Here is a 56,084-nt window from a genome sequence, read left to right as displayed (position 1 = left end):
CGATGACGGCTGTGGCGATCGGCAACGGCATGATGCTCGCCTATGTGCCTTTCGTGCTGACCCGGTCCGATGCGCCGGACTGGGTGCCGGGCGCCGCCGTCACCATGATTGCCTTCGGCGGGCTTGTCGGCTGCGTGATCGCCGGACCGATGATCCGCCGCGTCGGCCATGCCCGGGCGTTTTCCTGCTCGATGGCGCTGGTCATCCTTTCGGCGCTGACGATCAGTCTCGGCATGCACCCGATCCTCTGGGTGCTCGCCCGCGGCCTTTACGGTGCTGCCGGAAACACCAATTTCATCATCAGTCAGAGCTGGCTCAATCATGCGAGCGACAACCACTGGCGCGGCAGGGCGATGGCGATGTTCTACATGGCCTACGTGATCGGGCTTGGCACCGGCGCCTGGCTGTTCGGACAGATCCCCGTCGACGGTAACCTGCCGCCGCTCATCACCATCTTCTTCACGGCACTTGCCATCCTGCCGATCGGCCTGACGCGCCTGCCCACACCGCCGGCGCCGGCCAAGGTCAGCATCGATATCCCGATGGTCTGGCGCAGCTCACCTGTCGCCTTCATCGGCGTGCTTGCCGCTGGCGGTCTTTCGATGGTGGTACAGGGCTTCACGCCGATCTATGCGGCCGCCAATCAGGTGAGCCAGGGCGACGTTGCCAACCTGATGTTCGTGATGCAGCTCGGGCTGATCGCCATCCAGTATCCGATGGGCACGCTATCAGACCGGATCGACCGCCGGCTGGTGCTGATCGCCACCTGCCTGCTGATCGTTACCGCCGGCTTCTTCGCGCTCTCGGCGACCTTCAGCAATCTTCTCATGCTGATGGTGGTCTTCGCGCTGTTCGCCGGTGCGGTCGAGACCGTCTATTCCATCGCCAACGCACATGCCAACGACCGCACTGATCCGGCGGATTTCGTGCCGCTCGCCAGCACCATGCTGGTCGCCTGGTCGGCGGCGGCAACCCTGGTGCCGATGCTCGTCACGCTGCTGACGCCGGTGTTCGGGCCGCGTACTTTCATCTATGCGGCGATGGTCGTTGCGGCGCTCTATGCGCTGTTCGTGCTGATACGCCTCAGGAAACGCGACGAGGTACCCGCCGGCGAGCGCGAGACCTTCGAACTGAAGAGCGCGCAGGTGCCGAATGCCGGCGCGCTGATCGACGCGGATGCCAGAACCGAATAGCCGCCGCAGCCCCTCATTTATAGTGAACGAAGCCTTCATTTCCCGCTTTGCGCGGCTTGAAGGCACTGCTATATGCGGCCCATGAGCACAACATCTTCCAAGACGCCCCTGTCGCATATCCGTAACTTCTCGATCGTGGCCCATATCGACCACGGCAAATCGACGCTGGCCGACCGACTGATCCAGTCGACGGGCGGCCTTGCCGAGCGGGAAATGTCCGAGCAGGTGCTCGACAGCATGGATATCGAGCGCGAGCGCGGCATCACCATCAAGGCCCAGACCGTGCGTCTGCACTACAAGGCCAATGACGGCGAAACCTACGTGCTGAACCTCATCGACACGCCCGGCCACGTCGACTTCGCCTATGAAGTCTCGCGTTCGCTGTCGGCCTGCGAAGGTTCGCTGCTGGTCGTCGATGCGAGCCAAGGGGTGGAAGCCCAGACGCTCGCCAACGTCTACCAGGCGATCGACAACAATCACGAGCTCGTCACCGTGCTCAACAAGATCGACCTTCCCGCCGCCGAGCCGGAGCGGATCAAGGAACAGATCGAGGAAGTGATCGGCATCGACGCCTCCGAAGCCGTTCTGATCTCGGCCAAGACGGGCCTCGGCATTCCCGATGTTCTCGAAGCGATCGTCACCAAGCTGCCGGCGCCGAAGAGCGAGGGCGGCGATACCGCACCGCTGAAGGCGCTGCTGGTCGACAGCTGGTACGACGCCTATCTCGGCGTCATGGTTCTCGTGCGTATCATCGACGGCACCCTGAAGAAGGGCATGACCATCCGCATGATGGGCACCGACGCCAAGTACACGATCGAACGCGTCGGCGTGCTGACGCCGAAGATGGTGGCCATGGACGCGCTCGGCCCGGGCGAGATCGGTTTCATCACCGCTTCGATCAAGGAAGTGGCCGATACCCGCGTCGGCGACACCATCACCGAGGACAAGCGCCCGACCGCCAAGGCCCTGCCGGGCTTCAAGCCGGCGCAGCCGGTGGTGTTCTGCGGCCTGTTCCCGGTCGATGCCGCCGATTTCGAGGACCTGCGTTCGGCGATGGGCAAGCTGCGCCTCAACGACGCGTCGTTCTCGTTCGAAATGGAATCGTCGGCCGCGCTCGGCTTCGGTTTCCGCTGCGGCTTCCTCGGGCTCCTGCACCTTGAAATCATCCAGGAGCGCCTGGAGCGCGAGTTCGACCTCGACCTGATCGCGACGGCGCCTTCGGTCGTCTACAAGCTGTTCATGACCGACGGTTCGGAGCGCGAGCTGCACAACCCGGCCGACATGCCCGACGTCGTCAAGATCGCCGAGATCCACGAGCCGTGGATCCGCGCGACGATCCTGACGCCCGACGACTATCTCGGCGGCATTCTGAAGCTCTGCCAGGACCGGCGCGGCATTCAGATCGAGCTGACCTATGTCGGCACCCGCGCGATGCTGACCTACGACCTGCCGCTCAACGAAGTCGTGTTCGACTTCTACGACCGCCTGAAGTCGATCTCCAAGGGCTATGCCTCGTTCGACTACCAGATCACCGACCACAAGGAAGGCAACCTTGTGAAGATGTCGATCCTCGTCAACGGCGAGCCGGTCGACGCGCTGTCGATGATGGTGCACCGGATGGCGGCCGAAAAGCGCGGTCGCGAAATGTGCGAGAAGCTCAAGGAGCTGATCCCGAAGCACATGTTCAAGATCCCGATCCAGGCGGCGATCGGCGGCAACGTCATTGCCCGCGAGACCATCTCGGCGCTCCGCAAGGACGTGACGGCGAAGTGCTACGGCGGCGACGCCACCCGCAAGCGCAAGCTTCTGGAAAAACAGAAGGCCGGCAAGAAGCGCATGCGCCAGTTCGGCAAGGTGGAGATCCCGCAGGAAGCCTTCATCGCCGCGCTCAAGATGGGCGACGAATAAGCGTCAGACACCAATGACGTGCGTGGCGAAGGGGAGAGCCTGACGCCACGCCCTTGCTTGCAGACGTTCGCTGACGGCGTCTCCGTCCTCGGACTTGAGCCGAGGATCCACCTGCAAAATCTCGAAATAACGATCGCCTCTTTGCAGTTCGTGAAGATGTCAGCATGGCCCGGCAGCGGGGCAGAGCTCGTCCATGGATCCTCGGGTCAAGCCCGAGGATGACAGTGGGAGGTGGTCCTGGCCAGCAACGGATCTCGGGGCAGTCGCCCACGGGGAGGCTGCAAAGCAGAGCTGATTTCTGTTCAGCCTCACACCCGACCGCCGTCATCCTCGGGCTTGACCCGAGGCCACCACCGACCACCAGCCGTCTTCAGCTCTCAGTGAGCAGATACCGCTTCGAGATGCGATCCACCGGAAGGCCGCTCTTGAGCGGCACCGCCTTGTCCACCTTGTAATCGACGAAACCCATCTTGCCGTAATAAGCAAGGCCGCCCGTGTTGTCGGCGCGGATGGTGGCGTTGATCGCGGTGAGGCCCAGCGCACGGGCATTGTCCCTCGTGGCCGCAAAGAGCGCCGAGCCGGCGCCGCGCACCTTGGCATCAGGGCGGGAGAACGTGCCGATATCGGCCCAGCCTTCCGGCAATCCGTCGTAGCGTTCCAGTGCCTGGAACGCGCAAGGGCGGCCGTCGACATCTTCGGCAACGAAGCAGCTGACGAAGCCCGGGCCGGCGAGGTAGTGCGCGGTAAAACTTTCGAGTGTGAACGGCGTCTCATTGGCAGTCGTGCCGCCGATCCGGATGATCTCGTTGAGGAAGGCGCAGAGCGCCGGCACGTCGGCAGGCGTTGTCGGACGCACCTTGATTGTTGTCATCTGGTCGACCATCAAAAACCTCTCTTTTGAACTACAACTTGCCGGATTGCGGCAGAGGCCGCGCCGGGTTGCCGACAACCGTCGCGCCCGCCGCCACGTCTCTCGTGACGACGGAGCCGGCCCCGACGATGGCGCCATCGCCGATCGTCACGCCACCGAGAATGGCGCCGCCGCCGATCCACACGTCCTTGCCGATCTCGACCGTCCTTGCGATCTCGATGCCACGGCTCCTGAGCGGCACGTCCTTGTGATGCTCGGCGCAATAGATCTGCACGCCCGGGCCTAGCATCGAACCTTCGCCGATCAAAATGCGGCCGCTGTCCAGCATGGTGCAGCCGGCATTGAGATAGACGCGGGGGCCAAGCGAAATGTTGATGCCATAGGAGCAATGAAACGGCGCTTCGATGAGAACATCATCGGCAACGCTCGCGAACAGCGCCCGAAGCGCCGGCGCCATCGACCCACGCGCATCGGGTGCCATGGTGTTGTGCTGGTGCACCGCGTCACGCGCGCGCTGACGCAGCCGCTCGAGTTCCGGGTCGAGGCAGCAGTACCAATCGCCCGCCGCCATCTTGCCGCGCTCGCTGGCGCTCACGGTTTTGCCCTTGCCTCGGCCGCTTGACGCCGCGCCAGGCTTTCCGCCGGCCACAGTGCCGCCATGTCGTAATAGATGTCGAAGACCGGGGCGCCGCCTTGAAGCGATAGCCAGGAGACCTTCGAGCGCGTGAAGATATGGGCATCCGGCGGGAAATCCGAAGGCCGATCGAGGCTTGCAATGCGCAGGAAGGCGAGCCAGCCGCGACGGCCGTAATCGCTCCAGAGCGCCGTCTGGCATTCACCGCAGCGATAGACATCGTGCGGCCGGCCACTCTCGGTCGGCAGCGTCACGACGATGGGTTCGCCTGCCGTCAGCTCGATGTTCTCACGCTCGATAACGCCATTGACAACGAAGGCGCTTCCGACCTGTCGCTGGCAATCGGTGCAATGGCAGCAGTTGACGAACATCGGCCGCCGTTTCAGCCGATAGCGGATGCGTCCGCAGAAGCAGCCGCCAGCAATGGTTTTATCCATCAGCAGGCCTCCTCCAGCACCTCGTCGCCCGACGCTGCGGCAATAGCATCGCCACGCCTGATGGTGGCGACCCAGGCGCGCGCCAAAGCGAGACCGGCGGCATTGGCCTTTTCGCCATGATGCCGGGCATGGGCAGGGTACTCTGCCAACCAGTTGGGGTCGAGCCGATTGATCGTCTGCGGGAACGAGCGGTTCCAATCCTCGACGAGATCGGTGTCGGCCTCGAAGTGGAATTGCGTGCCATAGGCGGCACGGCCGATGCGAAACGCCTGATGCCGGGTGACATCGTTTTCGGCAAGGTGCACCGCCCCTTCCGGCAGCGTGAAGGTATCGCCATGCCATTGGAAGATCGGAAAGCTTTCGCCGACGCTTGCCAGCACCGGATCGCTCTGCCCCTCGGCACGCACCCGCACATCGTGCCAGCCGAATTCTTTGGCTTCGCCCAACAGGTTCTTCGCACCATAGGCACGCGCCAAAAGCTGGCTGCCGAGGCAGATGCCGAGCACGGAACGCTCGCTGTCGCCGAAACGGCGCATCAGAGCTGCCAGTTGCGGGAGATAGGGGAAAGCCTCGTCGTCGAGCGCACTCTGCTCGCCGCCGAGCACGACCAGCGCATCGAAGCCATCGGGTTCAGTCGGCACCGGGTCGCCGGCATAGGCACGGCGAACCTCGATTTCGGCCTTGACCTCGCGAAGCGCCGTGCCGACCTGGCCGAGCTCCGTCTTCGCCATGTTTTCCACCACCAGTACCCGCATCATCACCTTCCCTTTGCCGTATGGGCGGAAGATTGATCACGACATGCGCCCCGGTTCAAGAGGAGAGAACCGGCATGGTGCTCATTGACCAACGCAGCCGGGCCTTGACTTCCGTGCCAAACTTTCCGACTTTCCTGATATCATGATGCTCGCGATTTCTTCCCTTCGCTGCTTCCGGGTGTGCCCGATCGCAGGAACCTGACCCCAGCCCGGATGCTTGCGCTCTCCGGGTCAGGGGAGCCTTTCGCGTCGGCAAATGAGAACCTCCGTTCCCATGCCACGATCCGAGCGCCGCGTTTTTCCAGAAAGAATCAGCAATGACGGCGCCCATGGCCCGTCGACAAGAACGTCAGGTTATCATCATGGCGACCACCGCCCGTAACAAACTTCCCGCGATCATCATCAATGCCGAGGACCACAAGCGTCTGACGGCGCTTGCCTCCTCCGCTCTCGACCGCATCCCCGAGGTCGCCGAGGCGCTTCTGTCCGAACTCGAACGGGCGCGGGTGACCACCCCTGGCAAGCTGCCGGCCGACAGCGTCCAGATGGGATCCACCGTCGCCTTCGACGCCGACAATGGTTTTGCCAAGCAGGTGACGCTCGTCTATCCCGGCGAGGCCGATATCGAGGCTGGGCGTATTTCGGTGCTGACGCCGATCGGCGCAGCACTCATCGGCCTGTCCGTCGGCCAGTCGATCGATTGGCACGACCGCTCCGGCAAGGTCCACCGGATGACCATCCGCAACGTTACACCGGCCGAGCGGGCCTGAGCGCACCCCCGAAACGCGTCGAGGAGGCCGGTCGTCAGACCGCCCTCCCCGCTTTTCAATCAACTCTTGCCCGAAGGTCGATCAGAACTGCTTGCCGAGCTTGGCGTCGACGGACTGGCTGTTGGCGCCGCGAACGGCGAAGAAGAACAGGATCGCTGCCCAGAGAATGGACTTTTCGGCGCCACCGAGGCCCTGGTCCTGCACAACGCCATGGAAGTAGACAGTGACGAGCAGCACGATCATCGCGGCAACCGAGGCCGGACGGGTGAGAAGGCCGATCGCGATCAGGATGCCGCCGAAGAATTCTGTGGCGGCCAGCAGCGGCGACCAGAAGACGCCGGGGTAGAAGCCGAGGCTTTCGACCATGCCGACAGCCCCGAAGGGATTGATGATCTTGCCGTAACCGTGGGTTACGAGCAGGACGCCGCACAGAACGCGCAGCAGCGTTTCGGCAAAGGTATCAAGCGGCAGATAGATCTTTTCCAGTGCCGGGAGGATTGCACGGGGACGGGAGGTCGAGACGGTAGCATCAGTCATGGGTAGGTCCTCTTGGAGGTGGCTGCGACAATATGTGCAATGCAGCAATGTCTCGCCGGGCGTCTTTTCGTTTGCAAGGGAGCGACCGATAAAAACATGACTAAATCAGTTGACAATTGCGTGAGAGGCGCGTGACCGCCGGTTGTTTCCAGATCGACCGCTACCGCGCCAAGCGGTCGGCGTGACGCACCAGGGACGGTGTAACGCCTGAAACCTGCTGTGTAATTTTCTCATTTAACCGGTTCCGGTTTTACGGGGTTATGCAGTATGTTGCCGCGCACAAACCAGCCGGGAACCACCAGATGGACGAGAAGCCGCGGATCACCATCCTTTATTGCACGCAGTGCAACTGGCTTTTGCGCGCCGGCTGGATGGCACAGGAGCTGCTGCAGACCTTCGGCCAATCGTTGGGTGAAGTGGCGCTGATCCCCGGCACCGGCGGCAATTTCGAGATCCGCGTCAATGACGAACTGATCTGGGAGCGCAAGCGTGACGGCGGTTTTCCCGGACCGAAAGAATTGAAGCAGCGCATCCGCGACATCATCGAGCCGGAGCGCGATCTCGGCCACACCGACAGGAGCTGATCCTGGATTTCGGCATTCTCGCTGGCGTTTTCTCGGCAGCCTTCCTCTCCGCGACACTGCTGTTCGGCATGTCGGAGGCGGCGATCGTCGCCGCCGCACTTCATGGCGAAACCGGCCGTGTCGCCCTTTTCGTCGCGGCCACAGCTGGCAACGTCCTTGGCGCCGTCGTCAATTTCGTGCTTGGGCGGTTCCTGATCCGCTTTGAGGGAAGGCGCTGGTTCCCGATCTCGCCTGCGGCGCGGCAGAAGGCGGAGACGCTGTTTGCGAGCTATGGCCAGCCGGTGCTGCTCTTATCCTGGCTGCCGGTGGTCGGCGATCCGCTGACGCTCGTCGCCGGGCTGTTGCGCATGCCTTTTGCACTGTTCCTGGTGTTCGTGGCGATCGGCAAGGCGGCGCGTTACGCCATCGTGCTCTGGCTGACGCCGTGATACCAACCTTGCGCTGATATTGACGTCTTGCGTGGGACCGTGCGGTCATCCGGCAAGGAGCATACCGCAGGACGATGCTTTGGCATCGGTCGAGGATTGCGACGCTGCCGGTGGCCGATACACGGCCCACCCGAAGGGCCGGGCGCTTTTGGCATCCTGATAGCGTCGACACTCCTCACCGCGCCGCTTGGGTCCGGTTGCGATTGTCTCTTTGCCGGAAACCAAAATCGCTCCGGCGCGAGAGGTCAATATCAGCGCAGGTTGGTATGACCCGTTCAGCTATGGGCGAAAATGTCGGTCTCGTCCCAGCCGAGCAGATCGAGCTTGGAGCGGGTCGGCAGGAAGGCGAAGCAGGCATCCGCATGGTCCATGCGGCCATCGCGCAAGAGCCGCCCCGTCAGTTTTTCGCGCAGCGCATGCAGGTGCAGCACGTCGGATGCGGCATATTCGAGCTGCGCCGGAGACAGGGTCTCGGCCGCCCAGTCGGAGGACTGCTGCTGCTTGGAAATATCGACGTCGAGCATTTCCTTCAGATTGTCCTTCAACCCGTGGCGATCCGTGTAGGTGCGCGTCAGACGCGAGGCGATCTTGGTGCAGAACACCGGCGTCGTCGTCACGCCGAAAGTGTGGAAGAGTACGGCGATATCGAAACGGCCGTAGTGGAAAATCTTCTGCCGGGCCGGGTCGGCGAGCATGGCGACGAGGTTCGGCGCATCCTTCTGGCCGGCGGCAATACGGATCACGTCGGCGGTGCCGTCGCCCGGCGAAAGCTGGACGACGCAGAGCCGGTCGCGGCGGGGGACAAGGCCAAGAGTTTCCGTGTCGACGGCAATCGCGCCCCGGTAGCGGGCGGCATCGGCTGCGGAAATATCGCCTTCATGGAACCGTATTGCATTCGCCATCGAAAATCCCCAGATGAAACGGAAGTGGTGTCGCCTATAGCGCAAGTTTGGCCCTGGCGAAACCGTGTCATGGCACCTCGCCGCGGGTGCACCCTTCGAAAGCTCGCATTGATGACCTCCTCTCGCACCGCCTCGGCTCTTTCGATCATATCGCTCGTGCTTGGCTTCACGGTCGTGCCGGCGCTGGCGCAGAACTATAGGGACCTGCCCGGTGTGCGCCCGATGGATCCCCTGAACGACAACGGCGACAAGGTCGTCTGCCAGCAGACACTTGTCGATCGCGACTATCCGTTCGAATCGAGCTCGCGCGGCGGGCCGCGCTACGACACGATCTACAACTGCCGCCGCGGCGATGGCCCGGTGTTCCAGGGTAGCGATTTGCCACCGTCACTCTACCGGCAGAAGCGCGGGCTCGGCTACTAATACCAACCTGCACCGGTTCGGCTTGGCAAGCCGATGAATACTTCCTAGAAAATTGGGCAAGGAACTGTGGAGGTGTTCTGCCTCCACCGAGGAGGAACAATGCCCAACGACACGAGACCGCTCGCCATCAGCGTGCCGGCGCCGCGCACGCTCGACCTGATCTTCACAGCCGACGCCTTGAAGCAACTGCACGAGCGCTACCGCATCGTTGAGACCGATCCGGATGAGATCGCCGGCCTTGGCGACGAGGTGCTGTCGCAAGCGCGCTACATCATCGGCCAACCGCCGCTCGACCACGATACCTTGGCGCGCCTGCCGAAGCTGCGGGCCATTCTCAATGTCGAGAGCAACCTGATCAACAACATGCCTTATGAGGTGCTGTTCGAACGCGGTGTCCACGTCGTCACGACCGGCCAAGTATTTGCCGAGCCGGTCGCCGAAATGGGGCTTGCGATGGCCCTCAACATCGCGCGCGGCATCGTCGACGCCGATCTCGCCTTTCGCGAGGGCCGGGAGCTTTGGGGTGGCGACGGCAATCGCTCGGCGCGACTGCTCTCCGGCTCGGACATCGGCATCATCGGCTTCGGAGACCTGGGCAAGGCGCTCAACCGGGTGCTGTCAGGCTTCCGCGCCAGGATCCGCGTCTTCGATCCCTGGATGCCGGCCTCTATCCTCCGTGACAACGGCGTCGAACCGGCATCGCTGGAAACCGTGCTGACCGAAAGCGATTTCGTCTTCGTCGTCGCATCGGTCACCAGCGAGAATGAGGGTTTTCTCGGCGCGAGGGCCTTTGCCAGCATGCGGCCGGGGGCAGCCTTCATCCTGCTCAGCCGCGCCGGCGTCGTCGATTTCGATGCGCTAATGGCCGCCGTCGAAAGCGGGCATATCGTTGCCGCCAGCGACGTCTTCCCGCAGGAGCCACTTCCGCTCGACCACAGGGTGCGCCGCCTGCCCGGCTTCCTGCGCTCGGCGCACCGCGCGGGCGCGCTCGACAGCGCCTTCAAGAAGATGGGCGACATGGTGCTGGAAGACATGGACCTGATGGACCGGGACCTGCCGCCGATGCGCTGCAAACGCGCTGAGCGCGAGACGGTCGCACGGATGCGCTCCAAGCCGGTGACGGTCAACTGATATCGACCCAGCTTGGTATAAGCTCTTCGCCATCGGAGATTTCATCGTTTCGCTGACGGCCGGGAATGCATTGCCCCCGATTAACGTGTTCTATGGGAAAAGCACGTAGCATCGCCAGGACAGGCGCGAGATCAGAGACACGCAATGGCCAACAAGACGTCCGGCTTTCTCGGAACCAGGATACGCGACAACTGGAACAGTTCGCTGCGTTCGCTGTTCAGCCTGGTGATGGTCGCCATGCTGATCGCCGTATCCGGCATCCTTGTCGGGCTTGACTATCACCGCTCACGCAACGCCGCGATTGCGGATGCCGAATCCAACATGCGCGGCTTTGCCGGCCGCCTGGTCGATCGTCTCGGCGTGCTGTCCGGCGACACCTCGGCGCTTGTCAGCCTCGTCTCGTCGGTCGCCAACTCCTTCCTCGTGCCTCCGCCGGAGCGCATGAACGACAAGGCGGCCGTGCTGCGCGAAGGCATCAGCCGCTCGCCGCATATCGACGGCGTCTATGTCGGCTACCCGAGCGGCGCGTTTTTCCAGGTGGTCGATCTCAAGCACATCGCCTGGCGCATGGCGCTCGATGCCCCACGCGGCGCCTCCATGGCTGTCCGCTCGATGGAGCGCGACGCCAGCGGCAAATCGATCAACCGCGTCATCTTCCTGGACGAGGCGGGCGAACCGACGTCGGAGCGACGGTTACCGCCGTCGGGCTACGATCCGCGAACCCGGCCCTGGTACCAGTCGGCCGTCGACGGCACGGCTGCCGTGTCGAACGGCCCTTACGAGATGGCAACGACCGGCGCGCTCGGCATGACGATCTCGCAGGCGCACCGCGGCAATCCCAAGATCGTCATCGGCGCCGACGTGGTTCTCGACACCATCACCGATTTCCTGTCGCGCGAACGGCTGACGAAGGGATCCGTCTCCTTCATCCTCGATGCGGTCGGCCGACCGATCATCCACTCCGACCGGACGATGATGAAACGCATCATGTCGGCCAAGGACAAGGACGATCCGATCGTCCCGCCGCAGAACGATCCGCTGGTGCAAAGCATCCGCCTCAACCCGCCACCGCCTGGAAAGGCCGGTTTCGCCGAGGTGGGGGACCGGACCTATCTGGTCATGGTGACACCGCTCGAATCGGAGCTGCTGCTGACCGGACACCGGGCGGTCGTCGCCGCCCCGCTCGACGAACTCATGGCCGACGCCAACAAGGCACTGATCCAGGGGCTTGCAATATCCGGCGCCGTAGTGGCGCTCGCCGTCCTGTCGTCGCTGGTGCTCGCACACCTGATCACTAAATCGCTCAACCAGTTGACCGCCAGCGCCAACCGGCTGCAGGACCTGGATTTCACCACGCCGATCGACGTGTCGTCGCATGTCAGCGAGATCTCCACGCTCGGCGGGGCGATGAACCGGGCACGCGACGCGATCTTCACCTTCGCGCTCTACGTGCCGAGGGAACTGGTGCGCAAGGGCATCGAATCCGGCCAGTTCAGCGGCCGCGCGGCCTGGCGTCAGGAGGTCACGGCACTTTTCACCGATATCTACGATTTCACCACCTTGAGCGAACGCCACGCGCCGGAAGAAGTGGTGGCGATGCTTTCGGAATATTTCGACATCTTCAGCGAGGTCGTCGATGCCCATGACGGCACGATCATCCAGTTCCTCGGCGATTCCGTCTTTGCCATGTGGAACGCGCCGGCGCCAGACGAGCGCCATGCGGAGAATGCCTGTCGTTGCGCGCTGGCAGTCGAGGAACGGTTGCAAGCGTTCAACGAAGCGCAGCGCAAGAAGGGCCTGCCGGAGTTCCGTACGCGCTTCGGCATCCACACTGGCACCGCCGTTGTCGGCAGCGTCGGCGCGAAGGAACGGCTGCAATATACCGCCATGGGCGACACGGTGAACGTCGCCTCGCGACTCGAAGGCATGAACAAGAACTACGGCACGACGATCATGGCGAGCGGCGCCGTCGTCGCCCAGGCATCCGACGCGATCACCTTCCGGCCGCTCGGATCGGCGCAAGCCAAGGGGCGCGCCACGGCACTCGATGTCTATGAGGTGCTGAGCGCGCGGCCGATCGTCGAGGATGCAGCCTTGAAATCACCGACGACATCATCCTGAGGCGCCTGCAGCGCGCGCCGTCAACGCCGGACGCCATCTCTCTGGCGCATGACCCAACGGATGCCAGCAGCAATAGCGATCGCAAGCAACGGCCACACCGCCCAGAACACGCCCCGCCAGGACAGGAGGTTGATTGCGACGAGAGCCAGACCGGCGACAGCAAGCGTGCCGATGACCCGGTCGATCTTCCTGTTTGCCCGCACCCATCGCAAGGCCGCGAGAACCGCGAATGCCAGCAGGGGCCATGCGGCCCAGAACACGCCGCGCCAGGTCAGCAGATTGAGCGCCGCGAGGCCGGCGCCGATGACCGCCAACGTTCCCATAAGCTTTCCGGTCAGGCCCGTCGGTTCAGCCGCGGCTTCGATCGGTACGGTCGCGGATCGGCCGGATTGCTCGGCCGACCGGCCCCATTCGGCTTGGCGGTCCGCAGCCGCCCCGCTGTCATCGGACGCACCGATGCGCACGGCATAGCTCGGCACGCCGCCGTCGATGTTCTTGACCTCAAGCTGGCCCAGAAACTCGAAGCCGACGGCGATCTTGTTGCGCACCTGGTCATAGACGGTGTTGGAGATCACGATGCCGCCGGCAGGGGCGGACGCCTGCAGGCGAGCGGCAACGTTGACGCCGTCGCCATAGATGTCGTCGTCCTCGGTGATCACATCTCCGAGGTTGATGCCGATGCGAAACAGCATCTGCGCATCGTCCTTGCTTCTCGCGTTGTAACCGGCCAGCTCGTTCTGGGCGTCGATCGCCGCGCGCAGCGCCTCGACGACACTGGGGAAATCGGCGATCAGCCCATCCCCCCAGGTGTTGATGACCCGGCCGTCATGCGCCTCGATCAGGCGCGTCATGGCATCCCGGTACCGCTTGAGAGTAGCAAGCGTACCCTCCTCGTCCGCCCGCATCAGGCGGGTATAGTCCTGGACGTCAGCGGAGAAGATGGTCGTCAGCTTGCGACGCGTGTCAGCCATCGCGGATGATCCTCGCTCGAAATCCGCCGCCGCAGCGGGTGATTGAATAGTAGCGAGCCTACCACAGATCGCAAGACGCGCCGCCACAACGGCTTCCTTACTGGCTGAATGACCCTGTACCGCGCAGATGCACCAGACGCTGCAGAAATGGCTCACGCGGCGCGCTAGCAGGCACACAAACCCTATGCAGGAACGTGGCTCCGCCGCGCGGTTTCGAACTCGGGAAATCGGGCATTTTTCATCAGGCAAACTTGCGGTGGTCGCTCGCCGTTCAGGCCAAAAGCCAGAAACGAAAAAACCCCGGCAAGCCGGGGTTTTTCGAACCAAAACAAATGTTTGGCTAAAGGAATGGTGCCCAGAAGAGGACTCGAACCTCCACACCCTTTCGAGTACCAGCACCTGAAGCTGGCGCGTCTACCAATTCCGCCATCTGGGCGACGGACCGGCATGTAAAAGGCCCGAGCCGAAGTGTCAACAGGCATTTTGAAGTTTTCGTGTCAGAACACGAAAAAGGTCAGTTTGACGTCACTTTTGCCCAGGATCGAATTGTGGAAAGTCCTTGAGCTAGCAGCGATTCCGCCTCTGCTGTCGTCTCGGCCTCGACATAGCAGCGCATTTCCGGTGCGTTGCCGGACGGGCGGAAATGAATCGTTCGACCATCGGCAAGGGTAACGCGCAGACCATCGATGTCGCTGACGGCAGCCGGACGGCCAACGGCGGCAAGGAAGCCGCCGAGGTTCTCCGCCCCACCGCGCAGAAACGCCATCAGCCGGCTGCTGGTTTCGACCGGGAAGTGTTCGAGGCGGTCGCTAAGCGCGACCGGAAGACGATAGGACGCGGCCAGCGCCGAGAGGGTCATCCGGGCTTCGGCGGCGCGCCCAAGCACGGCGAGGATCGGCAGGAAGCTGTCACGGGTGGGCAAAGCCTTGAGAACACCATTGCCGACGGAGAAGTCGCTCGCGGTCAACGTGCCGCCATTGGCCTCGAAGCCGGCCACCTTCGTGCCGCCTTCCGCAACTGCCTGCGCCATTCCGGCGATGACATAGGGCGAACCGACCCGGGTGCGGATGACCGACAGACCTTCGGCTCGTTCGAGACCCGAATTGGAGGTGACCGGCGTCACGGCGATCTGGGCACCGAGGAACTCGCAGGCGACGAGGCCCAACAGGTCGCCACGAAGCGGCGCGCCCTTTTCATCGGCAACCAGCGGCCGGTCACCGTCGCCATCGGCCGAGACGATCGCATCCAGGCGATGTTCAGGCGCCCAGGCGGTAAGCTTGGCGAGCGTTTTAGGCGAAACCGCCTCGGTATCGACAGGCACGAAGTCCTCGGATCGGCCGAGAGCGACCGTCTCGGCGCCGAGATGCGTCAGCAACTCGACGAGCAGATCGCGGGCTACCGTGCTGTGCTGATAGACGCCGATGCGCAAGCCGCCAAGCGAACCGGGTGGCAACAGGTCCCTGTTGCGCTGGAGGAACAGATCTGCGGCCGACGCCGCATGGTCTTCACCGGAGCCGGCCGAAGGCACGGCCTCGCCGGCAATGGCGTCGGCAATGGAACTGATCGCCAGTTCGTCGTTCTTGTCGATCTCACCGTCGGGCCGGTAGAATTTGATGCCGTTGCGATCAGCGGGAATATGCGAGCCGGTGATCATCAGGCCCGCAGCTTTGTGGACGAGGCCATAAAGCGCCAGTGCCGGGGTCGGAACAGTGCCGCAATCGAACACGCGAAAGCCTTCGCTCTTCAGCGCATCGGCGCAAACCCCCGCAATTTCAGGACTGGAATCGCGAAAGTCGCGAGCGATCAGGATCGGATCCCCGGCCTTCGCCTGCTCGGAGGCGATCAGGTGCCGCGCGAAGGCCTTCGCATAGCGTGCAGACGGCTCGCCTTTCAGCTCCTCGGACAGGCCGCGCAGACCGCTGGTACCGAACTTCAATTGCATCTTATACTCCGTGAATGCCAACGAACGGCAATAGGCAAGAATAACAGTGACATGGCAAACGCGCCGGTGCATTCTATACCGAACGGCAGACGGCGTGGAAATCCGGCCATCGGCCGAACGGATCCGCACCATTTCGCCATGAATAAACCAAGAAAAAAACACCTAATGTGAAGCAGGGACACAACCGGAAAGCAACCCTTTCGGAAAGTGAGGAAAGCATGACGGGATTTCGGAATTTCGTTGTCGGTTGCGCCTTAGCCGCCGCCTCCCTGATGACCTCGGTCGGGCCTGCCCTGGCCATGCCGCTGTCAGGCCACGACGTTCAAATCAGGGCGCAAGGCGATGTCCAAAAGGCCCAATATTACCCGTACAGGCGATACGGAGGCGTTATGTATCCCAACGGCTGGCGTGGCGGATGGGGCGGTGGCTGGGGCCCCGGCTACTACGGCGGAGGCTGGGGCGGCCCGTATTATGGTGGCTCGGGCTTCGGCCTCTATTTCGGACCGGGCTATGGAGGCTACTACAACAATTATCCCCGCCGCTACTACCGCGAGCGCTACTACTACCGCGACAACTATGTTCGCGGCGGCACCAACGCGCATGTGAGCTGGTGCCTTTCGCGCTACCGCTCCTACAATCCGGCAACCAACCGGTTCCTCACCTATCAGGGTGTCTATCGCGCCTGCTACTCGCCCTATCGATAGGTCACGCCCAAGCGGCGCAGCGCCGGCGTTGCGCCGCTTTACCAACTCCAATTTCTTGGAAAGGCTGGTTAAGCAGCAATTAACCTCGCCATCATACCGTTTCATCACGCTCGCAACTCTTTGCCGGAATGAAATGATGCTGCTCCCGACCCAGCAATCCAACGCCACCGCGACGACCAACCTGGTCGGCTCGATCCTGAAGGATATCGAGAAGCGCCAGGCGGAAGAGGACGAAAAGGCGAAAGGCACCAAGGACGACAAGATCCTGAAGGCCCAGGTGAAGTCGGACGACGCCCAGAAGGCAGCCAATACCAAGATCAACGATCATTTCTTCAATCAGGCAGGAAACGATGCCAATAACAACCGGATGGTGCTCATCCGGGAAGTCGGCGAGTTCTTCGACCTGAAGCGAGAGGATTTCAAATCCGATTTCGCCTTTGGCAGCGCACTGTCAAAGATCGTCGAGGACCTGCCACCGGCAACCGTTCGTGACATCGAAAAGAAGCTGGGGCTGACGGATATCGATGTCTCGCTGAACGAACTGATCGAGGCGATCAAGGACCCCGAGGGCAGCCGGGGCAAGAAGCTGGACGAGGCTCTCGACAGCAAGGGGTCTGCGAACACCGGCCAAAGCAACGGCGCTACGAAGGCGATACAGCGTCTTGCAGATGCTGCAGAGGCGAAGTCGCTGGACGAACTGCAACTGGACAGCCTGACTGGTGACCTGACTCGCGTCACCGACACCGAGACACTCGCCGAGCAGCAGAAAGAGTTACAAGCGCTTCAGGCCAAGGACAATCTGGAAGACGTGCAAGACGCGCGCGAGGCCGAAGCCGAGCGCCCGCTGCCGGTTCGGATCGACGAGATCGGTCGCTACAGCCTCGCCAGCCAGACGTTTATCGCCGCCTGATCATTTCCGACGGACGATACCCAGCCGGGCCATGACCTGGTTGGGTATGCCATAGCGCCGGATAGCGTCGCGGCTATCGCGCAGGCCGCAGATCTCGCGCTGGATAAAAAACGCCCAGACCGCGTCAGCCGCATCGTCGAGCAACCGCTCGCGCAGCTCCGGCGTCGTTTCATTCCGCTCGAGCGCCTGCAATGCCGCGATCGCCTTTTCGACCTTGAGGCCATGCCGCCCGAGCGCGTCGGCACGCTCCGAAAGCAATTCGTATTCGAGAGCGCTGAGGGCACCCGCAGCCGAATAGGAGGGGTTCGGGGATCTTGGAGGGCGAACGGTCATCCGAAACTCCATGGCTCCAACACGGATAGCGCCACGCGTTGACTACAGCGCCGCGCGTCTTATTGGACGCGCAAAGGTCGCTGTAGCACTTTGAATTGCTGCATGTTTTTATCCTTAAATCGAATAGGATTTAAGGAAACATGCAGTAACACGCGCAACTGCGGTTGCAGCGTGCATCTTGCCGCCGGATCGGTCGCGATGCAAAGGGTTCGTGCGGCAACGGGTCTTTGCGCGCCCAGGCGACAAGGCACTGCGACCTCCGTCGCACCCCATCGCATGGTTAAGATTTCATAAACCTGTCTCGAAGCATCATGCCGATTCCCGTATCCGCACCTTAGCTGCGGCAGGTCTGGCCGGTTGGCCGAGACGCGCATGAGGCGCCAGCCCGAACCGAAGTGACAACCTGCCCGACGGACGGTCGAGGTGATCCGTGGAACGGCGTGAAATGCGGATGCCGGCTGTCAACGGCCGCGCGCCAACGCGAGGGTCAAGCGAGAGGGAGACCAGAATGCTGACATCCATTCTCACGGTCAAAACCGCGACCGGACTTGCCGAGGAGGCAAGCGCTCGGCCCCAACAACCGGCAGCGCCTCTTACTGCCGCCCAGCGCGGCGAAGCGATCCAGAAGGTCCTCGACGCGCTGACCCGGCATCTCGCAGGCCGCGAGATCCTATCCAAGGACGCGCTTGTGCGGCTGATGGAGGACCTTGCCCGCATCCTGAAATTCCCGCCGCTGCCACAGGAAGGCGGGCGCGACTTCGTGCGACGGCTCGTCACCTTTCTTGAATCGATGCCGATGCCGGAACGCCTGGCGCTTGAGCGGCAACTGGGCGGTCGCAGCCTGGCGCTACGGGTCGGTGTCCTTGCAGACCTGCCGGCCATCCGAAATGGTGCGGCGCCACCCTCCATGGGCGCCGCATTGCCCGGCCTCAGCAACCCATCCCTGCAGCCAGCCATCCCGCTGCATCTGGCCGCCGCCAGCGCACCGGCTGCAAGCGAGGTCGCCATGCTGCAGACCGCGCTGAAAAAAACTTTTGGCGTCGGCAGCGAGAGTGACACGTCGAGTCTCGCATCGGAGGAGATGGACGCGACACCACCTGCTGAAGACGCAGCAACGGTTCGGCCTCAGACTTCGCCAGAGCGGGGAGAACCGAGAGCGATGCCCGGCAGGCTGCCTTCGCTTGATGGCCCCGAGATCGAAGCCCTGGCCGCCATCATCAATGGCGACACCGACCCCGAACTCGTCGATCCGGAGGTTGTTACCGGCAAGGCAGCGGTCGATGATGAGGAAAATGCGTCGCCGCACCCTGCCGCCGCGGCTGACGATACCGATTTGCCCGCAAAGGCCAAGGAAGCAGAGCTGCGCAACGGCACCGCCCGGACGGATGCGGGCACCGAGGCTGGCCACACCGACGAAGGCGAGGAGCCAGACGGCACCTATGGCCCGCTGCGCGACGGCGAGGATCAGCTGCAGAACGACAGGGCAACGACGCGCGGCAACGAGAGCCGTACGGACCGCGCGCTTTCGGACGCGCTGAAGACGATCGTGCGCGATACGCTCGGCCTGCCGGGAGAACCTGCAGGCGCCGACCGACCCGAAGGGATCGCACCCGAACTCGAAAGCGCCGAAGCCGACGCAGCAGCGAGCCATACAGAGACGGATGGCACGGAGCCGGGCCGCGCAAACCCGCTCCGCCCCCGCGATACGGCTGCAGGCGCTGAGCTTGCCGCCCTGAGCGTTGCGGAAGACCAGACGGAGCCACCAGGCCCGGCGGGCGCCACCGCCGTCCAGCGCGCCCAGAGGCCGACGGACGACCCGGCGATGCAACAGGCGATCGCACGGTTGATCGAAAACGGGCTGCCGCGCGAAGCGATACCCTTTGCTATGATCCCCTATCCGATCGCAGTTGAGGACGTGAAGAGCGAGGCGGAAAAGAGCGAGCGCGACGAGGGCAGAGGCGAAGGCGGCGAAGAGCCGAACGGCGACCACGAAGCGGCGCAGGGCGACGGCGGAGCCGCACGGGACGAAGCCACGCAAGATGAGCAGCAGACCGAAGGCGGCAGGGGTGAAACGGGCGGCGAATGGAACGCCGAGCCCGATGTCTACGAACTCTATCGCAAGCTCGGCGGTCTTGGCTGACCCTCCGGACTGATCGCCGAAAGCATGTCGCGCAAAAGTGTGCAGTTGGTCCTGCGAGAACGACGTGCGCAAATCAAGAGCTGAAAGTGCCGCAAGCGAATCCTAGAGATCGCGATACGCGTTAGATCGGGTCGACTTCAGAAGAGCGATCCAGAAAACCAAGGACACTGCAGCCGAACGAAACGCTCACAAGCAAAAAGCCCGCGGAGATCGCTCTCCGCGGGCCTTTTTCATTTCAGGCGTCAGCGAACGATTACTCGTTGGTCTGGCGGTTCTTCAGAGCGGCGCCGAGAATGTCGCCAAGCGAAGCGCCCGAGTCGGACGAACCGAACTGAGCAACGGCTTCCTTCTCTTCCGCGATTTCCAGAGCCTTGATCGACAGCTGGATCTTGCGGTCCTTCTTGGAGAAGTTGGTGACGCGTGCGTCGACAACCTGGCCAACCGAGAAACGCTCCGGACGCTGTTCGTCACGGTCACGCGACAGATCGGCGCGGCGGATGAACGCAGTGATGTCCTCGTGGTTGACGAGCTTCACTTCGATACCACCGTCGTTGACGGCGATGATCTCGGCCGAAACAACAGCGTTCTTGCGCAGTTCGCCCGAAGCAGCGGCGTCGCCAACTGCATCCTTGCCGAGCTGCTTGATACCGAGCGAGATGCGCTCCTTGTCGACGTCGACGTCGAGAACAACGGCGCGAACGACGTCGCCCTTGTTGAACTCTTCGATGACCTGCTCGCCCGGACGGTTCCAGTCGAGGTCGGAAAGGTGCACCATGCCGTCAACGTCGCCGTCGAGGCCGATGAACAGGCCGAATTCGGTCTTGTTCTTGACTTCGCCTTCAACTTCGGTGCCAGCCGGATGGCTATGCGCGAATGCCTGCCACGGGTTCTCGAGCGTCTGCTTGAGGCCGAGCGAGATACGACGCTTGGTCGGATCGACTTCGAGAACGACAACGTCGACTTCCTGGCTCGTGGACAGGATCTTGCCGGGGTGTACGTTCTTCTTGGTCCAGGACATTTCGGAGATGTGGATCAGGCCTTCGATGCCCGGCTCCAGCTCGACGAACGCACCGTAGTCGGTGATGTTCGTGACGGTACCCGAGATCTTCTTGCCAACCGGATACTTCGCACCGATGCCATCCCACGGATCCGACTCGAGCTGTTTCATGCCGAGCGAGATGCGGTGGGTTTCCTGGTTGATACGGATGATCTGAACCTTGACCTGCTGGCCGATGTTCAGGATCTCCGACGGATGGTTCACGCGGCGCCATGCCATGTCGGTGACATGGAGCAGACCGTCGATGCCGCCGAGGTCGACGAACGCACCGTAATCGGTGATGTTCTTGACGACGCCTTCGACAACCTGGCCTTCTTCAAGGTTCTGAACGATTTCAGAACGCTGTTCAGCACGGGATTCTTCCAGAACGGTACGACGCGAAACGACGATGTTGCCGCGACGCTTGTCCATCTTGAGGATTTCGAAGGGCTGCGGGTTGTGCATCAGCGGGGTCACGTCGCGGATCGGACGGATGTCGACCTGCGAACGCGGCAGGAAGGCGACGGCGCCGTCGAGATCGACGGTGAAGCCACCCTTGACCTGGTTGAAGATGATGCCTTCGACGCGTTCGCCGGCTTCGAACTTCACTTCCAGGCGCATCCAGCTTTCTTCGCGGCGAGCCTTTTCGCGCGAGAGAACAGCTTCGCCAAGCGCGTTTTCGATGCGCTCAACGTAGACTTCGACTTCGTCGCCGACCTTGAGCGAGCCGTCCTTGGCCTTCGCGCCGAATTCCTTCAGAGCGATGCGGCCTTCGACCTTCAGACCGACGTCGACAACGGCGACGTCCTTTTCGATGGCCGTGACGATGCCCTTGGCAACATAGCCTTCGGCAAGATCGGTCTTCGCGAAGGATTCTTCGAGAAGCGCTGCGAAATCATCACGGGTTGGGTTGGTAGCAGACATGGAATCTCCTGATGCATCTCTAAATGAGAGACGCACATGCGCCGGGGGTTGGTGTTGAACAGGCCTGAACCCAGTCCGCCCCATCAAAGGGACAATCCGGCGCGTGGACGGAATTTCAGGCTTATGCAAGAAGAGCGATCCTGACAGTGTCGCGAAAAGGCTCTTCTTCAGATCTTCTTGATCAGGGCCGCATCGATCAAAGACTTCGCGGACTGAAACGCCGCCTCTATACTCATTTCAGACGTATCAAGCAAGTGCGCGTCGTCGGCGGGGCGCAAAGGACTGTCGGCCCGACCCATATCGCGCTCGTCGCGCTTCTTCACATCGTCGAAGATCGCCGCGTAATCGGCGGCGGCGCCGTTGCCGACGATCTCGTCATAGCGGCGTTTCGCGCGCACTTCCGGCGATGCGGTGACATAGAGCTTCACCGCCGCATCCGGGCAGACGACGGTGCCGATATCGCGACCGTCGAGCACGGTGCCCGGCTCTTTCCTCGAAAACGCCCTCTGCGCCTCGACCAGCGCGCGACGCACGGCCGGCATGACGGCAATCTTCGACGCCGCCTCGCCGATCGCGTGTGCCGACAGCACAGAGCGATCGAGGCCTGCCAGTTCGACATTCAGCGCCATGCGTTCGGCCACCGCCTCATCGTCGAGCGGCAGGCCGGCATCAAGCAGCGCCTTCGCCGTGGCGCGGTAGGTCAACCCGGTATCGAGGTGGTGAAAGCCGTACTCTTCGGCGATCTGGCGCGAGAGCGTGCCCTTGCCTGCCGCTGCGGGTCCGTCGATGGCGATGATGATCATAGGTGGTCCTGCAATCGATGTTGTTGCTGGCCTTTAGATCAAATTCGCAGGCGAATCCATGCTCATCCGATGCTCCGTCACCCTTTGCCGGCAGACCTCGCGCGCATGACGATCGCAGATACATTCACCATGGCCAGCAACAGGCTACCGACAAAAGCCAGCGAAGGCAGAACCGGGCCTACCGGAAACGACTTTCCCTTATCCCAATAGACCCTAACGCCGCCAAAGAGGTCAGACAAGGTTTGCACGCTTTGGAAAAGCCCGAACACGGCAACCAAAAGCCAGAACAAGAGCATACCCCTTGAACCCCGAACCAGTTTCATTCTGATCAGGCGCGCAAAATCGAGTAACTTCAGCGGTGGATTCAATCCCGATACAACAGGTGCGAGCGGCGCGCGATCCAGCATGCGTTGCCGCGTTCGGCGTATCCTTGCAATGAAAAGCACATTGAACGAAATCAGGGCAACGGCAATGACGCTTGCGGCGCCATTGTTTAGTCCGCCGGCCCAACGGTAGCCATCCGCCAACACGGCAATAATGACGCTAACAAACAGCGCACAAAAGCCATACCCGTTGTCGACTCCAATCGACGCAAACTGTTTCGCGGTCAGCATTACCGGGTTCGGCCAGTTCCGCGGCCAATAGAAAACCGAGCCGTCATCCAGCGTCTTCCAGTTCCGGGCATTGCGCTGCGGTTTGAACGGCTCGGGCGCCTGGGATGATCGTCTGGCTCCCGCAAGCATCCATTCGATCCGACGCTCTGTGCGGCGGAAATAGAGGTAGAAGGCCGCCACCCCAAAAAGAAGCGCGGCGACAGGTATCGCAAGCGAGACCTCTCCATGGCCCGCGAAAACGCCGAGCACAACCGTTGGAATCAAGGTCAGGAACGACACAAGCGGGATCATGAACCTAAACCGCACGATGCGGCCGAGTGTCTGCTCATCGATGATAAACGTCGGCCCGGAAGGCGACCGGCGATAGAGGATCGTTCCGTCCTCTCGTTTCTCCCAATTCAAGCCGCGGTCAAACATGAAATCTTCTCCTCAAACGGCGCATAGGCCGGTGCCACGCCTCGACACACGTCAGAAGGCCATTCGGCCGCACGTCCAGGCTGCAATCACCATTCAATGCACCTAGAGGATTACTAATTTCTTTCCTTTTTTCCGCGGCGCCACGCCTTGAGATGGACGCGCAGCACGTATCCCGAGACGATGGCCAGTGCGGCGGCTTTTATCGAGCTGCCACCTTTATCGACGAAGTCCGGATGGCCGACGATCTTGGCGATGACAACAGTAGCGTAGGTGAAAAAAACCATTCCGGACAAAACGATGCCGCATAGCATCGTCATTTTGTCGTCGAACCAAAGTTCCCGAACGTACTCGAGGGTCGATGGCTGCACCGATAGTGGACCACTCTCAATATGGCGCGGCGCATTCGCCAAAATTTCTCGTAACCGCTGTCGGGCAGTGACAATAACCCCTGCGCTCACCACGACAGCAAACACAACGAAAACGACGGGTATTGCAGGTTGCTTCGCCCAAAGGCCAAAGAGAGGCGCCGCGAAAAGGAAGAAAGCAATGGGCACCACCCAGCACTTCCCAGTCAACCGGCTCAGCTCATCGAGCTCGTCTTCCGTAACGACAACCGCGGGCGCTCGCAAATTTTGCCGATAGCTTATCCTGCCGTCATCATGGCGGCGTACCAGTTTGAATCGATCGTCCACCGACATAGGCATATCCTCAACCAGTCAAACCATAGCCGATGGTCGTTACCGACGGGTCGCGCCGGCCTTTAGGATTTTACCGATGCATCATTCGATCGCAGCGCCCAGCCCGGCCATTAGCTCCAGAAACCCGGGAAAGCTGGTGGCGATCATCGTCGCGTCGTCGACTGTGACGGGGTGCTCCGAGGCAAGGCCCATGACGAGGAAGCTCATGGCGATGCGGTGGTCGAGATGGGTGGCGACGGCGGCGGCGGCATTGCCGAGACCCTTGCCGCCGGGGCGACCGTGCACGACGAGGGCGGCAGGTGCCTCCTCGCAATCGACGCCGGTGAGCTTGAGCCCGGCAGCAACGGCGGAAAGCCGATCGGATTCCTTGACGCGCAGCTCCTCAAGACCGCTCATGATAGTGCGGCCCTCGGCGAAAGCCGCCGCAACGGCCAGCACCGGGTATTCGTCGATCATCGAGGGAGCGCGATCTTCCGGCACCGTGATGCCCTTCAACTCCGAGTAACGGACGCGCAGGTCCGCCACGTCCTCGCCGCCCGCAGTCCTCGCGTTCAGGACATCTATCTGAGCGCCCATTTCCAGCAGCGTCACGATCAGTCCGGTGCGGATGGGGTTCATCAGCACGTTGAGAATGGTGATGTCGGAACCCGGCACGAGAAGCGCTGCCACCAGTGGAAAGGCCGCCGAGGACGGATCGCCGGGAACATCGATGTCCTGGCCGGTCAGTCTGCCCTGCCCTTCGAGCCGAATGATGCGTTCGCCCTCATTGCCAGTCTCAACCGCCAAGTTCGCGCCGAAGGCCTGCAGCATTCTCTCGGTATGATCGCGGGTGATCACCGGCTCGATCACCGTGGTGATGCCGGGTGCGTTCAGACCCGCGAGCAGCACGGCGGATTTCACCTGGGCCGAGGCCATCGGCACGCGATAGTTCACCGGGTTCGCCGTCTTCGGTCCGCGCAACGTCACCGGCAGGCGGCCGCCTTCGGCCGACGCCACCTGAACGCCCATCTGGCGCAGCGGATCGAGTACGCGGCCCATCGGACGTTTGGAAAGCGAGGCATCGCCGACGAAGGTTGTGGTGAAATCATAAGCGCCGACGAGCCCCATGGTCAGGCGGCAGCCGGTACCGGCATTGCCGAAATCGAGCGGGGCTTCGGGCTCAAGCAGCGCACCGTTGCCGAGACCGTCGACGATCCAGGTGCCGCCTTCCTCGCGCACCGTAGCGCCAAGCGCCCGCATCGCTCGTGCGGTGTTGATGACATCCTCGCCTTCGAGCAGGCCTGCAATGCGCGTCCGGCCGGCCGCAAGCCCGCCGAGCATCAGGGCGCGATGGGAAATCGACTTGTCGCCGCGGATACGCACCGTGCCGCCGAGTGCCTTGGATCTGCGCGCAATGGCAGGCTTTGCGATCAAGCCAGCGGACATATGAACCTTCCTCAAACCTGCGGCCGGAACCATCCATCGCCACAGGCGAAACGGCTACGGAGGCGCGACCACCTTCCGTTGCGTTGCCTAACACAATGCGATTGCGCGATCATCCTCCCGGGCGCAAGAAAAAGCAGGCGGCGCAGGGCTTTCGAGTTTTATCTTTGACAGATGCGGCCAAGATGATTATGGGGACCGGCTAATCATCATAGGCTTGATATCCTTTCCACCCGCCGGCTTTCCGGCAAGCGCCGGTTCGGCCGGCCATTCAAGAGGCTTTGACTGTGGCAAAAGCGGAACTCGGAACAAAGCGCATTGACCCGGAAACGGGGCGCAAATTCTACGATCTGAACCGTGATCCGATCGTTTCCCCCTACAGCGGCAAGTCCTACCCGCTGTCCTTCTTCGAAGAAACCTCGGTTGCCAAGGTGCTCGAGAAGGAAGAGGAAGAGGACGTCGCTGAAGTCGACACCGAGAACACGGAAGTCGAACTCGTATCGCTCGAGGAAGCTGACGACGAAGCAGCCGGCGGCGACGAGATTCCGGATCTGGGCGACGACGAGGTAGAGATCGACGGCGACGACGACGATACCTTCCTGCAGACCGACGACGAAGACGACGACGACGACATGAGCGACCTCATCGGCGTGTCCGACGACGACGACGACGTCTAAGCGCTTAAAATATTACGCGAATGCCTCCCGTCCCCTGCCAAATGGCGTGGACGGGAGCAAATCGGGCCGGAGCCAAATTATTTCCACCGGCCTGACATTTTCGGCTTGCTATCCGCGAAGAGCAGAAGTAATAAGCCGCCACTCGCCGGGCACAACAGCCCGACAAGTTTCCCGGAACCGGCCTTGCCGGACCCGATATGGGGCTATAGCTCAGCTGGGAGAGCGCTTGCATGGCATGCAAGAGGTCAGCGGTTCGATCCCGCTTAGCTCCACCAAATTTCTCCTGAAATACAAACCTTTGAACTGACCGCCTTTCACCATGTTTGGGCCAAACGTCTGCGCATGTCGGCCGGTATATTCCTTTCCGCTTTTTTTCTGGTACCAACGGGAAAATCGAACGGTTCGCTTGCGCAACCGGGTCGAATGCAAGTGCCGGGGGATCAGATGAGTTTTACCGAAACGACCAGAACGTCGTGGTTCGCGCGCCTCAAGAACGGTGTCATCGGCATCTTCATCGGTCTGCTGCTGGTCTTCGGCATGATCTGGCTGCTTGCCTGGAACGAGGGCCGTTCGGTCAAGACCTATCGGGCACTCGTCGAGGGCGCCGGCGCTGTGGTCGACATCGACAGCGGCGCTGTCGAGGCTGGCAACGAGGGCAAGCTGGTTCACATCGCCAGCCGGGTCGAGCCCGTCGGCACGCCGGCCGACAGCCAACTCGGGATCTCCGCGAAGGGGGCTGCGGGCCTGCGCCGCTCGGTCGAGATGTACCAATGGGTCGAGGAAAAGAAGAGCGAGACGCGCAAGACGCTCGGCGGCGGCGAGGAAACGGTCACCACCTATTCCTACACCAAGGAGTGGCGCAGCGACCGCGCCGATTCAGCCGACTTCCGCGACGGCAACGGGCATCAGAACCCGGAAATGCCGATCTCAAGCGAGCGGTTCACCGTCGACCGCGCGATGCTCGGTGCGTTTTCCGTCAACGGCAGGGCCGTTGCCGATCTCGGCCGCGACAGCCCCGTGCAAATGGCGGACACTGACCTGCAGCACCTCGCCGACGCGCTCGACACCAATCGCCCCGTCAAGACCGACGGCCAGACGATCTTCGTCTCCGCCGATCGCCAGAACCCGGCCGTCGGCGATCTGCGCATCGGCTTTACCCGCGAAGACACGGAGACCGCGAGCTTCGTCGCCGCACAGAAAGGTGGCAGCCTTGCCCCCTACCGCACCACGAACGGTCGCGACCTGTTCCTGAGCTCAGCCGGCATCACCAGCGCCGCCGAAATGTTTGACGCCGCCCAGAGCGAGAACACGCTGATTTCCTGGCTGGTTCGGGTGGGCGGACTGATCGGCCTGTTCATCGGCTTCACGCTGATGCTGTCCCTTATCTCCATCATTGCCGACGTCATTCCGGTGCTCGGTTCTGTGGTCGCTTTCGGTACCGGCATCATCGCCGCGATCCTAACGTTGCTCCTCGGCCCTGTCGTCATCGCCGTCGCCTGGTTTGCCTATCGCCCGCTGTTGTCGCTGGCGATCGTCGCAGTCGGCGCGCTCATTGCTTTTGGCATCGGCTATCTGCGTGCCGGCAAGGCAAAGCCGATGTCCGGCGGCGTGCCGGCCTGATGAGCGGCGCAGGGTGTTGATTGGAGCAATTCCAGCAAAAATGCGGAGCGGTTTTGCGTCCGGATTTGCGTAAGAATAACGGGATCGAGCGGCTCCACGATTGCCTGGGTACGGGAGCGCTTTAGCCGGCCGGCCGATCGGCTTTGCGAAATATTAAGGGATCGTAGCGAAGAACACGGGCCTGATGTTTCTGCTTTCCAAGATATTCTGGCTCGTCGCGCAGCCCCTTTCCCTGGCGTTCTTCGCCGTCCTTGCCGGACTGCTGATGACGGCGGCCGGCCTCAGGCGCAGCGGCGTCGCCTTCGGCCTGCTCGGTGCGCTGGTGCTCTTCGTCAGCCTGTTCACGACCTCAGGATCCTATTTCCTGCAGATGCTCGAGGACCACTTCCCGCGGCCGACGGTACCGCCAGCAACCCTCTCCTGCGTCATCGTGCTCGGCGGCGCCTTCGAGAACGAGGTGATGGCGAGCCGTGGCGGCATCGAGTTCAACCAGGCGGCTGACCGCTTCATCGAGACGGCCATGCTGGCGAAGCGCTACCCACAAGCGCGCATCCTGATTTCCGGCGGCGACGGTTCGTTCAGCGGCGCCTATGACGGCGACGCCAAGGCATCGGAAGCCTTCTTTGCCACCTTCGGCATCGGCCCTGAACGGCTGATCCGCGAGGAGCAATCGAGAACGACATTCGAGAATGCCCGCAACACTGAGGCGTTGCTGACGGCAAACAGCCTTGCCAACTGCGCCCTGGTCACGTCGGCCTTCCATATGCCGCGTTCGGTCGGGCTTTTCCGCAAGCTCGGGCTGGAGGTCACTCCCTGGCCGACGGACTACCGCACCAGCGGCACGGTCACGCCCGGCTTCGATTTCACCCAACCCTCGCTCAATGCCCAATTGGCGACGACGGCGGTGCGCGAATGGATCGGGCTGGCGGCCTATTATTTCGGCGGCCGGACGGACAGCCTGCTTCCCGGCGTTTCACCCCCCAACGCTTCACCCCGTTGACGCGGCGGGCCTGGATGCTCCAGCTTGCGATGCGACCGATAACAGCGATGCGCCTATCAACGGAGCGGCCATGACGATCCTGGAAATCCTCGACTATGCGGGTGTTGCCGTCTTTGCCGCAACAGGAGCGCTCTCAGCTTCGCGCAAGCAGCTCGATATCATCGGCTATCTGTTCCTTGCCTCGGTCACCGGTATCGGCGGTGGAACGATGCGCGACGTCATCCTTGGCGCAACGCCGGTGTTCTGGGTGCTCAACCCGACCTACCTTCTGGTTTGCGTCTCGGTGAGCGTCATCCTGTTCTTCACCGCCCACCTGTTCGGCTCGCGTTACCGGGTGCTGGTCTGGCTCGATGCGATCGGCATGTCGGCCTATTGCGTCATGGGTGCTGCCAAGGGGCTGGCGGCAACAGGCTCGCCCGGGGTCGCGCTTGTCACCGGCATGTTGACGGCGACCTTCGGCGGCATATTGCGCGACCTCCTGGCGGGAGAGCCGTCAGTGCTGCTGCGTCCGGAAGTCTATGTGACGGCAGCTCTGGTCGGCTCCGCCGTGTTCGTCGTCGCGACGATGATCGGACTGCCGCTGGCCGCAACATCGGCGCTCGGCGTGGTCTCGGCCTTCACCGTGCGCGCCGGCGCACTCAAATACGGCTGGACGCTGCCCATCGGCAAAGCAAGCCCCGGCCGCGACCCCAACGATGTGATGTAGGAAAAGGTCGCTACGACCGTTCGCGCTTGCGGCGGAGACGAATGACCACGTCAACATGGGCAATTTCCATGCCTTCAGGCGGTTCCGGCAGATTGCCGATCTCGATATTGCTGACGGGAATATCGAGGACTTCGTTCTGGCCCTCGATGAAGAAGTGGTGATGGTCGGAGACGTTGGTGTCGAAGTAGGTCTTGGCGCTTTCCACCGCGAGCACGCGGATCATGCCGGCCTCGGTGAACTGATGCAGCGTGTTGTAGACGGTTGCCAGCGAAACCGGCACGCCGGCGACAACAGCCTCTTCATGTAGTTCTTCAACGGTCAGGTGACGGTCGCCCTTGGCGAAGATCAGATCGGCAAGCGCGACACGCTGACGCGTCGGGCGCAGACCCGAGCTGCGCAATCTCTCTTCCGAACTCACTTCGGTTGCTTTCGTCATCAAGGAGCGTTCCATGGATCCCGTAAAATTTACAATACTTCCGCTGCGATATAACTTTTGCACGCTGCTCTTTCAATAGATTCTAAGGTGCAGAACGGCTGGAATGCCTGAAAAACCGGCCTATTTCAAGGAAGGCTGGTATTTAACTCTGGTCGGACCCACATTGATCCTGTAAGCGACGGCGGAATGATATCGCAATCGAAATGGGCGACGCCGACGTCGGAAACATCGAAAACGGCCATCGGTGCGCTTCATTTCACAGCGAACTTGCTCTAAAGCAGGTCTGACAACACTTTATGTTACTCGGGGAAACAACCATTGATGACGACCAGGCAATCCAGCTTCAGCTATGAGGAAATCCTGACCTGCGGCCGAGGTGAACTGTTTGGCCCCGGCAACGCGCAGCTGCCGCTGCCGCCCATGCTCATGGTCCATCGCATCACGGAAATCTCCGAGACGGGCGGCGCCTTCGACAAGGGCTTCATTCGCGCCGAGTATGACGTGAGCCCTGATGACTGGTACTTCCCCTGCCATTTCCAGGGCAACCCGATCATGCCCGGCTGCCTCGGTCTCGACGGCATGTGGCAATTGACCGGGTTCTTCCTGGGCTGGCTCGGCGAACCGGGGCGCGGCATGGCGCTGTCAACCGGCGAAGTGAAGTTCAAGGGCATGGTTCGCCCCCATACCAAGCTGCTCGAGTACGGAATCGATTTCAAGCGGGTCATGCGCGGTCGCCTCGTGCTCGGCACTGCCGATGGCTGGCTGAAGGCCGACGGCGAAACCATCTACCAGGCAACCGACCTGCGTGTCGGTCTGTCGAAGGAAAAGACCGACTAAGCCGCGGGTTCTCCGCACCGAATGAGATAAAGAAAAGGTCATTACCATGAGACGGGTTGTTGTCACGGGCCTCGGGATCGTTTCCTCGATCGGGAATGATGCCGACGAAGTCACGGCATCGCTGCGCGACGCCAAATCGGGCATCACGTTTTCTTCCGATTTCGCCGAAAACGGCTTCAAGTGCCAGGTCTGGGGCGCACCGACGCTCGATCCGAGCGATCTCGTCGACCGGCGCGCCATGCGCTTCCTGTCGCAGGGCGGCGCGTGGAACCACGTGGCCATGAAGCAGGCGATCGCCGACTCCGGCCTCGAGGAAGCGGTCATTTCCCGCAACGAGCGCACCGGCATCATCATGGGCTCGGGTGGTCCGTCCACCCGCACGATCGTCGAGGCGGCGGACACGACCCGCAAGAACGTGAGCCCCAAGCGCATCGGCCCGTTTGCCGTGCCGAAGGCGATGTCGTCGACGGCTTCGGCCACGCTTGCGACCTGGTTCCAGATCCACGGCGTCAACTACTCGATCTCGTCGGCCTGCTCGACGTCTGCCCATTGCATCGGCAATGCCGCGGAGATGATCCAGTGGGGCAAGCAGGACGTGATGTTCGCCGGCGGCCACGAGGACCTGGACTGGACGATGTCCAACCTGTTCGATGCCATGGGCGCGATGTCCTCCAAGTACAACGACACGCCGTCGACCGCATCGCGCGCCTATGACGTCAGCCGTGACGGTTTCGTCATTGCCGGCGGTGCCGGCGTGCTGGTGCTCGAAGAGCTGGAACATGCCAAGGCGCGCGGCGCCAAGATCTACGCCGAAATCGTCGGCTACGGCGCGACTTCTGACGGCTACGACATGGTCGCCCCATCAGGCGAAGGCGCGATGCGCTGCATGCGCCAGGCGCTGTCGACCGTGAAGGGCGACGTCGACTACATCAACACGCACGGCACGTCGACCCCGGTCGGCGACAGCAAGGAAATCGGCGCCATCCGCGAAGTGTTCGGCGCGAAGATCCCGCACATCCAGTCGACGAAGTCGCTCACCGGCCACTCGCTCGGCGCTGCCGGCGTCCAGGAATCGATCTACGGTCTCCTGATGATGCAGGGTGGCTTCATCGGCGAGAGCGCCCATATCAGCGAACTCGACCCGGAATTCGATGGTGTGCCGATCGTGCGCAAGCGCATCGACAACGCCAAGATCGATACGGTTCTTTCCAATTCGTTCGGCTTCGGCGGAACCAACGCAACGCTCGTCTTCCAGCGCTACAACGGATAACACCATGACGGGACTAATGAATGGAAAGCGTGGCCTCATCATGGGTGTGGCCAACAACCACTCTATTGCCTGGGGCATCTCGAAGGCGCTGGCAGCGCAGGGCGCGGAACTGGCCTTCACCTACCAGGGTGAAGCGCTTGGCAAGCGCGTGAAGCCGCTGGCGGCCGAGGTCGGCTCCGACTTTCTGCTGCCTTGCGACGTCGAGGACATCGCTTCCGTCGATACGGTCATCTCGGCCATCAAGGAACGCTGGGGCAAGCTCGACTTCATCGTCCACGCCATCGGCTTTTCCGACAAGAACGAGCTGAAGGGCCTCTACGCCGACACGACGCGCGACAACTTCAGCCGCACCATGGTGATCTCGTGCTTCTCCTTCACGGAGATCGCCAAGCGCGCCGCCGAACTGATGAACGACGGCGGCTCGATGCTGACCCTGACCTATGGCGGCTCGGTGCGGGTGATGCCGAACTACAACGTCATGGGCGTTGCCAAGGCGGCTCTCGAAGCCTCCGTGCGCTATCTTGCGGCCGACTACGGCGTGCGCGGCATCCGCGTCAACGCGATTTCTGCCGGCCCGATCCGCACGCTTGCAGGCGCCGGCATTTCCGATGCGCGGGCCATGCTCTCCTGGCAGCAGAAGAATTCGCCGCTTCGCCGCACCGTCACCATCGACGATGTCGGCAGTTCGGCGCTCTACCTGCTTTCCGATTTGTCGCGTGGCGTCACCGGCGAAATCCACTACGTGGATTCGGGCTACAACATCACCTCGATGCCGGCGCTCGACGCGCTCAGGACCGCCGACGCCGAGTAAAGCTGATGGGTGGGCACAGCCCAGAGATGACGAGCCCCGGTGCGGTTATCGCCGGGGCTTTTTTGTTGGCGTGTTTTCCAGTTTGGTTGGCTCCCGCGCCCGGCGCCTGCCGCTATTCCAGATCCATCGTGGTGAAGACCCGGCAATTGTCGGGCGCAGGCGTGCCACGGCAAATATCCGCATCGACCAGTTGGCCGACGGGCAGCTCGCTCGTCAACAGCAGCACCGTGGACAATTGATAGCGGCCGAGATTGCCGTCCGCGCTGCGCAGGCGTTCGACCAGGGACTGGTATCGCACGCCCATTTCACCGTAGTAAGCCACGAGTTTCCGGGTGTCGGCCTCGTTTCCGGCTAGCGTCGGAATGTCTTCGACGATCGCCCCCTCTCCCGCGAGTCGTCGATTGCCGGATGCAAGGACAAGCGTACATGCCTGTGAGCAGGCTCCAAGCGAAACTGCCTTGCCGATATACTCGGCCGCCTTGCGGTCGTTTGCGGTACAGTTCTTCTGATCTCGCTGACATCCAACGAAAATGGTCGTGCCCACCGCCACGCTCAGCTTGCTCTTGCGGATGAGGCGGCCGAGTGCCATCGCAGCCGCCATATCGCCACCGGGCGATCGCAGGACCAATGGTAGCTTGCGGCCTGCGAGCGTTTTCAAGGTTGCCTTCAGCAGTGCCGGCGTCTTCGGACCGATGGTGCCTGCGGCGGAAATCCATTCCGGACATGTCGGCTCGCAACCGACCTCGTTCGAGCGCACGACGACAAACCGCATCTGCTGCTCAGCCGCCATTGCCGGCCGCTCCATCAACAGGCTTGCGGCCAGCAGACAGATCAGCAGCACTACTCGTCGCAGGCGGGGCGTGGCGCAGCCGACGGGAGAACTCCATATGCGCATTCCGGTCTCCAACCCAGATCCCCTCGTCTAACGCTTCAGGTCCGACATAACGAAAACCCGGCAATTGGCGGAGGCGGGCACCGTCTTGCAGACCCCGGCCGCGGTCAGCAGCTCGACCCCGCCCAGTTGCGTGATCAACTTCATCTCCATCATCGCCACAGGTTCGATCTTGCGCATGTCGGCAGCGGGCGTGATCTTCATCTGATCGATGACCGCACGCCCGACGCCCATTTCCGCTAGGTATGCGGCCAGTTCGCGCTCCATCGCCTTGCTCATCTCGTAGGTCTTGCGGTTGCCAACATTCTTTTGGCTGACGACTTTCTTGCTGATTATCTTCTTCCTGCCGTTCACTATCCGATATTTCTCCTGGTACCGTGTCTGGACCTGAGCGTAGACAGCGGTGATCTGGTGAACGCCCAGATATGCCCACTGGCCGACCACACGCCGGGCACCGCCGGCAAGCATCAGCGGGCAGGCGGAGTTGCAATAGGCTCCGCCCGAATAGGCAGTCCCGATGAGGCGGGCACCCTTGCCGTCATTGTCGCGGCAATCCTTCTGCTGCGGCTGACAACCGACGAAGCGCGTCTTGCCGACCGCCACTTCGAGCTTTCGCGCCCGGATGATCCGTCCGAGCACCATGGCGGCATCGACGTCGCCGCCAAGCGACGTCACGACGATCGGCAGGCGGCGGTCGCCGATCGCCTTGAGCAGCTTCTTGAGATGCGTCGGACTTTCGCGAACGATCGTCCCCTCGGCCGATATCCACTCCGGGCATGTCGGCTCGCACCCCGGCTGATTGCTGCGAACCACCAAGAACTGCATGTCAGCGCCGCCGGCCGGCGATGCCAGAACTGTCGAGGCTGAGGCCAGGAGCCCGGCCAACAGACAGAGAATGGCCACGGAATGCAGGAAGACGTCGCGTAGAAGTGTCGTGCCGAGCAAAGAAGTCCCTCATCCCGACTGTTTGAGCGTCGATCAGAACGCAGCGCTTTCGCTGGATTCCAGTCTCGCAGCCCCGCCCGGCGCCGAGCTGAAGAAAATGTCTAGTCCGCAAAATCCATGCGGCAAATGTGACTGTCGAAACAAATGTCAGGCGACAATTCTGGTTGCGTTGTCATGGAATAACACCAACGATAGCACGACACGAAAACGGAGGGCAACAGCACTCACATCGTGGATCGCTGGGCCATTCCGGACGACGGGGCTGTCTCGATAGCCGACGTTTGCGACGCCACAGCCGCTCCAGGGGGCGTAACCGGCAATGCCGTTCAAAAGCGCCGCTGGGGCGCCTTGTATCGACGCCCCTTCCGAGACAAGCGTGAGAAAAGAGAGGTTTTTTCCGCTGGCGATCGCGTCAACGCCGACGTCACTGGCTGCGGGCGTCGTCATGGACCGAAAGGTTCAAGGCCAGAGAAACAGGACAAGCAGGACGACGATGATCGCCAGCACGACCAGGCCGGTATGCGTGCGCCGCGCCGGATCCAGCGGCAGACGGTAGAGGCTCTTCAGGAACGACAGGGGCACTTCCGAGGTGGCTCCGTGCCCCTCGGCGTGCTTTATATCCTTGGCGATGGCTTCGGCCGCATCCTCGGTCAAAGGCGGCCTGTTCACTCCCCACGTCATGGCACCCATCCTTCGACGAGACACATCGGCAGCGAGCATGGTGAGCCCGATCAAGGATGATGGCAACAGGCAATCTTTTGCCTTCACGCCGACGGATGAGGCGCACACCCAAAAACGAAAGAGCCGGGCGACGAACCCGGCTCCTTGCTTGACTTCGATTGCGGCTCAGCGCTTGCCCCAGAGAACCTTGAAGCGTGCGTTGCGGCAGGTCTCGCCATATTCCTTGAAGGTCTCGGCGAGCACCTGCTCATACTGCAGGCCGCGATTGGCGACCAGCATGACCTTGCCGCCCTGCTTCAGCGCCTTGTGCGCCGCCTTGATGATCGCCACGCCCAGCGCCGGTTCGGCGGCATGGCCTTCGTGGAACGGCGGGTTCATGACGATGAGATCGTATTTGTCGCGCGGCTCTTCGCTCGTCAGGTCGAACCAGTAGAAGCGCGCCGGCATGCGCGGAGCGTTTGCCGGCATGTTGACGCGGGCCGCCTCCAGCGCATCGTGGTCGGCCTCGAAGAGGTCGATGCCCTTCGTGCCGGGCGACGCTTCGGCGAGCTTGACCGCGAGATAGCCCCAGCCGGCGCCGAAATCGGCGGCATGGCCGTTGAAGTCGCGCGGCAGGCGCGAGGCCAGCAGTTCGGAGCCGGCATCGATGCGATCGTGCGAGAACATGCCCGGAGAAGCTGCGAACAGGCCGTCGACCCGGACCGGCACCTTGGCAAGTTTCTGAACAGCGTCGGTGACGTCTTCCGGTCGGGTGAACCAGAAGGCGACGCCGTGATATTTCGGCAGGTGATCGCCATCCCATTCGAACTTGGCGATGCGCTTCTTCAGCGACTGGATGCCATCTTCCTTGCCGCCGGCAACGACGATGAGCGCGCCGTCGCGCGTGCGCTTCAGCGCCTCGGCGATGCGGTCCTCGTTTTCACCCTTGTGCTTGCCGCACAGGATCAGCGCGACGTCGTAGTCCTCACCGGTGACCACAGGCGCCACGTCGGCGCGCTCGGCCTCAAGGGCGCGATACAGCGGCCTTAGCGGCTGGACGGAAGCGATCGACGCCCCGAAGCCCTCGGGCAGCCTGTAGCCCGCCTCAGCACCGAGGAAGAGCACACGCTCGCCCTCGCCCGGCGGGTCGATAACCCCGGTTTCGAACGGGTGGAACAGGGTCTTCAATGCGTCTCGGCTCATCGGTTTCTTCCGTCGATATCAGTACAAGAAAAGGGCGCGGAGCGATCCGCTCCGCGCCCCGAATGCGTTCGGGTAGAGACCGCTTATTCAGCGGCTTCGCCGTCACCCTTCTTTTCTGCAGCAACTTCCTTGCCGGTCGCCTGGTCGACGACCTTCATGGAAAGGCGAACCTTGCCGCGCTCGTCGAAGCCCATCAACTTGACCCAGACCTTGTCGCCTTCCTTGACGACGTCGGTGGTCTTGGCAACGCGCTCCGAGGCAAGCTGCGAGATATGGACGAGGCCGTCACGGGCGCCGAAGAAGTTGACGAAGGCGCCGAAGTCAGCGGTCTTGACAACGGTGCCTTCGTAGACCTGGCCGACTTCCGGCTCGGCAACGATCGAGTGGATCCACTTGCGGGCCGCTTCGATTTCCTTGCCCGAAGAAGAAGCGATCTTCACGGTGCCGTCGTCTTCGATGTTGATCTTGGCGCCGGTCTTTTCGACGATTTCGCGGATGACCTTGCCGCCGGAGCCGATGACTTCACGGATCTTGTCGACCGGGATGTTCATCACTTCGATGCGCGGTGCGAATTCGCCGAGCTGGCCGCGGCTTTCGGAGATGGCCTTGGCCATTTCGCCGAGGATGTGGAGACGGCCGCCCTTGGCCTGGTTGAGCGCAATGCCCATGATCTCTTCGGTGATGCCCTCGATCTTGATGTCCATCTGGAGCGAGGTAATGCCGGCGTCGGTGCCTGCAACCTTGAAGTCCATGTCGCCGAGGTGATCTTCGTCGCCGAGGATGTCGGAGAGAACGGCGAAGCGCTCATCTTCCTTGATCAGGCCCATGGCGATACCGGCAACCGGCTTTGCCAGAGGAACGCCTGCATCCATGAGAGCGAGCGAGGTGCCGCAGACCGTCGCCATCGACGACGAGCCATTGGATTCGGTGATCTCGGAAACGACGCGCAGCGTGTAGGGGAACTGCTCGGCTTCCGGCAGCATCGGGCGGATAGCGCGCCAGGCGAGCTTGCCGTGACCGATTTCGCGGCGGCCCGGGGAGCCCATGCGACCGGTTTCACCGACCGAGAAGGGCGGGAAGTTGTAGTGCAGCATGAAGCGTTCTTTGTACATGCCGGTCAGGCTGTCAACGTACTGTTCGTCTTCGCCGGTGCCGAGCGTGGCAACGACGATCGCTTGGGTTTCACCGCGGGTGAAGAGCGCCGAACCGTGGGTACGCGGCAGAAGACCGACTTCCGAGACGATCGGACGTACGGTTTCGAGATCGCGGCCGTCGATGCGGCTCTTGGTGTCGAGGATGTTCCAACGAACGATCTTGGCCTGCAGGTGCTTGAAGACAGCGCCGATAACCTCAGGCGTATGCGCCGGCTCGATGCCTTCCGGCAGGAAGTGCGCCTTTACCTTCGCCTTGACAGCGTCGACGGCAACGTAGCGAGCAACCTTCTCGGTGATCTTGTAGGCATTGCGCAGTTCGTCTTCGGCAAGCGAAAGCATGGCGTTTTCGAGAGCGGAATGATCTTCCGGTTCGAATTCGCGCGGCTCCTTGGCGGCAACTTCAGCGAGCTTGATGATGGCGTCGATGACCGGCTGGAAACCCTTCTGGCCGAATACGACGGCGCCGAGCATGATGTCTTCGGCCAGTTCCTTGGCTTCCGACTCGACCATCAGCACGGCTTCCTGCGTGCCGGCGACGACGAGGTCGAGGGTCGACTCGTCCATCTCATCGAGATGCGGGTTAAGAACGTACTGGCCGTTGATGTAGCCGACGCGCGCGCCGCCGATCGGGCCCATGAACGGGATGCCGGACAGCGTCAGCGCAGCGGAAGCTGCAACCATCGACAGGATGTCGGGATTGTTTTCGAGGTCATGCTGCATGACCGTGACGATGACCTGGGTGTCGTTCTTGTAGCCATCGGGGAAAAGCGGGCGGATCGGGCGGTCGATCAGACGCGAAACCAGCGTTTCGTTCTCGCTCGGACGACCTTCGCGCTTGAAGTAGCCGCCCGGGATTTTGCCGGCGGCGTAGGTCTTTTCCTGGTAGTTGACGGTCAGCGGGAAGAAGTCCTGGCCCGGCTTCGGCGACTTGGCCGAAACGACGGTGGCGAGAACGACGGTTTCGCCGTAGGTGGCGAGAACGGCGCCGTCAGCCTGACGGGCGACCTTGCCGGTTTCGAGCTTGAGCGGACGCCCAGCCCATTCGATTTCAACCTTATGGGTATCGAACATGTTCTGTCCTTCGTGTGCGGCAGACCTTTCCGCGGCTGTTGCAGCGCGGGTGGTCGAAAAACCGCCTGGTATGGCGCATCACGGGCAAGACAACGGGAGGCTTCAAAAGAGACCGGCCGCTTTCCGCTTTGCAAGACCTGGCTGCTCTGCAGCGGGTTCTGCAAGCAGGCGCCGAAGCATCCTGCAATCCTGCCCCATGACGGGCCATCGGTTGATCCGCGGATCCGGCCCATCCGGCCCGCTGGATACCTCTCCTTGTGTGCGCCTAGTGCGCTTGCGGAGAGTTCATTTCCTGAGCGCTCTGCGCTCCATAATAAAAAAGGCCGGCGGACCGCATGCGATCCGCCGGGCAAGTCGCTTAGCGACGGATGCCGAGGGCACCAATCAGCTTGGTGTAGCGCGCTTCGTCTTTCTTTTTCAGATAGTCGAGGAGCGAACGACGGCTGGAAACCATCGCGAGAAGACCACGGCGGGAATGGTTATCCTTCTTGTGGCCCTTGAAGTGTTCGGTCAGGTTGTTGATCCGTTCCGTCAGGATAGCTACCTGGACTTCCGGAGAACCGGTGTCGCCTTCAACGGTTGCATATTCCTTGATGAGCTGAGCCTTACGCTCTGCAGCAATCGACATCGGATGATCCTTTCGATTTCGAGGATTTAGGGACGCCTTCAGCCGGGATGTCGTCCAGCTGCGGCCGTGAATGCAACGGGCATGCGCCTTTTGCTGGCGTGCCTATAACCGAATTGGATGAAAAAGGAAAGGGTCATGAAAATGGCTCTTCAGCGATGGCCGGCCGCCTCTCAATTGCCTGACGGTCGCGGGCGCATCGGCGCCGACTTCAGCTGGTCGCCATCAACCGGGACACAGTCGAGATAGGCGGCAAACACCCATCCGAGTTCGCCGGCAACGCTCGAAACCAGCGCCCAGCCCCTGCCGGCATGCCGGCGTTCGCCGACCCGGCGAACCTTGCTGCCATTGGCCAATGTCATGACGATCCGGCCGTTCGGTTCCGTGCGGACATTACGGCGCCGCGCGTCAAATATGACGCGCAAAGGACGCTGTAACGCTTTAGACCTGCTGCATAATTTTATCCTTAAATCGGATCCGATTTAAGGAATTATGCAGTAAGCGGCGTGCCGGTCGGGTCTGAGACGACACAGGCCACATCCTGGCCGGCGGCGGGTGCCGCAGCCATCAGGCTCAACACGACTGAGAGAATGCCGATGCGACCTGTCCAGCCCCGCATTCCTGCCCCTTTTCAAAACCAACCGTTCAAAACCGAATGCGTCTCAAGGCTCCGCGTCGTCCCCTTCGCCACCCTTGGCATTCCGCGGGATGTTGATCCGCCACTCGATGCCGTCGGGATGCATGATCCGTTCTAATTCGGCCTTCAGCGCCATGCCGAGCATACGCTCCAGCACCAGCGTTCCAAAGCCCTTGCGGGTCGGGTTCGTCTGCGCCTCGATGTCGGCCCCCTCCTCGCGCCAACGAACGGCGATGCCCTCGTCGGACAGCGACCAGCTGAGCTTGACGACACCGGTGGTATTGGCAAGCGCACCATACTTCGTGGCGTTCGTGGCCAGTTCATGCAGCGCCATGCCGAGCGTTTGTGCGCTCTCCGTGTCGAGCCTTAGGGGCGGGCCCGACAGGACCACACGCTTGGGATCATCCGGGGTGAACGGCTGCAGCTGGTTCTGGGCAAGCTCGCGGAAATCGACGCCCTGGGCGGCGTTGGCAATCATCAGATCTGTCGAGCGAGCAAGGCCGGCGATGCGCTTGCGGAAGGAGTCCGCGAAGTCGGCGACGCTTTCGGCCGAATGCACCGACTGATTCAGCATCGACTGGATCACCGTCAGCTGGTTCTTCGAGCGGTGGGCAACCTCGCGCATCAGGAAGCGGATCTCGCCCTCGGCCTTGGTGCGCGACGCCGCGGCCTTGGCAAGGGCTGCGGATACGGTCTCGACTTCGGCGATCATATGCGGGCGCGGCTCGATGCGCTCGCCGGCGCCGAGGCGGCGTGCGTCGAGCGCGACCAGTTTCACCCCTTGCGACAGAAGCCTTGCGATCGCCAGCGATCCCGCAATGGCAATGCCGGCAAAGATGATGCCGCCAAGCGACAGCCACAGGAAGGACCAGGTGGCCGGCGCATCGACCGTGGTGCGCGGCGCCCAGGCGATGATCCGCCAGCCGGTCACGACGGAGAACTCCGTTGCCACCCGATAGGCGGTACCGTTTTCGGTGATGTTGCGCACGCCGATGCTGATCGCCGGCACCTTGTCGAGGAAGAACGGTTCACCCGCCTTGACCCCGGTGTCGGAGGAAATGATGACCTTGCCGTTGCCGTCGACCAGAGCGGCGTTCCAGCCGGGCGACAGCGTTTCGCGGTTCACGGCCTTGGCCATGCTCTCGGCGTTCTGCGTCAGAGCGAGCAGGTATTCCTCGCCGGTTGGAAGCTTCGCCGGCAAATAAACGTTGAAGACCCACTTTTCGGCCGTCTGGCCGAAGAAGACGTTCGAGACCAGCGGCGCACCATTGTTGGTGAAGGCCCGCTCGACGGAGGCGGGATCGGAGGCCTTGGCGAGCGGCGTGCCAAAGGGCACCCGGGTGTTCATGAGCTGATTGTGCTTGCGGTCGATGACGATCAGATAGGAATCGGTATCGGCGAGCGCCGTCGAGGCCCTGCGATAGAAGGCCTCCATGTCGCCGCCCTCCATCGCCGGTGCGGTCGACAGCACCTTCAGCGTCGTCAGCATTCCCTCGACATCGCGCTCGACGATGCGCGTCACCGATCCGGTCGAGGCCTGCAGCAGCGCGGTGATGACCTGCTCCTGTGCGTCGACGCTGCGCTTCAGCACCACGAGCGAAAAGATGAACGCGGGAACGATCGCGATCAGCAGCAGCGAAGTCAGGTAGAAACGGAAAGGCCGCGTCATGCGGTGACGAACGAAATCGAGAGCTGTCGCCAGGCGACCCACGGCAGTCTCCCTTCCCTCTTGCGAAACCTGCGCCAAATGCACCGCCTTTCAACCACAGCGTCGCGCGTCGAATGTAGCGCGCGAAGGCCACCGCAACACCTTAAAACTGCGTCATAATCCTCGCTCCAAATCAATGCCGATCCGGAAAATCATGCAGCAGCCATGACCGCCGGACGGCGGCCGAAACGGGCGACAGCAGGCGACGAGCGCCTGCTTGCGAGCTGGAAACGGAACCGTTTCGAAGCAGCCCCAAGCCCTTGGGCGGGATCATGCGTCAGCGATGCGGCAAAGGCAAATGTGGCGATCGAAGCGATCAGCCGACGGCAAAGACCCGCTTCGGGCGGAACTCGCCTTCGGCGATCTCACCGATGGCGATCAGCTTGCCGCGGGTGGTCGCATAGGCTTCTGGCGTTGCCAGAGGCGCGTCTCGGCCACGCAGGATGATAGGATTGCCCATCTTCAGCCGATGCGCCTGGTCGTCGCTGACGGCGATATGCGGCAGGCTGGACAGCGCCTCGCCGGTTTCGATGACGAACGCATCGAGGGCTGCCAGCCGCTCGTCCTCGTCTTCGATCTTTTCGAGTGCCACCAGATCGGCGAGCGGCACCATGTCATCCTCGCCGAACGGCGCGACGAAGGTGCGCCGCAGCGAAGCGATGTGGCCGAAACAGCCTAGATCGCGGCCCATGTCGCGGGCGATCGAGCGAACATAAGTGCCCTTGCCGCATTCGATCTCGAACTGGGCGAGATTGGGCGCGGCGCCGAGCAGCGTCAGGCGGAACACCTCGACTTCGCGTGCCGGGATATCGACGGTCTCGCCATCGCGGGCGAGATCGTAGGCGCGCTCGCCGTCGATCTTGATCGCAGAGAACTGCGGCGGCACCTGGCTGATAACGCCGGTATAGTTCGGCAAGAGGGCGCGGATCGCCTCTTCGGTCGGGCGTGCGTCCGAAGAATGCGTCACCTGGCCTTCGAGATCGTCGGTCGAGCGCTCTTCGCCCCAGGCGACCGTAAATTCATAGATCTTGCGGCCATCCATGACATAGGGGACGGTCTTGGTCGCGTCGCCAAGAGCGATCGGCAGCATGCCGGACGCCAGTGGATCGAGCGTGCCGGCATGGCCGGCCTTCTGCGCCTTGAACAGCCACTTGATCTTGGAAACGGCTTCGGTCGAGCCGAAATCGAGCGGCTTGTCGAGGATCAGCCAGCCCGAGATCGGACGGCCCTTGGGTTTACGCGGTTTGGACATGAACTCTTCTATTCTTCGTCGTCGGTATTCGGATCGAGGTCGCGGCTGACTTCGGGCGAACGAAGCAGGGCATCGATCTTCTTGTAGTTGTCGAAGCTGGTATCGTCGCGGAAGCGAACTTCGGGCATGTACTTCAACTGGCGCAAATGCGGGCCGAGGCGGCCGCGAATGTACTTGGCGTTCTTGTTCAGCGCCTCGATGACCTCAGCATGATTGGGAACGCCGAGCGGCGTCACAAAGGCGGTCGCGATCCTCAGGTCGGTCGACATGCGCACTTCGGAGATCGCGATCAGCGTCTTCTCGATCACGGGATCGCGGACGTCGCCCCGCTGTAGAACCTGCGTGATCGCGGCGCGCACCTGTTCACCGATGCGCAGCATGCGCTGGGAGGGGGCAGAGGATGTGGCTCTGGTCATTGGTCAATACCTCAAAAAAATGCGAGCGCCGAAGGATAACCCGGCGCCCGCACAATTTCTAATCGGACGGATCTTACAGCGTCCGCGTGATGTGTTCGACGCGGAAGCACTCGATCGTGTCGCCTGCGCGGATGTCTTCGTAGTTCTCGAACGCCATACCGCATTCCTGACCGACGTTGACTTCCGAGACTTCGTCCTTGAAGCGCTTGAGCGTCTTGAGCTTGCCTTCGTGGATGACGACGTTGTCGCGAACCAGACGGACGCCGACGCCGCGCTCGACCTTGCCTTCGGTGACGCGGCAACCCGCGACCTTGCCGACCTTGGTGATGTTGAACACCTCAAGGATCTCGGCGTTGCCGAGGAAGGTTTCGCGACGCTCGGGCGAAAGCAGACCGGACATCGCCGCCTTAACGTCATCCACCAGATCGTAGATGATGTTGTAGTAGCGGATTTCGATGCCTCCACGCTCGGCTGCCGAACGGGCCTGATTGTTGGCACGAACGTTGAAGCCGATGATGGCGGCGTTCGATGCTTCTGCGAGCGAGATATCCGACTCGGTGATACCGCCAGCACCCGAATGGACGATGCGCGCACGCACTTCGTCGGTTCCGAGCTTGTCCAGCGCACCGGCGATCGCTTCGATCGAGCCTTGCACGTCGCCCTTGATGACGAGCGGGAACTCCTTGAGACCGGAGGTCTGGAGCTGGGTCATCATCTGCTCGAGCGAACCGCGCGAACCGGACTGACGGGCAACTGCCTTGTCGCGGGCAAGCCGCAGGCGGTATTCCGAGATCTCGCGAGCGCGGCTTTCGTTTTCGACGACGGCGAACTTGTCGCCTGCTGCCGGCGTGCCCGACAGGCCGAGAACTTCGACCGGCATCGACGGACCGGCTTCCTTGACGTGTTCACCCTTGTCGTTGACCAGGGCGCGCACACGGCCCCACTGGTCGCCGGCAACGATGATCTGGCCCGGACGCAGCGTACCCTTCTGAACGAGCACGGTTGCGACGGCGCCGCGGCCACGGTCGAGTTCGGCTTCAACCACAGTACCTTCGGCTGTCCGGTTCGGATTGGCCTTGAGGTCGAGGATTTCGGCCTGGAGCAGGATCGCTTCGAGCAGCTTGTCGAGGTTGGTGCCGTTCTTCGCCGAGACTTCCACGTCGAGAACTTCACCGCCCATGGATTCGACGAAGACTTCATGCTGCAGAAGTTCGGTGCGAACCTTCTGGGCATTGGCCGCCGGCTTGTCGACCTTGTTGATCGCCACGATGATCGGAACACCGGCCGCTTTGGCGTGGTTGATGGATTCGATCGTCTGCGGCATCACGCTGTCGTCGGCCGCAACCACCAGGATGGCAATGTCGGTCGCCTGGGCACCACGGGCACGCATGGCGGTGAACGCCGCGTGGCCGGGTGTGTCGATGAAGGTGATCTTGTTACCGTTCTGCTCGACCTGGTAGGCGCCGATGTGCTGGGTGATGCCACCCGCTTCGCCGGCAACCACGTTGGCATGACGGATGGCGTCGAGCAGCGAGGTCTTGCCGTGGTCGACGTGACCCATGATCGTGACGATCGGCGGACGCGAGACCAGTTCTTCCTCGATGTCGGAAACGTTGAAGATGCCTTCTTCGACGTCGGACTCGGAAACACGCTTGACGGTGTGGCCGAATTCGCCGGCGATGAGTTCAGCCAGGTCGGCATCGATCAGATCGCCGGGCTTCATCATCTGGCCTTCCTTCATCAGGTACTTGATGACGTCGACGGCGCGTTCGGACATGCGCTGCGACAGTTCCTGAATCGTGATGGTTTCCGGCAGAACGACTTCGCGCGAAATCTTCTCGCGGGTCTCCTGCATCTGGCTGCGCTTGAACTTCTCCTGGCGGCGACGCATCGCCGACAGCGAGCGGGCGCGCTGGCCGGCATCCTCGTCGGCAGCGGTGGTCAGCGTCAGCTTGCCCTGGCGGCGACCATCGTCACCCTTCGGGCGCGTGACCGGCTTTGCCGGCTCCGGACGCACGACCTTGCCACGAACCGGACCTGCGCCGGGGCGCGGGCTGCGATCCTCATCCTTTTCGTTGTCGACCTTGCGGCCGCGCAGAGCACCGGCCGGTGCCGGCGTCGGAAGACCTGCTGCCGGGGCGGCGGCGGGCCGTGCAGCCTGCGGGCGATTGTCGACGCGACGCTCGCCGGCTGCAGGTGCGCGAGCAGCCACGGGGCGCTCTTCGACAACCTCTTCGGCCTTGGCTTCGGGCTCGACAGCCGGGCGGGCTGCTTCCTCGGCGGCGCGACGTGCGGCGTCTTCCTTCTCCTGCAGGAGACGGGCTTCTTCCTCACGCTTGCGGCGCGCTTCGTTCTCGGCGCGGATGACCGCTTCTTCAGCTTCGCGGATCTGGGCTTCGGCCAGAGCGCGGCGGCGCGCATCGATCTCACCGGCGGAAAGCTGGTTCAGAACGACACCGACGCGCGGACGGTTCGCCTGGTTGGCTTCCTGGCGCGTCTGGTGCTGCTGTGGCTGCGGGGCCGGGCGGCCCGAAGGCTGCGGCTGAGCCGGACGCTGTTCGGCCGGCCGTGCGGCGGGAGCCGCGGCAACCGGCGTGATCGGGCGCTCGTCCTTGGGGCGATGGAAGGGGCGTTTCTTGGTTTCGACCACGACCGCCTTGGTGCGGCCACGGCCCATGTCCTGACGCACGGTCCCCTGCGAAACCCCGGAGGGCTTCAGGGTCAGCGTCTTCTTGCCTGCTGCGCCGCCTGTCTTGTCGTCGTTGTTGTCGGTCATTCCGTTCCGTTCCTAGCGATCAGGGCCGGATGCGTATCACCTGACCCTGTCTTCCAAATTGTCTCAAACAATGTACGCGATGCCGGATTTTGCCGGTGACGCGCGTCATTGCTGTGGCTTGCCAGCGCCGCCTTCGGCCCGGACCGGGACGGATCCACGGTACTTTTCGAGCATGATTGCGCGCTTCACTACACCCTCACCCGCCTGCCCTGCAAGCGTTGCGGCATGGATAAAAGCATTACTTCCCAAAAGGCCCTCCATTTCCGCCGCCGTGAAGGGGCGGAACGCGGGTATTTCCGTTTCATCTTCAACCACAAAGCTCATCGCCTTGCGGGCCTGGTCAATCTTGCGGACGCCGTCGGCTGCCGCATCACTCGCGTGGAAGACGGCGAGTGCCGCCAATCCACGAACAGCCTGCTCCGTCTTCGTCGCGCCGGAGATGAACTGGGCCGCCTTGCGCGCCATGTTCATCATTCCGGCAAGCTGCTCGACGAGCAGCCTGTCCACGTCATCGGCAAGCGTCGCATCGACCTTGACGTCGGCCTTCAAGGCCCGGGCGAAGAGCTTCTTCGCCATGGCCTTTTCGACCAGCGCCCGCTCCGCCTTGACCCAGCAGCCGCGCCCCGGAAGCTGACGCTTCAGATCGGGAACGATGCGGCCGTCGGGTCCGGCGACGAAGCGGATCAGATCGTCGGGCGAGCCACTCTCGCGCGTGACGATGCAAGTCCGGGTGCTGCCGCTCTTGTCCTTCGGACCGTTGTCCGAAGGCAGAACGTCAGCGTCAGTCGATGCGGTGGTCGCCATCAGGCGTCCTGTTCCGCGCCTTCGGCAACCTCGATCGCCTCATCTACTTCCTGCTCGACGGCGAGGTCGTCTTCCGTGATCCAGCCGGCAGCAAGGCGAGCCTGAACGATCATGGCTTCAGCGTCGGCACGCGAAACTTCGAACTTCGAGAACGTGCCCTCGAAGCGCTTGGTCTCGCCGTCCTTGCGTTCGCTCCAGCCAACCAGGTCGTCAGCGGCGCAACCGGCAAAGTCCTCGATGGTCTTGATGCCTTCCTCGCCGAGCGCGACCAGCATCGGGCTGGTCAGGCCATTGATCGTGCGCAGTTCGTCGGCAACGCCGAGTTCCTTGCGCTTGGCATCCATCTCAGCTTCCAGCCTGTCCAGGTACTCGCGGGCGCGGGTCTGGATTTCGGTAGCCGTTTCGTCGTCGAAGCCGTCGATCGAGGCAATTTCGTCGAGATCGACATAGGCAAGCTCCTCGACAGCCGCAAAGCCCTCGGAAGCCAGAACCTGACCGACCATCTCGTCGACGTCGAGCGAGTCCATGAACAGGTTGGTGCGCTCGTTGAATTCCTTCTGGCGACGTTCGCTTTCTTCCTGCTCGGTGAGGATGTCGATATCCCAGCCGGTCAGCTGCGAAGCGAGGCGAACGTTCTGGCCGCGGCGGCCGATGGCCAGCGACAGCTGCTCGTCCGGAACCACCACTTCGATGCGTTCCGCATCTTCGTCGAGAACGACCTTGGCGACTTCCGCCGGCTGCAGCGCGTTGACGATGAACGATGCCGGATCCTGCGACCACGGAATGATATCGATCTTTTCGCCCTGCAGTTCGCCGACGACGGCCTGAACGCGCGAACCGCGCATACCGACGCAGGCGCCGACCGGATCGATCGACGAGTCGTTCGAGATCACGGCGATCTTGGCGCGCGAGCCCGGATCGCGGGCAACCGACTTGATCTGGATGATGCCGTCGTAGATTTCAGGCACTTCCATGGTGAAGAGCTTGACCATGAACTGCGGATGCGTGCGCGACAGGAAGATCTGCGGGCCGCGCTGTTCGCGGCGAACGTCGTAGACGAAGGCGCGGACGCGGTCGCCGTAACGCATGTTTTCGCGCGGGATCATCTCGTCGCGACGGATGATGCCTTCGCCACGGCCGAGATCGACGATGACGTTGCCGTATTCGACGCGCTTGACGGTGCCGTTGACGATCTCGCCGACGCGATCCTTGAATTCGTCGAACTGGCGGTCACGCTCGGCTTCGCGAACCTTCTGCACGATGACCTGCTTGGCCGACTGGGCAGCGATACGGCCGAAATCCATCGGCGGCAGCGGGTCGGCAATGAAGTCGCCGAGCTTGGCGTCCGGGTTGCGGTCGCGGGCCAGTTCAAGCGGGATCTGGGTGGAATAGTCTTCCGCCTTCTCGACCACTTCCAGCAGACGCTGCAGGCGGATTTCGCCGGTCTTGGAATTGATGTCGGCACGGATGTTGGATTCCGAACCATAGCGGGAGCGCGCGGCCTTCTGGATCGCATCGGCCATCGCGGCCAGAACGATCTCGCGGTCGATCACCTTTTCGCGTGCCACTGCATCTGCGATCTGCAGAAGCTCGAGCCGGTTAGCACTGACTGCCATCTCATGTCTCCGTCTGGTTGCAGGGGGCCTCAAGCACCGCCCCGGCTTTTATTCGTCGATAGGTGAATCTTCGTCTTCAAAATTCTCGTTCGCGGCGCGCGCTGCCTTGGCCTTCTTGTCGGCCGTCAGGGCGTCGCGGATCAGGTCGTCGGTCAGGATCAACCGCGCCTCCGCAAGCGTGGTGAAAGGAATGGTAACCGTCGCTTCCTCGCCATAAGCAGGCTGATCGCGCTCGATCTGGAAACCATCCGCATCCACGGACACGATCTTGCCGCGGAAACGCTTGCGGCCTTCAACCAGCACCGAGGTCTCGCATTTCAGCAGGTGACCCTGCCAGCGGAAGAAATCGGACTTGCGCACCATCGGGCGATCGATGCCGGGCGACGACACTTCCAGATGATACGCCTTGTCGACCGGATCTTCCACATCGAGAACCGGGGAAATGGCCATCGAGATCGCTTCGCAATCTTCGACGGTCATGGTGCCGTCGTTGCGCTCGGCCATGATCTGCAGCGTCATGCCGTTCTGGCCGGACATGCGCACGCGTACCAGGCGATAGCCCATCGGCGTCAGCACCGGTTCGATGATGTCGGCGATGCGCTGATCAAGACCGGTCTCGGTGATCAGGCGGGGTTCAATTTCATTTTCAGCCGTTGTCGGATCGGACAAACGATGTCTCCTCATGGGACCGGCTAATAAAAAAGAGCGGGTCCTGACGGGCCCACTCTTCATCTACCGATCAAGAATTTGAGGCCCATATACGCCTCGTTGCCGCAAATTGCAAGGTGTTCGACCGGTGGTGGCCGAAGCCGCCAGATCGGGGCGGATGGCAGGCAATCGATGCGACGGCAAGTTTCAGCGGCTGGCACTTCGGCCTTCGAGGTTTATAACAGGCAACGAACCGCTTCGATATCGCAATCAAAAGACACGAGAGAGAAGACGAGGTGCCCACCCGTATTTCGCCACTGGCCCCCTTCAAGCACGACATCTTCCGCACCATCTGGATAGCAAGCCTCGCCTCCAACTTCGGCGGCCTCATCCAGTCGGTCGGCGCCGCCTGGCTGATGACCTCGATTTCCTCGTCGGCCAACATGGTTGCGCTGGTGCAGGCGTCGACCGCGCTTCCCATCATGATGTTCTCGCTGGTGTCCGGCGCGCTTGCCGACAATTTCGACCGGCGGCGGATCATGCTGGTGGCGCAGTGTTTCATGCTGACGGTGTCGGCGCTTCTGACCATCTGCGCCTATTTCGGCATCATTACGCCGTGGCTGCTCCTGCTCTTCACCTTCCTGATCGGCTGCGGCACGGCGCTCAACAACCCCTCCTGGCAGGCCTCGGTCGGCGACATGGTTCCGCGCGACGACCTGCCGGCGGCCGTGGCGCTGAACAGTATGGGCTTCAACATCACCCGCAGCGTCGGCCCGGCGATCGGCGGCGTGATCGTGGCGACGGCGGGTGCAGCGGCGGCCTTTGCCGCCAACTCGCTCAGCTACTTCGCCATCCTCTTTGCGCTGATGCGCTGGCGGCGCGAAGTGACCATGAGCCCACTGCCGCGCGAAACGCTCGGCCGGGCGATTACGGCAGGCCTGCGCTATGTCGTCATGTCGCCCAATATCGGCAAGGTGCTGGTGCGCGGTTTCCTCTTCGGCCTTTCGGCAAGCGCCATTCTCGCGCTTCTGCCGCTGGTGGCGCGCGATCTCGTCCAGGGCGGACCGCTCACCTACGGCCTGATGCTCGGCGCCTTCGGTCTCGGCGCGATCGGCGGCGCATTGCTGAGCGCAAGACTGCGCGAAATGATGTCGAGCGAAGCGATCGTTCGCCTGGCTTTTGGCGGCTTTGCCGTGAGCACGGTCGTCATTGCCTTCAGCCCCTATGCCTGGCTCAGCTGTCTCGTGCTCCTGGTCTCCGGCGCATCCTGGGTGCTGGCCCTGTCGCTGTTCAACACCACCGTCCAGCTTTCGGCTCCGCGCTGGGTGGTCGGCCGGGCGCTGTCGCTCTACCAGACCATGACCTTCGGCGGCATTGCCGGCGGCAGCTGGCTCTGGGGCACGACGGCCGAGCAATATGGTGCCACCAATGCGCTTGTTGTCTCCTGTCTGTTGATGCTGGCGGGTGCGGTCATCGGCCTGCGCCTGCCGCTGCCCGAGTTCAAGTCGCTCAACCTCGATCCGCTCAACCGCTTCAACGAGCCGCTGCTCGAGCTGGACCTGAAACCCCGCAGCGGCCCGATCGTCATCATGATCGATTACGAGATCGACGATGCCGACATACCGGAGTTTCTGGAGACCATGGCCGAACGGCGGCGCATCCGCATCCGCGACGGCGCCGGCCATTGGGCGCTGATGCGCGATCTGGAAATTCCGACCACCTGGACGGAAACCTACCATGTGCCGACCTGGGTGGAATATGTGCGCCATAACCAGCGCCGGACGCAAGCCGACGCCTCGGTCGGCGACAAGCTGACGGCGCTGCATCGCGGCGCAGCGCCACCGCGGGTGCATCGCATGATCGAGCGCCAGACGATCGTTCCGACGCATTACGAGCGCTACAAGCGGCAGGTGAACGTCGACATGCACTGAGGCGAAGCGCGCGCCTAGGATTGGGTAAACACGCCGGCAGCAGCAGACTTACCGGAGCTTCGCTTTCAACGTGGCGTCGGGAAAGCAGGTCGGCGCCAGGCCGTTCTTGGCCTGCCAGTCGCCGAGCGAGCGGCGCGTCTTGTAGCCGGCCAGACCATCGGCCTTGCCGACGTCGTAGCCCTTGGCAACCAGCGCCTTCTGCATCGCCAGGACATCGGAGCGCAGCATGTTGCCGACATCGCCCCAGGTGCCGCGGAAGGCACCGCCACCCGCGCCGATGCGATCGGCAAGGTTGCCAATGAACAGCGCATAGAGGTCCGAGTTGTTGTATTCCTTGAGCACATAGAAATTCGGCGTGACGATGAACTCCGGCCCATGAGTGCCGGCCGGAACCAACATCATCGACGGCGCCGAACGCTCATGCGACGGGAAGGCTTTTCCGGAAATGCGGGTGATGCCCTTGGCCGCCCAATCGGACATCGGCCGGGCAAGATCCGGACCTTCCTGTGCGCAGGAGACGCCGGCCGGGATCGACACTTCGAAGCCCCAGTCGCGGCCACGTTGCCAGCCCTTCTTGACGAGATAGTTGGCAATCGACGCCAAGCTGTCGGGAACAGAGTTCCAGATATCGCGGCGGCCGTCGCCGTCGAAATCGACGGCATATTGCAGGAAGCTCGACGGCATGAACTGCGGCTGACCCATGGCGCCGGCCCAGGAGCCGCGCATCGACACCTCTTCGACGTCGCCGCTGTCCAGAATATGCAAGGCCGCGATCAACTCGCGGCGGAACAGATCCGGCCGGGTCGACATGAAGGCCTTGGTCGCCAGGACATCGACGACCGGATAGGGAATTTTCGCGCGTCCGAAGCCGGATTCGCGGCCCCAGATCGCCACGACCACCGATGCCGGAACCCCATAGGTCTTTTCGATCCGCTTCAGGGTAGACGCGTGCGTCGAAGCAAGGCTTCGCCCCGTTGCCGCCAATCCCTGCAGCCGCTTTTCGGAGAAGTAGCTGCCGGGCGAGGAAAACTCCGCCTGGCTCTGCTTCTGCTCCTTCGGCTTGGGGAAGCCGGGTGGGGCCAGATCGGGCAGGTCCCAGTTCAGCTTTACGTCAGCAAATGCGGCCTTGAACGATCGCGCTGATACACCCGACTTCTCGGCTTCCGGCCAGAGATCGCGCTGCAGCCACTGGCGAAACTGGTTCTCGACATCCGCCTTGGAGGCAGCCTGGGCGAAGCCCGTGAAAACGCAGAACAACAATGTCGACAGTGATAGAAATCTCAGCATCCGGCTTCCCTATCGGTTGGATCGCGGGCGGTTGGGGCAAAAGCCCCGATCAATTCGAGGTGTCAGATCGAGGTGCGGGCGCGAAGGGCGGCCGCCAGCGTGCCCTCGTCGAGATAATCGAGTTCGCCGCCAACAGGCACGCCATGGGCAAGCCGCGTGATCTTCACCTCCATCCCCTCGAGCTGGTCGGTGATATAGTGGGCGGTAGTCTGGCCCTCGACCGTGGCGTTGACGGCGATGATCAGTTCGCGGACGCCGCCATTGGCAACGCGCTGCACCAGCCCCTTGATGTTGAGGTCGTCGGGGCCGACGCCGTCGAGCGGCGACAGCGTGCCGCCGAGCACGTGATAGGCGGCGTTCATCGCCGCGGCCCGTTCCAGCGCCCAGAGATCGGCGACATCCTCGACGACGATGATCACCGACTGGTCGCGGCGTTCATCCGCGCAGACCGTACAGGGATCGATCGTGTCGACATTGCCGCAGCACGAGCAGATGCGCACCTTGCGATGGGCCTCGCCCATGGCTTCCGCCAGGGGCCCAAGCAGCTGGTCCTTCTTCTTGACCAGATGCAGCGCCGCGCGCCGCGCCGAACGCGGCCCCAGCCCCGGCACCTTTGCCAGAAGCTGGATCAGTTTTTCGATTTCGGGACCGGTGACTCGCTTTGCCATGCGGCGCTTTTAGCCCATATCGCCGACAAACGGAATCGCCTTGCCGGAATATCACGCGGCTCCCGCCCTCCATTGCGCCGGAACTCACGGACGCATCGAAGCACGGCTCAACGGGTGGCGATGACGACGGCCGCCCCGGCGATGGTTCCGGCGCTGGCGCGGTTGGCGAGGCGAACGGCGCGCTTGCTCTTCAGGAGCTTGCGCGCATTGGCGGCCATGGTCACCCAGCCGAAATCGACCACGACCAGAACCACCAGCATCGTCGCAACCAGCTCCATCCAGCCGATCAAGGTGACCGAGCGCAGGTCGATGATCGAGGGCAGCAACGCGACGTAGAACATCATCACCTTGGGATTGCCGAGCGTCACCGTCAGGCCGGCAAAGAACAGCTTGGAGGGTGAGCGCGACTGCGGCAGGCTGTCGCCGGGCAGATCCGGTTCGGCCATCCACATTTTCCAGGCGAGATAGAGCAGGTAGGCGACGCCCAGCCACTTGATGGCAACGAACAGCAGATGGAAGCTTTCGGCAATCGCCGCCAGGCCGGCCACCGCAAATGACAGCCAGATGGCCTCGCCGATCCAGAGCGCCACAAGGAAGGGTAGAACGTCGCGCGCGCCCTTCGAAAGCACGCGGGCCACAAGGGCGGCGACGCTCGGGCCGGGCGAGCCGGCCGCAACCAGCAAGGCGCCGGCAAACATAAGCAGGGACGTCATGGTCATGCGCGATCCTCCTCGAGAGGCGGCAAATTACCATGCTTTGCCGTCGGCGCCAGCCTTCCGCCGCTGCGAAATTGCGTGCATCGAACATCAACACAATCTAATGTTGTTGTTCGGAGATGGAGGGTGCGATGAACGATACGACTTTCCGTTACGCCAAACCCAGCGAAGAGTGCGACCTCATCATGAAGGGTGGCATCACCTCCGGCGTGGTATTCCCGCGCGCCATCACTGAACTGGCAACCCGTTACCGCTTCATGCACATTGGCGGAACTTCGGCTGGCGCGATCGCCGCCGTGATGACGGCGGCCGCGGAGTACCGGCGGCAAACCGGCGCGACGGTGGAAGAGAAGAATGCCGGCTTTGCCCTCATCGACGGCATGCCTGGCGAGCTGGCGGCAAACCTTTCAACCTTCTTTCAGCCCTCTGCCGACACGGCCCCCCTCTTTCGCATCGGCATGGCCGCCATTCGCACCCAGCACAGCAGGGCCATGGCCTGCGCCTTGGAGACGCTGCGGGTCTTTGCCCTGCCGGCGTTGCTTGGCGCTGCACCCGGCATTTTGATCCTTATTGCAGGTGTGCTCGGCACCGGCGCCGCGACAATACTGCTCGGCATCGTCACCGCTTTGACCGGCGCAATCTTGATGATCCTCTATCAATTCTACCAGGCGGTAGCGGTGCTCTTGCCGGCCAACGATTTCGGTCTTTGCAGCGGCCTGACCCAGCCGGGCATGAAGAACCCGGCTTTCACCAACTGGATCTCCGAAAGAATAGAGGCGATAGCCGGTCCCCTCCGGCAGGATGGTTCGGACAGGCCGTTGACAATTGGCGACCTCGAGGCGCACGACATCACGCTTAGAAGCGTGACCACCGACCTCTCCTCGCGCCGTCCTTACGAGTTGCCATTCGGAGACCGGGTCCATAATTATCGCAAGTCGGAGTTCGAGGCGTTGTTTCCGTCCTCGATCATGGCGTACCTGCTCAAGGAGAGCAAACCACGCGACATCGTCGCGGCCGATGGGTCGAAGGACTTCTACCAGCTACCGCCGGCAAACAAGCTGCCCGTGGCCATTCTCGCCCGGATGAGCCTGAGCTTTCCCGGGCTGATCCGTGCCGTGCCGCTTTACCGCTACGACTACTCGCTGAAAAGCAGCGCACGGCGCGATCCCGCTACGCACATCCGCTGTCTGTTTTCCGACGGTGGCATCACCAGCAACTTTCCGATTCACCTTTTTGACGGCCTTCTGCCTGGGCGACCGACCTTCGGCATCTCGCTTGCCAGTTATGATCAGCGGCGGCACGGCGATGACGCGGACGGGGCAAGCCGCGTCTATCTTCCGCGCAGGACGTCCGAAGGCAAGGTCGCGCCCATCTACCCGGTCGACGGGCTGTTCGGCTTTGTCGGTGCCATCCTCGACACGGCGCGCAATTGGCAGGACACGCTGCAGAGCCAGCTGCACGGTTACAGCGAGCGGATCGTCGAAGTCAGGCTCGACGACGACAAGGAGGGTGGGCTCAATCTGGATATGGATCGCGAAACCGTCGCCTATCTCAGCGCACTCGGCGGAAAGGCCGGCGAGACTCTTCTTAACGATTTCGACTTCAACGAACACCGTTGGCGTAGAGCGTTGACGATGCTGCCGACATTGGCGGAATCGCTCAGAAAGCTCTCGGCGCGCTACAATGCGCCGCCGACGGACAGCACCGCCGACTATCCAACGATCCTGACGAAATACGACCCGACCGGATTGGTGGGGTCGTCCAAGGCCGAACGCGCAGCGCTCAACGATTTCGCCTTCAAGCTCGCCGAGATCGGCGCGGCGCTCGATCAACGACCGATACCGCCGGCCTCTACACAGAAAGCCGATCTGCGCATCACCGCCAGCATGGACACCAATCCGCGCGGCGCCACTCCGGCGAAACCGATCGTTCCCGCACCGGCGCCCGACTCATAGAGTCGTTTCCGATTTGGACGGAACCGCACAAATGATCTATCTCTTTGTTTTTACGCATTTCCTGACGGAAAACCGCTTCGCACTTTTCCTGGAAATGGTCTAGCAGCGAAGAACGGCCGATCAGAACGGCAGCTTCATACCGGGCGGGATCGGCA

Annotated in this window: 55 protein-coding genes and 2 tRNA genes (2 of these 57 only partly in view); 21 read left to right on the top strand and 36 right to left on the bottom strand. The window is 62.4% G+C overall.

Annotation, left to right across the window (positions count from 1 at the left end):
- A protein-coding gene (locus J3R84_RS18950) for an MFS transporter (protein ID WP_025425531.1) crosses the window boundary here: on the top strand, positions 1–1,193 show its 3' portion. The gene continues 49 nt to the left of window position 1, outside the view; 1,193 of the gene's 1,242 nt are visible here — the last part of the coding sequence; its start codon lies off the left edge, out of view; its stop codon occupies positions 1,191–1,193.
- An 81-nt stretch (positions 1,194–1,274) separates the two neighbouring features.
- A complete protein-coding gene (gene lepA / locus J3R84_RS18945) occupies positions 1,275–3,101 on the top strand; it encodes a translation elongation factor 4 (RefSeq protein ID WP_371412227.1) in 1,827 nt (608 codons plus the stop codon).
- Between the two features lie 370 nt (positions 3,102–3,471).
- Here lepA and J3R84_RS18940 read toward each other — a convergent pair whose 3' ends face one another.
- The 4 genes from J3R84_RS18940 to J3R84_RS18925 are packed head-to-tail and all read right to left on the bottom strand — an operon-like array spanning position 3,472 to position 5,798.
- Positions 3,472–3,984, bottom strand: a complete 513-nt coding sequence (locus J3R84_RS18940) for a GNAT family N-acetyltransferase (protein ID WP_225906193.1) — start codon at positions 3,982–3,984, stop codon at positions 3,472–3,474.
- A gap of 19 nt (positions 3,985–4,003) precedes the next feature.
- Positions 4,004–4,567 carry a sugar O-acetyltransferase gene (locus J3R84_RS18935; RefSeq protein WP_203527321.1) on the bottom strand — a complete coding sequence of 188 codons (564 nt, stop codon included), beginning with the start codon at positions 4,565–4,567 and terminating at the stop codon, positions 4,004–4,006.
- Positions 4,564–5,043, bottom strand: a complete 480-nt coding sequence (locus J3R84_RS18930) for a GFA family protein (RefSeq protein ID WP_025425527.1) — start codon at positions 5,041–5,043, stop codon at positions 4,564–4,566. Before J3R84_RS18930 ends, J3R84_RS18935 begins: the two co-directional genes overlap by 4 nt.
- The gene (locus J3R84_RS18925; RefSeq protein WP_025425526.1) at positions 5,043–5,798 is read right to left on the bottom strand and encodes a type 1 glutamine amidotransferase; all 756 of its coding nucleotides are present in this window, start codon (positions 5,796–5,798) and stop codon (positions 5,043–5,045) included. The genes J3R84_RS18930 and J3R84_RS18925 overlap by 1 nt, the downstream gene beginning before the upstream one ends.
- Before the next feature lie 362 nt (positions 5,799–6,160).
- Between J3R84_RS18925 and rnk the strand changes: the two genes are divergently transcribed.
- Complete coding sequence (rnk, locus tag J3R84_RS18920; protein ID WP_038576621.1) at positions 6,161–6,568, top strand: nucleoside diphosphate kinase regulator; 408 nt, start codon at positions 6,161–6,163, stop codon at positions 6,566–6,568.
- Between the two features lie 81 nt (positions 6,569–6,649).
- Here rnk and J3R84_RS18915 read toward each other — a convergent pair whose 3' ends face one another.
- Positions 6,650–7,105: a DoxX family protein gene (locus J3R84_RS18915; RefSeq protein ID WP_025425524.1), complete on the bottom strand. Its 456-nt coding sequence runs from the start codon at positions 7,103–7,105 to the stop codon at positions 6,650–6,652.
- 302 nt (positions 7,106–7,407) lie between these two features.
- Between J3R84_RS18915 and J3R84_RS18910 the strand changes: the two genes are divergently transcribed.
- Positions 7,408–7,689, top strand: a complete 282-nt coding sequence (locus J3R84_RS18910) for an Rdx family protein (protein ID WP_025425523.1) — start codon at positions 7,408–7,410, stop codon at positions 7,687–7,689.
- Positions 7,690–7,772: 83 nt separating this feature from the next.
- Complete coding sequence (locus tag J3R84_RS18905) at positions 7,773–8,117, top strand: YqaA family protein (RefSeq protein WP_025425522.1); 345 nt, start codon at positions 7,773–7,775, stop codon at positions 8,115–8,117.
- A 275-nt stretch (positions 8,118–8,392) separates the two neighbouring features.
- On the opposite strand, the gene J3R84_RS18900 is transcribed toward J3R84_RS18905, so the two are convergent.
- The gene (locus tag J3R84_RS18900; protein ID WP_025425521.1) at positions 8,393–9,019 is read right to left on the bottom strand and encodes a ribonuclease D; all 627 of its coding nucleotides are present in this window, start codon (positions 9,017–9,019) and stop codon (positions 8,393–8,395) included.
- 111 nt (positions 9,020–9,130) lie between these two features.
- Here J3R84_RS18900 and J3R84_RS18895 point away from each other — a divergent pair, with 111 nt between their 5' ends.
- From J3R84_RS18895 to J3R84_RS18885, 3 genes are all read left to right on the top strand, one after another.
- The gene (locus J3R84_RS18895; protein ID WP_025425520.1) at positions 9,131–9,442 is read left to right on the top strand and encodes a hypothetical protein; all 312 of its coding nucleotides are present in this window, start codon (positions 9,131–9,133) and stop codon (positions 9,440–9,442) included.
- A 99-nt stretch (positions 9,443–9,541) separates the two neighbouring features.
- Entirely contained in the window at positions 9,542–10,573 is a 1,032-nt protein-coding gene (locus tag J3R84_RS18890) for a hydroxyacid dehydrogenase (RefSeq protein ID WP_025425519.1), read from the top strand.
- Between the two features lie 144 nt (positions 10,574–10,717).
- Positions 10,718–12,694, top strand: a complete 1,977-nt coding sequence (locus tag J3R84_RS18885; protein ID WP_203527319.1) for an adenylate/guanylate cyclase domain-containing protein — start codon at positions 10,718–10,720, stop codon at positions 12,692–12,694.
- Between the two features lie 20 nt (positions 12,695–12,714).
- On the opposite strand, the gene J3R84_RS18880 is transcribed toward J3R84_RS18885, so the two are convergent.
- The 3 genes from J3R84_RS18880 to J3R84_RS18870 form a co-directional block, all read right to left on the bottom strand.
- Positions 12,715–13,665 (bottom strand): adenylate/guanylate cyclase domain-containing protein, encoded by a 951-nt coding sequence (locus tag J3R84_RS18880; protein WP_025425517.1) that lies wholly within the window; start codon positions 13,663–13,665, stop codon positions 12,715–12,717.
- A gap of 349 nt (positions 13,666–14,014) precedes the next feature.
- Positions 14,015–14,101, bottom strand: a tRNA-Leu gene (locus J3R84_RS18875).
- Between the two features lie 78 nt (positions 14,102–14,179).
- A complete protein-coding gene (locus tag J3R84_RS18870) occupies positions 14,180–15,607 on the bottom strand; it encodes a phosphomannomutase (RefSeq protein WP_203527316.1) in 1,428 nt (475 codons plus the stop codon).
- A 218-nt stretch (positions 15,608–15,825) separates the two neighbouring features.
- Here J3R84_RS18870 and J3R84_RS18865 point away from each other — a divergent pair, with 218 nt between their 5' ends.
- Both J3R84_RS18865 and J3R84_RS18860 read left to right on the top strand, forming a co-directional pair.
- Positions 15,826–16,311: a BA14K family protein gene (locus J3R84_RS18865; RefSeq protein WP_203527314.1), complete on the top strand. Its 486-nt coding sequence runs from the start codon at positions 15,826–15,828 to the stop codon at positions 16,309–16,311.
- 136 nt (positions 16,312–16,447) lie between these two features.
- Positions 16,448–17,221: a hypothetical protein gene (locus tag J3R84_RS18860; RefSeq protein ID WP_025425514.1), complete on the top strand. Its 774-nt coding sequence runs from the start codon at positions 16,448–16,450 to the stop codon at positions 17,219–17,221.
- On the opposite strand, the gene J3R84_RS18855 is transcribed toward J3R84_RS18860, so the two are convergent.
- Positions 17,222–17,554 carry a DUF6665 family protein gene (locus tag J3R84_RS18855; protein WP_203527312.1) on the bottom strand — a complete coding sequence of 111 codons (333 nt, stop codon included), beginning with the start codon at positions 17,552–17,554 and terminating at the stop codon, positions 17,222–17,224.
- 508 nt (positions 17,555–18,062) lie between these two features.
- Here J3R84_RS18855 and J3R84_RS18850 point away from each other — a divergent pair.
- Positions 18,063–19,694, top strand: a complete 1,632-nt coding sequence (locus tag J3R84_RS18850; protein WP_203527310.1) for a hypothetical protein — start codon at positions 18,063–18,065, stop codon at positions 19,692–19,694.
- Between the two features lie 253 nt (positions 19,695–19,947).
- Here the strand turns inward: J3R84_RS18850 and rpsA are convergent, their stop codons facing one another.
- From rpsA to aroA, 5 genes are all read right to left on the bottom strand, one after another.
- Entirely contained in the window at positions 19,948–21,654 is a 1,707-nt protein-coding gene (rpsA, locus tag J3R84_RS18845) for a 30S ribosomal protein S1 (RefSeq protein ID WP_025425511.1), read from the bottom strand.
- Positions 21,655–21,821: 167 nt separating this feature from the next.
- Complete coding sequence (gene cmk, locus J3R84_RS18840) at positions 21,822–22,457, bottom strand: (d)CMP kinase (RefSeq protein WP_025425510.1); 636 nt, start codon at positions 22,455–22,457, stop codon at positions 21,822–21,824.
- A gap of 77 nt (positions 22,458–22,534) precedes the next feature.
- Positions 22,535–23,488: a hypothetical protein gene (locus J3R84_RS18835; protein WP_025425509.1), complete on the bottom strand. Its 954-nt coding sequence runs from the start codon at positions 23,486–23,488 to the stop codon at positions 22,535–22,537.
- 113 nt (positions 23,489–23,601) lie between these two features.
- On the bottom strand, positions 23,602–24,186 hold the full coding sequence (locus J3R84_RS18830) for a hypothetical protein (RefSeq protein WP_025425508.1): 585 nt from the start codon (positions 24,184–24,186) through the stop codon (positions 23,602–23,604).
- Between the two features lie 81 nt (positions 24,187–24,267).
- Positions 24,268–25,611, bottom strand: a complete 1,344-nt coding sequence (aroA, locus tag J3R84_RS18825) for a 3-phosphoshikimate 1-carboxyvinyltransferase (RefSeq protein WP_025425507.1) — start codon at positions 25,609–25,611, stop codon at positions 24,268–24,270.
- A 284-nt stretch (positions 25,612–25,895) separates the two neighbouring features.
- Here aroA and J3R84_RS18820 point away from each other — a divergent pair, with 284 nt between their 5' ends.
- The 5 genes from J3R84_RS18820 to J3R84_RS18800 all read left to right on the top strand — a co-directional run bounded on the left by J3R84_RS18820 (position 25,896) and on the right by J3R84_RS18800 (position 29,611).
- Positions 25,896–26,285, top strand: coding sequence for a TIGR02300 family protein (locus J3R84_RS18820; protein ID WP_025425506.1), 390 nt, complete (start codon positions 25,896–25,898; stop codon positions 26,283–26,285).
- Between the two features lie 199 nt (positions 26,286–26,484).
- Positions 26,485–26,560 (top strand) — tRNA-Ala (locus J3R84_RS18815).
- 169 nt (positions 26,561–26,729) lie between these two features.
- Positions 26,730–27,905 (top strand): TMEM43 family protein, encoded by a 1,176-nt coding sequence (locus J3R84_RS18810; protein WP_025425505.1) that lies wholly within the window; start codon positions 26,730–26,732, stop codon positions 27,903–27,905.
- 184 nt (positions 27,906–28,089) lie between these two features.
- Complete coding sequence (locus J3R84_RS18805; RefSeq protein ID WP_025425504.1) at positions 28,090–28,905, top strand: YdcF family protein; 816 nt, start codon at positions 28,090–28,092, stop codon at positions 28,903–28,905.
- Positions 28,906–28,975: 70 nt separating this feature from the next.
- Positions 28,976–29,611 carry a trimeric intracellular cation channel family protein gene (locus tag J3R84_RS18800; RefSeq protein ID WP_025425503.1) on the top strand — a complete coding sequence of 212 codons (636 nt, stop codon included), beginning with the start codon at positions 28,976–28,978 and terminating at the stop codon, positions 29,609–29,611.
- A gap of 10 nt (positions 29,612–29,621) precedes the next feature.
- Here the strand turns inward: J3R84_RS18800 and irrA are convergent, their stop codons facing one another.
- Entirely contained in the window at positions 29,622–30,047 is a 426-nt protein-coding gene (irrA, locus tag J3R84_RS18795) for an iron response transcriptional regulator IrrA (RefSeq protein ID WP_025425502.1), read from the bottom strand.
- Positions 30,048–30,368: 321 nt separating this feature from the next.
- On the opposite strand from irrA, the gene fabA reads away from it, so the two are divergent.
- From fabA to fabI, 3 genes are read left to right on the top strand one after another with little or no spacing between them, the layout of a single operon-like run.
- Positions 30,369–30,884: a 3-hydroxyacyl-[acyl-carrier-protein] dehydratase FabA gene (fabA, locus tag J3R84_RS18790; RefSeq protein WP_025425501.1), complete on the top strand. Its 516-nt coding sequence runs from the start codon at positions 30,369–30,371 to the stop codon at positions 30,882–30,884.
- Between the two features lie 46 nt (positions 30,885–30,930).
- Positions 30,931–32,154 carry a beta-ketoacyl-ACP synthase I gene (gene fabB / locus J3R84_RS18785; RefSeq protein ID WP_025425500.1) on the top strand — a complete coding sequence of 408 codons (1,224 nt, stop codon included), beginning with the start codon at positions 30,931–30,933 and terminating at the stop codon, positions 32,152–32,154.
- 4 nt (positions 32,155–32,158) lie between these two features.
- A complete protein-coding gene (fabI, locus tag J3R84_RS18780) occupies positions 32,159–32,965 on the top strand; it encodes an enoyl-ACP reductase FabI (RefSeq protein ID WP_025425499.1) in 807 nt (268 codons plus the stop codon).
- 112 nt (positions 32,966–33,077) lie between these two features.
- On the opposite strand, the gene J3R84_RS18775 is transcribed toward fabI, so the two are convergent.
- The 16 genes from J3R84_RS18775 to rimP all read right to left on the bottom strand — a co-directional run bounded on the left by J3R84_RS18775 (position 33,078) and on the right by rimP (position 49,408).
- The gene (locus J3R84_RS18775) at positions 33,078–33,860 is read right to left on the bottom strand and encodes a hypothetical protein (protein WP_128090450.1); all 783 of its coding nucleotides are present in this window, start codon (positions 33,858–33,860) and stop codon (positions 33,078–33,080) included.
- 27 nt (positions 33,861–33,887) lie between these two features.
- Positions 33,888–34,802 (bottom strand): COG3904 family protein, encoded by a 915-nt coding sequence (locus J3R84_RS18770; protein ID WP_051509143.1) that lies wholly within the window; start codon positions 34,800–34,802, stop codon positions 33,888–33,890.
- 147 nt (positions 34,803–34,949) lie between these two features.
- Complete coding sequence (locus J3R84_RS18765; RefSeq protein ID WP_025425498.1) at positions 34,950–35,249, bottom strand: hypothetical protein; 300 nt, start codon at positions 35,247–35,249, stop codon at positions 34,950–34,952.
- Positions 35,250–35,261: 12 nt separating this feature from the next.
- Positions 35,262–35,483 carry a hypothetical protein gene (locus J3R84_RS18760; RefSeq protein WP_038575800.1) on the bottom strand — a complete coding sequence of 74 codons (222 nt, stop codon included), beginning with the start codon at positions 35,481–35,483 and terminating at the stop codon, positions 35,262–35,264.
- A 165-nt stretch (positions 35,484–35,648) separates the two neighbouring features.
- Complete coding sequence (locus J3R84_RS18755) at positions 35,649–36,665, bottom strand: class I SAM-dependent methyltransferase (protein WP_025425496.1); 1,017 nt, start codon at positions 36,663–36,665, stop codon at positions 35,649–35,651.
- 83 nt (positions 36,666–36,748) lie between these two features.
- Positions 36,749–38,890, bottom strand: coding sequence for a polyribonucleotide nucleotidyltransferase (pnp, locus tag J3R84_RS18750; RefSeq protein WP_025425495.1), 2,142 nt, complete (start codon positions 38,888–38,890; stop codon positions 36,749–36,751).
- A 358-nt stretch (positions 38,891–39,248) separates the two neighbouring features.
- Complete coding sequence (rpsO, locus tag J3R84_RS18745) at positions 39,249–39,518, bottom strand: 30S ribosomal protein S15 (protein WP_025425494.1); 270 nt, start codon at positions 39,516–39,518, stop codon at positions 39,249–39,251.
- Positions 39,519–39,688: 170 nt separating this feature from the next.
- Entirely contained in the window at positions 39,689–39,877 is a 189-nt protein-coding gene (locus J3R84_RS18740; protein ID WP_113568370.1) for an SH3 domain-containing protein, read from the bottom strand.
- A gap of 128 nt (positions 39,878–40,005) precedes the next feature.
- Complete coding sequence (locus tag J3R84_RS38490; protein ID WP_255569776.1) at positions 40,006–40,134, bottom strand: hypothetical protein; 129 nt, start codon at positions 40,132–40,134, stop codon at positions 40,006–40,008.
- A gap of 43 nt (positions 40,135–40,177) precedes the next feature.
- On the bottom strand, positions 40,178–41,899 hold the full coding sequence (locus tag J3R84_RS18735; RefSeq protein ID WP_025425492.1) for a sensor histidine kinase: 1,722 nt from the start codon (positions 41,897–41,899) through the stop codon (positions 40,178–40,180).
- Between the two features lie 277 nt (positions 41,900–42,176).
- Complete coding sequence (gene truB, locus J3R84_RS18730; RefSeq protein ID WP_025425491.1) at positions 42,177–43,112, bottom strand: tRNA pseudouridine(55) synthase TruB; 936 nt, start codon at positions 43,110–43,112, stop codon at positions 42,177–42,179.
- An 8-nt stretch (positions 43,113–43,120) separates the two neighbouring features.
- Entirely contained in the window at positions 43,121–43,528 is a 408-nt protein-coding gene (gene rbfA / locus J3R84_RS18725; protein WP_025425490.1) for a 30S ribosome-binding factor RbfA, read from the bottom strand.
- Positions 43,529–43,601: 73 nt separating this feature from the next.
- Positions 43,602–46,304, bottom strand: coding sequence for a translation initiation factor IF-2 (gene infB, locus J3R84_RS18720; RefSeq protein WP_025425489.1), 2,703 nt, complete (start codon positions 46,302–46,304; stop codon positions 43,602–43,604).
- Between the two features lie 105 nt (positions 46,305–46,409).
- Positions 46,410–47,108 (bottom strand): RNA-binding protein, encoded by a 699-nt coding sequence (locus tag J3R84_RS18715; RefSeq protein WP_025425488.1) that lies wholly within the window; start codon positions 47,106–47,108, stop codon positions 46,410–46,412.
- Positions 47,108–48,724 (bottom strand): transcription termination factor NusA, encoded by a 1,617-nt coding sequence (gene nusA, locus J3R84_RS18710; RefSeq protein WP_025425487.1) that lies wholly within the window; start codon positions 48,722–48,724, stop codon positions 47,108–47,110. Before nusA ends, J3R84_RS18715 begins: the two co-directional genes overlap by 1 nt.
- A 48-nt stretch (positions 48,725–48,772) precedes the next feature.
- Positions 48,773–49,408: a ribosome maturation factor RimP gene (gene rimP, locus J3R84_RS18705; protein WP_081788827.1), complete on the bottom strand. Its 636-nt coding sequence runs from the start codon at positions 49,406–49,408 to the stop codon at positions 48,773–48,775.
- 260 nt (positions 49,409–49,668) lie between these two features.
- On the opposite strand from rimP, the gene J3R84_RS18700 reads away from it, so the two are divergent.
- Positions 49,669–51,303, top strand: coding sequence for an MFS transporter (locus tag J3R84_RS18700; RefSeq protein ID WP_038575795.1), 1,635 nt, complete (start codon positions 49,669–49,671; stop codon positions 51,301–51,303).
- Between the two features lie 48 nt (positions 51,304–51,351).
- Here the strand turns inward: J3R84_RS18700 and J3R84_RS18695 are convergent, their stop codons facing one another.
- The 3 genes from J3R84_RS18695 to J3R84_RS18685 all read right to left on the bottom strand — a co-directional run bounded on the left by J3R84_RS18695 (position 51,352) and on the right by J3R84_RS18685 (position 53,977).
- Positions 51,352–52,590 (bottom strand): lytic murein transglycosylase, encoded by a 1,239-nt coding sequence (locus J3R84_RS18695; protein ID WP_025425484.1) that lies wholly within the window; start codon positions 52,588–52,590, stop codon positions 51,352–51,354.
- Positions 52,591–52,652: 62 nt separating this feature from the next.
- Positions 52,653–53,258 carry a recombination mediator RecR gene (gene recR, locus J3R84_RS18690; RefSeq protein ID WP_025425483.1) on the bottom strand — a complete coding sequence of 202 codons (606 nt, stop codon included), beginning with the start codon at positions 53,256–53,258 and terminating at the stop codon, positions 52,653–52,655.
- Positions 53,259–53,365: 107 nt separating this feature from the next.
- Positions 53,366–53,977 carry a LysE family translocator gene (locus J3R84_RS18685; RefSeq protein WP_025425482.1) on the bottom strand — a complete coding sequence of 204 codons (612 nt, stop codon included), beginning with the start codon at positions 53,975–53,977 and terminating at the stop codon, positions 53,366–53,368.
- Between the two features lie 128 nt (positions 53,978–54,105).
- On the opposite strand from J3R84_RS18685, the gene J3R84_RS18680 reads away from it, so the two are divergent.
- A complete protein-coding gene (locus J3R84_RS18680) occupies positions 54,106–55,929 on the top strand; it encodes a patatin-like phospholipase domain-containing protein (protein WP_025425481.1) in 1,824 nt (607 codons plus the stop codon).
- A gap of 120 nt (positions 55,930–56,049) precedes the next feature.
- On the opposite strand, the gene J3R84_RS18675 is transcribed toward J3R84_RS18680, so the two are convergent.
- On the bottom strand, positions 56,050–56,084 hold the 3' end of the coding sequence (locus tag J3R84_RS18675) for a YbaB/EbfC family nucleoid-associated protein (RefSeq protein WP_025425480.1). It continues 289 nt past the right edge of the window; the window shows 35 of its 324 coding nt (coding positions 290–324); its start codon lies beyond the right edge, outside the window; it ends in the stop codon at positions 56,050–56,052.

This window comes from Ensifer canadensis, from assembly GCF_017488845.2.
Lineage (GTDB): Bacteria > Pseudomonadota > Alphaproteobacteria > Rhizobiales > Rhizobiaceae > Ensifer > Ensifer canadensis.
Note: the sequence above shows the minus strand (reverse complement) of the source record. Positions and strands in the feature narration are given on the sequence as shown.

Coding starts and splice junctions, on each gene's coding strand:
- lepA (WP_371412227.1), top strand. CDS start 1,275: ATGAGCACAACATCTTCCAAGACGCCCCTGTCGCATATCCGTAACTTC.
- J3R84_RS18940 (WP_225906193.1), bottom strand. CDS start 3,984: ATGGTCGACCAGATGACAACAATCAAGGTGCGTCCGACAACGCCTGCC.
- J3R84_RS18930 (WP_025425527.1), bottom strand. CDS start 5,043: ATGGATAAAACCATTGCTGGCGGCTGCTTCTGCGGACGCATCCGCTAT.
- J3R84_RS18925 (WP_025425526.1), bottom strand. CDS start 5,798: ATGCGGGTACTGGTGGTGGAAAACATGGCGAAGACGGAGCTCGGCCAG.
- rnk (WP_038576621.1), top strand. CDS start 6,161: ATGGCGACCACCGCCCGTAACAAACTTCCCGCGATCATCATCAATGCC.
- J3R84_RS18915 (WP_025425524.1), bottom strand. CDS start 7,105: ATGACTGATGCTACCGTCTCGACCTCCCGTCCCCGTGCAATCCTCCCG.
- J3R84_RS18910 (WP_025425523.1), top strand. CDS start 7,408: ATGGACGAGAAGCCGCGGATCACCATCCTTTATTGCACGCAGTGCAAC.
- J3R84_RS18900 (WP_025425521.1), bottom strand. CDS start 9,019: ATGGCGAATGCAATACGGTTCCATGAAGGCGATATTTCCGCAGCCGAT.
- J3R84_RS18895 (WP_025425520.1), top strand. CDS start 9,131: ATGACCTCCTCTCGCACCGCCTCGGCTCTTTCGATCATATCGCTCGTG.
- J3R84_RS18890 (WP_025425519.1), top strand. CDS start 9,542: ATGCCCAACGACACGAGACCGCTCGCCATCAGCGTGCCGGCGCCGCGC.
- J3R84_RS18885 (WP_203527319.1), top strand. CDS start 10,718: ATGGCCAACAAGACGTCCGGCTTTCTCGGAACCAGGATACGCGACAAC.
- J3R84_RS18880 (WP_025425517.1), bottom strand. CDS start 13,665: ATGGCTGACACGCGTCGCAAGCTGACGACCATCTTCTCCGCTGACGTC.
- J3R84_RS18870 (WP_203527316.1), bottom strand. CDS start 15,607: ATGCAATTGAAGTTCGGTACCAGCGGTCTGCGCGGCCTGTCCGAGGAG.
- J3R84_RS18865 (WP_203527314.1), top strand. CDS start 15,826: ATGACGGGATTTCGGAATTTCGTTGTCGGTTGCGCCTTAGCCGCCGCC.
- J3R84_RS18860 (WP_025425514.1), top strand. CDS start 16,448: ATGCTGCTCCCGACCCAGCAATCCAACGCCACCGCGACGACCAACCTG.
- J3R84_RS18855 (WP_203527312.1), bottom strand. CDS start 17,554: ATGACCGTTCGCCCTCCAAGATCCCCGAACCCCTCCTATTCGGCTGCG.
- J3R84_RS18850 (WP_203527310.1), top strand. CDS start 18,063: ATGCTGACATCCATTCTCACGGTCAAAACCGCGACCGGACTTGCCGAG.
- rpsA (WP_025425511.1), bottom strand. CDS start 21,654: ATGTCTGCTACCAACCCAACCCGTGATGATTTCGCAGCGCTTCTCGAA.
- cmk (WP_025425510.1), bottom strand. CDS start 22,457: ATGATCATCATCGCCATCGACGGACCCGCAGCGGCAGGCAAGGGCACG.
- J3R84_RS18835 (WP_025425509.1), bottom strand. CDS start 23,488: ATGTTTGACCGCGGCTTGAATTGGGAGAAACGAGAGGACGGAACGATC.
- J3R84_RS18830 (WP_025425508.1), bottom strand. CDS start 24,186: ATGTCGGTGGACGATCGATTCAAACTGGTACGCCGCCATGATGACGGC.
- aroA (WP_025425507.1), bottom strand. CDS start 25,611: ATGTCCGCTGGCTTGATCGCAAAGCCTGCCATTGCGCGCAGATCCAAG.
- J3R84_RS18810 (WP_025425505.1), top strand. CDS start 26,730: ATGAGTTTTACCGAAACGACCAGAACGTCGTGGTTCGCGCGCCTCAAG.
- J3R84_RS18805 (WP_025425504.1), top strand. CDS start 28,090: ATGTTTCTGCTTTCCAAGATATTCTGGCTCGTCGCGCAGCCCCTTTCC.
- J3R84_RS18800 (WP_025425503.1), top strand. CDS start 28,976: ATGACGATCCTGGAAATCCTCGACTATGCGGGTGTTGCCGTCTTTGCC.
- irrA (WP_025425502.1), bottom strand. CDS start 30,047: ATGACGAAAGCAACCGAAGTGAGTTCGGAAGAGAGATTGCGCAGCTCG.
- fabA (WP_025425501.1), top strand. CDS start 30,369: ATGACGACCAGGCAATCCAGCTTCAGCTATGAGGAAATCCTGACCTGC.
- fabB (WP_025425500.1), top strand. CDS start 30,931: ATGAGACGGGTTGTTGTCACGGGCCTCGGGATCGTTTCCTCGATCGGG.
- fabI (WP_025425499.1), top strand. CDS start 32,159: ATGACGGGACTAATGAATGGAAAGCGTGGCCTCATCATGGGTGTGGCC.
- J3R84_RS18775 (WP_128090450.1), bottom strand. CDS start 33,860: ATGCGCATATGGAGTTCTCCCGTCGGCTGCGCCACGCCCCGCCTGCGA.
- J3R84_RS18765 (WP_025425498.1), bottom strand. CDS start 35,249: ATGACGACGCCCGCAGCCAGTGACGTCGGCGTTGACGCGATCGCCAGC.
- J3R84_RS18760 (WP_038575800.1), bottom strand. CDS start 35,483: ATGACGTGGGGAGTGAACAGGCCGCCTTTGACCGAGGATGCGGCCGAA.
- J3R84_RS18755 (WP_025425496.1), bottom strand. CDS start 36,665: ATGAGCCGAGACGCATTGAAGACCCTGTTCCACCCGTTCGAAACCGGG.
- pnp (WP_025425495.1), bottom strand. CDS start 38,890: ATGTTCGATACCCATAAGGTTGAAATCGAATGGGCTGGGCGTCCGCTC.
- rpsO (WP_025425494.1), bottom strand. CDS start 39,518: ATGTCGATTGCTGCAGAGCGTAAGGCTCAGCTCATCAAGGAATATGCA.
- J3R84_RS18740 (WP_113568370.1), bottom strand. CDS start 39,877: ATGACATTGGCCAATGGCAGCAAGGTTCGCCGGGTCGGCGAACGCCGG.
- J3R84_RS38490 (WP_255569776.1), bottom strand. CDS start 40,134: ATGCGGGGCTGGACAGGTCGCATCGGCATTCTCTCAGTCGTGTTGAGC.
- truB (WP_025425491.1), bottom strand. CDS start 43,112: ATGTCCAAACCGCGTAAACCCAAGGGCCGTCCGATCTCGGGCTGGCTG.
- rbfA (WP_025425490.1), bottom strand. CDS start 43,528: ATGACCAGAGCCACATCCTCTGCCCCCTCCCAGCGCATGCTGCGCATC.
- infB (WP_025425489.1), bottom strand. CDS start 46,304: ATGACCGACAACAACGACGACAAGACAGGCGGCGCAGCAGGCAAGAAG.
- J3R84_RS18715 (WP_025425488.1), bottom strand. CDS start 47,108: ATGGCGACCACCGCATCGACTGACGCTGACGTTCTGCCTTCGGACAAC.
- nusA (WP_025425487.1), bottom strand. CDS start 48,724: ATGGCAGTCAGTGCTAACCGGCTCGAGCTTCTGCAGATCGCAGATGCA.
- rimP (WP_081788827.1), bottom strand. CDS start 49,408: ATGAGGAGACATCGTTTGTCCGATCCGACAACGGCTGAAAATGAAATT.
- J3R84_RS18695 (WP_025425484.1), bottom strand. CDS start 52,590: ATGCTGAGATTTCTATCACTGTCGACATTGTTGTTCTGCGTTTTCACG.
- recR (WP_025425483.1), bottom strand. CDS start 53,258: ATGGCAAAGCGAGTCACCGGTCCCGAAATCGAAAAACTGATCCAGCTT.
- J3R84_RS18685 (WP_025425482.1), bottom strand. CDS start 53,977: ATGACCATGACGTCCCTGCTTATGTTTGCCGGCGCCTTGCTGGTTGCG.
- J3R84_RS18680 (WP_025425481.1), top strand. CDS start 54,106: ATGAACGATACGACTTTCCGTTACGCCAAACCCAGCGAAGAGTGCGAC.